Source organism: Oerskovia enterophila, assembly GCF_044748475.1.
Lineage (GTDB): Bacteria > Actinomycetota > Actinomycetes > Actinomycetales > Cellulomonadaceae > Oerskovia > Oerskovia enterophila.
On sequence record NZ_JBIVFZ010000001.1, the window covers coordinates 227,278 to 284,948 of the forward strand.

The following is a 57,671-nucleotide window of genomic DNA, read 5'->3' on the forward strand; positions in this document are numbered from 1 at the left end:
GAGGTCTCCCAGGCGTCGTCAGGAACTCGCAGCGAACTCACAGGAACGTTCAAGCAGTGTTTCAGCGCCCGGGTGTGAAGTAGTCCTCAGACAGAACGAGGAGGGAACACCCCATGACCGAGAACACCCCGCAGTCGAACGTCCCCCAGCCCGAGGCCCCCCGCGACGGCGACACGCAGCGCATCGAGGCGCAGGCCACGCAGCAGCTTCCCGTGACGCCCGAGGCGCCCGCCGCCCCGCAGGCTCCGGCCCCGCAGGCGCAGCCCACGCAGCAGTTCGCCGCGCCGCACCCGGCCCCCGTGCCCGCGCCGCCGGCGCCGCACGTGGCACCCGCGCAGCCGGCCCCGGCCCAGCACACGCCCCACGGGACGCACGCCCCGTACGGTGCGCCCACGAGCACCGCGTACTCCGCGGCAGGCATGCCGCCCGCCCCGGTCGCGACCGAGGCAGCACCGGCCGCCCCGAAGAAGAACAGGACCTGGATCCCCGTGGTCGGCGCGGCCGCCGCGGCGGCCGTCCTCGCGAGCGCCGGGACCGCCGGCCTGCTCAGCGTCCTCGACGGGTCGGGCTCCGCGCCCAGCTCGCTGGCCTCGGTCGGCGAGAACAAGGAGAACACCACGGTCCCCGTGGCGAGCTCGACGTCGGAGAACCCGGACTGGCAGGCCGTGACGAGCGCCGTCGCGCCGTCCGTCGTCTCGATCCAGGTCACCACGGCCTCGGGCGGTGGCGAGGGCTCGGGTGTCGTGATCGACACCGAGGGTCACGTCCTGACCAACAACCACGTCGTCGAGGGCGCCCAGGGCGACACCGTCCAGGTGACGCTGAGCGACGGACGCCTCTACGAGGCCAAGATCGTCGGGCTCGACCCGACGACCGACCTCGCGGTCGTCAAGCTGGTCGACCCGCCGAGCAACCTCACGCCCGCGTCGTTCGGCGACTCCGACGAGGTCACGGTCGGCGAGTCCGTCCTGGCCGTCGGGAACCCGCTGGGCCTCGCGAACACCGCCACGACGGGCATCGTCTCCGCGCTCGACCGCCCGGTCGCCGCGTCGGGTGCCGACGGTGGCAGCACCGTGGTCACCAACGCGATCCAGATCGACGCCGCGATCAACCCGGGCAACTCCGGTGGCCCGCTGTTCAACGCGCAGGGCGAGGTCATCGGCATCACCTCGTCGATCGCGACGACGTCGAGCCAGTCCGGATCGATCGGCCTGGGCTTCGCCATCCCGGTGAACCTCGCGAAGAACATCAGCGCGCAGCTCATCGAGAGCGGCACGGCCGAGCACGCGTTCCTGGGCGTGAGCATGACCGACGCGACCGCGACGGCCGACGGCGTCACGCGCCGTGGCGCCGAGGTCAAGCAGGTCTCCGAGGGCTCCCCGGCCGCGGAGGCCGGGCTCGAGGTCGGTGACGTGATCGTCGCGATCGACGACACCGCCGTGAGCGGCGCCGAGTCCCTGACCGGGTTCGTGCGCGAGCGTGCGACCGGCGACGTCGTGAAGCTCACGGTCGTCCGCGACGGCAAGGCGATCGACGTCGACGTGACGCTCGCCGCCAAGCCGACCGAGGAGAGCACCGGCTCGGGTTCCGGCTCCGACCAGGGCTCGAGCGGCCAGGACGGCTCTGGCCAGCTCCCGGGCTCGGGCCAGGTCCCGGGCGACGGTCAGGACGGGTCCGACCAGACCAGCCCGAACAACGTGCCCAACCCCTTCGACTGGTTCAACGGTCAGGGCTGAGCACCACAGGCCGGACCCGGCGGTACCGGCTGCACCGGTGGGGACCTCCCCCCTGTGCCCACCGACGTGAGCCGGTACCGCTGCGGTCCTTCACGGTCTCGCCGGGACGCGTCCCCCGTGACCGGCGAGACCGAGCCGAGGCGTGGCCCTGTTCCCCTGCAGGTGCCCCTCGGCACCGACGCCCGGTACGTGCGGTTCTCCGCACGGACCGGGCGTCGTCGTGTCCGGGCTCGGCCGGGACGGCGGATCCGCCGGGGCGCGCCCGACCTGCCGAGGGCGGTGACGCCCCGGGCGACGTGGTCAGTCGCGGACCGGCAGGGCCTCGTCGGGGTCGCTCGCGGGCACGGCCGGGCCGTCCCAGGGCGAGGTGAGCACGGGGTCGGCGTCGAGCAGGTCGAGCGCCTTGGTGGAGCGGACCTCGGTCGTGGCGAACCCGAGCTCCTCGGCGGTCTCGCGGGGCAGGACGTCGGCGAGCGTGACACGTGTCGCGCGCTGCTCCTGGCCCCACGCCTCGACCGCGCCGATCAGCTCGGCCGAGACGAGGCACTGGTCGGCCTCGGGGGCGAGAGCGATCTCGTCGATCTCGACGACCGCGCCGTTCCCGCTGAAGGTCAGGCGCTGGCTCGCGAGGAGATAGCCGACGACCCCCGTGGCGTCCTGGGCGACCAGCAGGAGGGTGTCGAGCGCCCGCAGCAGGGGCCCGACCACGCGGTCGTAGGTCGCCCGGTCCGGCGCGTCGGGCTGCAGGCGGAGCACCAGGAGCCAGAGGTCCTCGCGGTCCGCGGTCGTGGCGCGGCGCACGGTGACGTCGCGCTGCGTGGGATCCAGAGTCATCGTCATCGTCGCATCGGGCACCGGGCGAATTTAACAGGCCGACCTGGGCGTTGTCCGGAGATGTCCGTCGAACGGGCTATACGTCGCGTAACTCACCAAAACCACCAGCAGAGCCGAGGGGTTCCGGCACTGCCACGGGTGGTGTGCGCTGGTGGTCGCGTGGCCCGCTCAGCCCCCGAGCGCGTACCGCATGGGCTCGAGCTTGGCCTCGGACTCGGCGAGCTCGGCTCCCGGGTCGGAGGCTGCGACGATCCCGCAGCCCGCGAAGAGACGCACCCGGTGCGGGTCCTGCGGCGACAGCTCGGCCGAGCGCAGTGCGATGCCCCACTCGCCGTCGCCGTCGGCGCCGAACCACCCGACCGGGGCCGCGTAGCGGGCGCGGTCCATGCCCTCGATCTCGCGGATGAGGTCGCGCGCGGCGAGGGTCGGGGTCCCGCACACGGCGGCCGACGGGTGCAGCGCGGCCGCGAGCGCGAGGCTCGTCGGGGCGGGGGACCCGCCCGTCCCGGCCGCGAGCACGCCCGTGACGTCGGAGGCCAGGTGCAGGACGTTGGGCAGGTGCAGCACGAACGGCGCGTCGGGCACGTTCATCGACGAGCAGAACGGGGCGAGCGCGTCGGCGACCGACGCCACGGCGTACTCGTGCTCCTCGAGGTCCTTGGACGAGCGCGCGAGGTGCGCGGCGCGCAGCAGCGAGTCGTCGTCCGCCTCGGCGCCGCCCGAGCGGCGGATGGTGCCCGCGAGCACGCGCGAGGTCACGAGCCCCTTCTCGCTGCGCACGAGCAGCTCGGGGGTCGCGCCGACCATGCCGTCCACCGAGAAGGTCCAGCACGCGTCGTAGGCCACCGCGAGGCGGCGGAGCATCCAGCGGGGGTCCACGGGGTGCTCGGCCGTGGCCAGCACGTCGCGTGCGAGCACGACCTTCTCGAGGTCGCCGCGCCGGATGCGCTCGACGCCCTCGGCGACCACCGCGGTCCAGTCCTCGGCGCTCAGCGAGCCGTCCACGGTCGTGACCGCGCCGGGCCCGGCCACGCGCTCGCGGCGGGCCGGGTCGAGGACGGACGCGACGTCGTCGGGCAGGGCGTCGCCCTGGGTGATGCTCGTGACCCAGGCCGTGCCCTCGGGCCCGCCCCGGCGCCCGACGACGACGCGCGGCACCACGATCGTCCCGCCCGGTCGGGCGTCCCCGGCCGTGCCGGACGCGTCGTCGAACGCGAACGAGCCGAACGCGACCAGTCCCGAGCCGGGCACGTCCACGTCGTCGTGCACGACGGCGGCGCCCAGGACCTCCTGCCAGGCCGCCTCGGCGTCGGCGAACCGTCCGGGACCCCACGCCTCGAGGCGCAGCGCCTCGCCCCACCCCACGATCCCGTCCCCGCGCCGCACCCAGGCCAGGGGGCGCGCGTCGGGCAGGAGGTCGAGCAGTGCCGTCAGGTCGCCCGGCAGCCCCTCGGGCAGGCGGGTCGTCCGCACGACCAGGCGGGGTGCGGCCGGGAAGTCGGTGGAGCCAGGGCGGGGGGACCCCGCCGGAGGGGCGCCGAGGTCGTCGGCGTCCCTGCGGGGGTGAGCGTGCGCAGTCATCGTGTCCAGCGTAGGCGTGAAACGATGGGCGCATGTCGCGAGCAAGCCTGGACAAGAAGCCCACCGAGGTCGCCTCGATGTTCGACGGGATCGCCTCCCGCTACGACCTCACCAACGACGTCATCTCGCTGGGGCAGGACCGGCGGTGGCGCAAGCAGACGGTCGACGCCGTCGCTGCCCTGCCGGGCGAGCGCGTCCTGGACCTCGCGGCCGGCACCGGCACGTCGAGCGAGCCGTTCGCGGACGAGGGCGTCGAGGTCGTGCCGTGCGACTTCTCGGTCGGGATGCTCCAGGTGGGCAAGCGCCGGCGCCCGGACCTGCCGTTCGTCGCGGGGGACGCCACGGCGCTGCCCTTCGCCGACGAGTCGTTCGACGCCGTGACCATCTCGTTCGGCCTGCGCAACGTCGTGGACACCGACGCCGCGCTGCGCGAGATGCTGCGCGTGACACGCCCGGGGGGTCGGATCGTCATCTGCGAGTTCTCCCGCCCCACCTGGAAGCCCTTCCGCGCGCTCTACACGGGCGTCTTCATGAAGATGCTGCCGGTCATGGCGGGGCTCGTGACCAAGGAGAAGAGCTCGTACGAGTACCTCGTCGAGTCGATCCAGGACTGGCCCGCGCAGCCCGAGCTGGCGCACCTCATGATCGACGCCGGGTGGGAGGGCGCTGCCTACCGGAACCTGAGCGGCGGCCTCGTCGCGCTGCACCGGGCCGTGCGCCCCGCCTGAGCGGGTCCCTGCGCCGGCCGGCGCGCTCTGCGCGCTGCTGCTCCGCCCGGCGGGCCCCGCCGGCTCCGTCGTCGACTGCTCTGCCGTGCCCCGTTCCGCCGTCGCCCGCCGTGCGCGCGGGCCGGGGCGCGGCGCGTCCGCGGCCTGACCTGGCGGTTCGGTCACCAGGGAAGGGTTGCCTTGCTACACATCCGCCCGCGTCTGTGACTAGAGTGGCGATGTCCATTGTGAGCGACTTCACAAGGGGCTTTCCGAGGTGTGTTCGAGCTTGCCGAGCGAGGTGAGAACGTGCGTGACAGGAATGATGACGCGGACGTCATCGTCGTCGGTGCGGGCCCAGCAGGGGCCACGGCCGCGCACTACTGCGCCTCGGCGGGCCTGAACGTCCTCCTCCTCGAGAAGGCCTCCTTCCCGCGCGACAAGATCTGCGGCGACGGGCTGACCCCGCGGGCCGTCGGCGAGCTCGTGCGCATGGGCGTCCCCACCCGCGCCGAGGACGGCTGGATCCGCAACAAGGGCCTGCGCGTCGTCGCGAGCGGACGCTCGTGGGAGCTGCCCTGGCCCGAGCTCAAGGCCTACCCGTCCTACGGGCTCGCCCGCTCGCGCATGAACCTCGACCAGACGCTCGCCGAGCACGCGCAGCGCACGGGCGCCAAGCTGCTCGAGCGCACCAACGTGACGGGGCCCCTGCTCGACGAGCGCACGGGCCGCGTCGTGGGTGTCACGGCACGCCCGCTCGACGAGAACGGGCGCCGCGCGGGCGACGAGTACGAGCTGCGCGCCCCCGTCGTCATCGCCGCGGACGGCGTCTCGTCCCGCTTCGCGCTCGCCCTGGGGCTCGAGAAGCGCGAGGACCGCCCCATGGGCGTCGCGGTGCGGACCTACTTCAAGACCCCGCGCCACGACGACGCCTGGATGGAGTCCCACCTCGAGCTCTGGGACGGGCCGGCAGGGAAGTCGAACCTCCTGCCCGGCTACGGGTGGATCTTCGCGCTCGGCGACGGCACCGCGAACGTGGGGCTCGGCTCGGTCAACTCGACCCCGGCCCGGCAGTCGGCCGCGAACGTGGACTACAAGGACCTGTTCGCCCGGTGGATGGCCAACGCGCCCGCCGAGTGGGAGTTCACGCCGGAGAACCAGACCGGACCCGTCCGCGGTGCGGCCCTGCCCATGGGCTTCAACCGCAAGCCCCTCTACTCGCGCGGCGTGGTGCTGGTCGGCGACTCGGGCGGCATGGTCAGCCCGTTCAACGGCGAGGGCATCGCCTACGCGATGCAGGCCGCGCGCGTCGCAGCGGACGTCGTGGCGCAGTCGCGGGCCCGCAGCACCGACGCGGCGCGCGAGCGCACTCTCGCGACCTACCCCGAGATCATGCGCCGCGACCTGGGCGGCTACTACACGCTCGGCCGGTACTTCGTGCGTCTCATCGAGCACCCCGAGATCATGCGGTTGTGCACCAGGTACGGGCTGCCGCGGCCGCTCGTCATGCGCTTCGTCCTCAAGCTGTTGTCCGACTGTTACGAACCTCGTGGTGGCGACGTCGTCGACCGGGTCATCGCGGGACTGACGAGGGTGGTGCCATCGGCATGACAAACCTTGGTGAGGCGGCAAAGAGGCCGTCACCGCTGTTCACGCAGTCACCACCCCTACCCCCGTCAGACCCGGGTGCCCGCAGCTTCGCGCGGACGCCCGGCGGCAGCACTCCCGACATGCCCCAGCGCGCCCCCCGGAGAGCAGACCGATGACCAACCCCTACGTGCCCGTGCTCGTCCTGATGGGCATCGGAGCCGTGCTCGCCCTCGGCGGAGTCGCCGCGAGCGCCGTGATCGGCCCCAAGAGATACAACCGCGCCAAGCTCGACGCGTACGAGTGCGGCATCGAGCCCACCCCGCACGCGATCGGCGGAGGGCGCTTCCCGATCAAGTACTACCTCGTCGCGATGACCTTCATCATCTTCGACATCGAGGTGGTCTTCCTCTACCCGTGGGCGGTGGACTTCACCGTCCTGGCCACCTTCGGCCTCGTCGCCATGCTGAGCTTCCTCGCCCTGATCACGGTGCCGTTCGTCTACGAATGGCGCCGTGGCGGGTTCGAGTGGGACTAGCCGGAACCAGATAGGGAGAACGCAGATGGGGATCGAAGAGGCTCCCTCGGGCTTCTTGCTCACGAGCGTGGAGAACCTCGCGGGGTACTTCCGCAAGGCGTCGCTGTGGCCGGTGACGTTCGGCCTGGCGTGCTGCGCCATCGAGATGATGGCGGCCGGCGCGTCGCGCTTCGACCTGTCCCGCTTCGGCATGGAGGTCTTCCGGGCCTCGCCGCGGCAGGCCGACCTGATGATCGTCGCGGGCCGCGTGAGCCAGAAGATGGCGCCTGTGGTGCGCCAGGTCTACGACCAGATGTCCGAGCCCAAGTGGGTGCTGTCGATGGGCGTGTGCGCGTCGAGCGGCGGGATGTTCAACAACTACGCGATCGTCCAGGGGGTCGACCACATCGTGCCGGTCGACATCTACCTGCCCGGCTGCCCGCCGCGCCCGGAGATGCTCATCAACGCGATCCTCGCGCTGCACGAGCAGATCCAGGCCGAGCCGCTGGGCGTGAACCGTCGCGAGGCGGCCAAGGCGGCCGAGGCCGCGGCGCTCGAGGCGACCCCGACGTTCCAGATGAAGGGGCTGCTGCGGTGACGAGCACCAACGACGGGACGACGGGCCGCCCGGCCGACGCCGTCCAGCGGGAGAAGGTCGCGCAGGGCGACGTGCCCGGCGAGGAGCTCGTGGCGGGACCGGGCTCGGGTGGGCGCGAGCCGCTCGAGGTCGTCGAGGTCCGCACGGGCATGTTCGGGGCCCACGGCTCGGGGGACACCTCGGGCTACGGCGGTCTGGTGCGCCCCGTGGTGCTGCCCGGACCGAGCGCTCGCCCCTACGGCGGGTGGTTCGACGAGGCCGTGGACGTCCTGGCCGAGGTGCTCGCCGAGGCCGGCGTGCGGTTCGAGGACGCCGTCGAGCAGGTCGTCGTCGACCCGCCGGGGCTGCACGCCGAGCTCACGCTGCACGTCCGGCCGCGGCACGTCGTCACGGTCGCCCGCGCGCTGCGCGACGAGCAGGACCTGCGGTTCGAGCTGAGCATGGGCGTGAGCGGGGTGCACTACCCCCACGACGTGGGCCGCGAGCTGCACGCCGTCTACCACCTGACGTCGGTCACGCACGGGCGGAGCCTGCGCCTCGAGGTCGCAGTGCCTGATGCGCACCCGCACATCCCCTCGACCACGTCGGTGTACCCGTCCAACGACTGGCACGAGCGCGAGACGTGGGACTTCTTCGGGATCGTCTTCGACGACCACCCGGCCCTGGCCCGCATCGAGATGCCGGACGACTGGCCGGGCCACCCGCAGCGCAAGGACTACCCGCTCGGCGGCATCCCGGTCGAGTACAAGGGCGCCACGGTGCCCCCGCCGGACCAGAGGAGGTCGTACTCGTGAGCCCCACCACACCGCACGCGACACCCCACGCCACGAAGGCGCCGTACGGCGACTTCGACGCGTCGATCCCCAGCTACGAGGCCTCGGGCGGCGACTGGGCGGACATCGCGGCAGAGGCGACCCAGCTCGGCGAGGAGCGCATCGTCGTCAACATGGGCCCCCAGCACCCGTCGACCCACGGCGTGCTGCGGCTCATGCTCGAGATCGACGGCGAGACCGTCACGGAGGCCCGCTGCGGCGTGGGCTACCTCCACACGGGCATCGAGAAGAACATGGAGTTCCGGACGTGGACCCAGGGGGTCACGTTCTGCACCCGCATGGACTACCTCGCGCCCCTGTTCCAGGAGACGGCCTACTGCCTCGCGGTCGAGAAGCTCCTCGGCATCACGGACGACATCCCCGAGCGGGCGAGCATCATCCGCGTGCTCATGATGGAGCTCAACCGGATCGCGTCCCACCTCGTGTGCCTCGGCACGGGCGGCAACGAGATGGGCGCGACCACGGTCATGACCATCTCGTTCACGGCCCGCGAGGAGATCCTGCGGATCTTCGAGGCCGTCACCGGGCTGCGCATGAACCACGCGTACGTGCGCCCGGGCGGGGTGGTCCAGGACGTCCCGCCGGACGTCGTGGCCCAGATCCGCAAGGCCGACCCGCTGATCCGCGGGTACCTCGCCCAGCTCGGCGACCTCATGCTCGCCAACCCCATCTTCAAGTCCCGCCTGGTCGGGGTGGGGCACCTCAACCTCTCGGGCTGCATGGCGCTCGCGATCACGGGCCCCGTGCTCCGCTCGACCGGGCTGCCGTACGACGTGCGCAAGGCCGCGCCGTACTGCGGCTACGAGACGTACGACTTCGACGTGCCCACCTCGGACGACGCCGACTGCTACTCGCGCGTCGTGCTGCGGCTCGAGGAGTGCTACCAGTCGCTGCGCATCGTCGAGCAGTGCCTCGAGCGGCTCGAGGCCACGGCCGGCCAGCCCGTCATGGTCGGCGACAAGAAGATCGCCTGGCCCGCCCAGCTCGCGATCGGCAGCGACGGCATGGGCAACTCGCTCGACCACATCAGGGAGATCATGGGCACCTCGATGGAGGCCCTGATCCACCACTTCAAGCTCGTCACGGAGGGGTTCCGGGTCCCCGTGGGCCAGGTCTTCCAGTCGGTCGAGCACCCGCGCGGCGAGCTCGGGGTGCACCTGGTGTCCGACGGCGGCACGCGCCCCTACCGGGCGCACTTCCGTGATCCTTCGTTCAACAACCTGCAGGCGGTCGCCGTGATGTGCGAGGGCGGCCAGGTCGCCGACGTCGTCGTCGCGGTCGCCTCGCTCGACCCGGTGCTGGGAGGGGTGGACCGATGACGCTCGAGGCTCACAGGTCCGGATACGACGAGGCGACGTACGCGCGCCTCGCGCAGGACACCGCGGCGATCATCGCCCGGTACCCGCAGAAGCGCTCGGCGCTGCTGCCCATGCTGCACCTGGTGCAGTCGGAGGACGGGTACGTCTCGCGCGACGGCATCGCGTTCTGCGCCGAGCAGCTCGGCATCACGGCGGCCGAGGTGTCGGCCGTCGCGACCTTCTACACGCAGTACAAGCGCCACCCCAACGGCACCTACACCGTGGGGGTGTGCACCAACACGCTGTGCGCGGTCATGGGGGGCGACGAGATCTTCGACGAGCTCTCCGAGCACCTGGGGGTCGGGCACGACGAGACGACCGAGGACGGCGCCATCACGCTCGAGCGCGTCGAGTGCAACGCGGCGTGCGACTACGCGCCCGTCGTGATGGTCAACTGGGAGTTCTTCGACAACCAGACCCCGGCGGGGGCCACGCAGCTCGCGGACCGCCTGCGCGCGGGCGAGCAGGTCGCCCCCACGCGCGGCGCCGCCTCGGTGTGCAGCTTCAAGCAGATGAGCCGCGTGCTCGCCGGGTTCTCGGACGGGCGCGCCGACGAGGGGGTCGGGGCAGGCGAACCCACGCTGGCCGGGCTGCGGCTCGCGCGCGATCACGACTGGACCGCACCGGGCGGGGCAGCTCCGGAACAGGTCGACGAGCCGGCCACCGGGCGGGAGCCCGAGTCGGCCGCCGTCGCGGGTGAGACGACCGCGGTGGGCGCCTCCGCCGTCGGGCACGAGCAGTCCTCCGCCGAGCGCACGCCCACCACGCCCGCCGACGCCACGGGGGCCACGCCCGACGCCTCGAAGGGGAAGCAGCCGTGAGCGAGCAGACGATCGACCCGCTGACCCCGATCCTCAGCGAGACCTGGGACGCCGAGCGCTCCTGGACGCTCGACGCGTACGTCGCGCAGGGGGGCTGGAAGGGCCTCGCGAAGGCGCTCTCGCAGCCGCCCGCGGACGTCGTGCAGGTCGTCAAGGACTCGGGCCTGCGCGGCCGCGGCGGGGCAGGGTTCCCCACGGGCATGAAGTGGGGCTTCCTGCCCGCGCCCGACGGCGGGCCCCGCTACCTCGTCGTCAACGCCGACGAGTCCGAGCCCGGCACGTGCAAGGACATCCCGCTCATGCTCGCGAGCCCGCAGCTCCTGATCGAGGGCGTGGCCATCACGTCCTACGCGATCGGCTGCGACCACGCGTTCATCTACGTGCGCGGCGAGGTCCTGCACGTGTACCGCCGCCTGCTGCGGGCCGTCGAGGAGGCGTACGCGGCCGGGTACCTGGGCAAGAACATCCAGGGCTCGGGCTTCGACCTGGACGTCACGGTCCACGCTGGCGCTGGCGCGTACATCTGCGGCGAGGAGACCGCGCTGCTCGACTCGCTCGAGGGACTGCGCGGCCAGCCGCGCCTCAAGCCCCCGTTCCCCGCGGTCGCGGGCCTGTACGCGCGGCCCACCGTGGTCAACAACGTCGAGTCGATCGCGAGCGTCCCGGCGATCGTCACCGAGGGCTCCGACTGGTTCAGGTCCATGGGGACCGAGCGGTCGTCGGGCCACGGGCTGTTCTCGCTGTCGGGGCACGTCGTGCGCCCGGGGCAGTACGAGGCACCGCTCGGCATCACGCTGCGCGAGCTGCTCGACATGGCCGGCGGGATCCGTGGCGGCAACCGCCTGAAGTTCTGGACGCCCGGCGGGTCCTCGACGCCCCTGTTCACCGACGCCCACCTCGACACCCCGCTCGACTACGAGTCGGTCGCCGCGGCGGGCTCGATGCTCGGCACGCGCGCCCTGCAGATCTTCGACGAGACCACGTGCGTGGTGCGGGCCGTGAGCCGGTGGATGGACTTCTACGCCCACGAGTCGTGCGGCAAGTGCACGCCGTGCCGCGAGGGGACGTACTGGCTCAAGCAGATCCTGCGCCGCATCGAGCACGGCGAGGGCACCGAGAGCGACCTCGACGTCCTGCTCGACACGTGCGACAACATCCTCGGCCGCGCGTTCTGCGCGCTCGGCGACGGCGCGACGTCGCCCGTCACGAGCAGCATCGCGCTGTTCCGCGAGGAGTTCGAGGCGCACATCACCGGCCGCGGCTGCCCGTTCGACCCGTCGGCCGCCGCACTGTTCGACTACACGCCCCGGCGTGCCCCGCAGGCCCTGACGGCAGGAGCGCACTGATGACGACCACGACGTCCGCCGGCACGTCGCCCGCCGCGGCGGCAGGGGGCGCCCAGCCCCCCGCGCGTCGCGACGAGGTGACGTTCACGATCGACGGCATCGAGATGGCCGTGCCCAAGGGCACGCTCGTGATCCGTGCCGCCGAGCAGGTCGGCATCCAGATCCCGCGGTTCTGCGACCACCCGCTGCTCGCCCCCGCGGGCGCGTGCCGACAGTGCCTGGTCGAGGTCGCGACACCCGACCGCGAGGGCAACGTCCGCCCCATGCCCAAGCCGCAGGCCTCCTGCACGCTCGAGGCCACGCCCGGCATGGTCGTCAAGACCCAGCACACGTCGGCGGTCGCGGACAAGGCGCAGCACGGGGTCATGGAGCTCCTGCTCATCAACCACCCGCTCGACTGCCCGGTCTGCGACAAGGGCGGCGAGTGCCCCCTGCAGAACCAGGCCATGAGCAACGGGCGCGCGACGAGCCGGTTCGTCGACGTCAAGCGCACGTTCCCCAAGCCCATCGCGATCTCGACCGAGATCCTGCTCGACCGCGAGCGCTGCGTGCTGTGCCAGCGCTGCACCCGGTTCTCCGCGGAGATCGCAGGCGACGCCTTCATCGACCTGCAGAAGCGTGGGGCACAGCAGCAGATCGGACGGTTCGACGCGCGCGTCCTGGGCTTCGCCGACGGCGAGTCCGAGCCCGCGGCCCCTGCAGGTTCCCTGCCGTACGGCGCGCAGGCCGGCTTCGAGGCGCCCGTGGGGGCCGCGCTCGAGGACGAGTCGGGGCGCCCGTTCGCCTCGTACTTCAGCGGCAACACCGTGCAGATCTGCCCCGTCGGCGCCCTGACGGGGGCCGCGTACCGCTTCCGGTCGCGGCCGTTCGACCTGGTCTCGACCCCGAGCGTGGGCGAGCACGACGCGTGCGGGTCCGCGATCCGCATCGACCACCGCCGCGGCGTGGTGCTCCGGCGCCTGTCGGGCGAGGACCCCCAGGTCAACGAGGAGTGGATCACCGACAAGGACCGCTTCGCGTTCGCGTGGCAGGACGCACCGGACCGTCTGACCCACCCGCTCGTGCGCGACCGCGAGGTCGACGCCGAGGGCCGGGTCACGCGTGGCGAGCTGCGCCCCGCGAGCTGGGCCGAGGCCCTCGAGGTCGCGGCAACCGGCCTCGCGCAGGCACGGGCCGCGGGCGGCGTCGGGGTGCTCCCCGGGGGTCGCCTCACGGTCGAGGACGCGTACGCGTACGGCAAGTTCGCCCGCGTCGTCCTCGGGACCAACGACGTGGACCACCGCGCCCGCGTGCACTCGACCGAGGAGGCGGACTTCCTCGCCCACACGGTCGCCGGCACCGGACTGGGCGTGACGTTCGACGAGATCGAGCACGCGCCCGCGGTGCTCCTCGTGGCGCTCGAGGCCGAGGAGGAGGCCGGCGTCACGTTCCTGCGCCTGCGCAAGGGCGTCCAGAAGCACGGCCTGCGGGTCTTCTCGCTGGCCCCCTTCGCGAGCCGGGGCGTGCAGCGCCTCGACGCCACGCTCCTGCGCGCCGCCCCGGGCACCGAGGCCGAGTGGCTCGACGTGCTCGCCACCGGGACCCAGACGCTGTTCGGGCACGACGGGGCCGTGGGCCCCGACGCCCCCGAGTCGGTCGAGGAGCCGGCCGAGGTCTCGGCCCTGCGCGACGCGCTCGCCCGGCCCGGGGCCGTGGTCCTGGTCGGCGAACGTCTCGCCGGCGTCCCCGGCGGGTACTCGGCGCTCCTGCGCCTCGTCGCGAGCACGGGAGCACGCCTCGCGTGGGTCCCGCGTCGCGCGGGGGAGCGCGGGGCGGTCGAGGCCGGCACGCTGCCGGCCCTCCTCCCGGGTGGACGCCCCGTGCCCGACGCCGCAGCCCGGGTCGACGTGGCCGTCGCCTGGGGCGTCGAGCACCTCCCGGAGACGCCCGGCCGCAGCACGGGAGACATCCTCGACGCGCTGTCCGTGGGCCAGCTCGGCGGCGTGCTCGTGGGCGGTCTGCACACCGACGACCTGCCCGACCCCGCGCACACGCTCCGGGCGCTCGAGGCCGCAGGGTTCGTCGTCTCGCTCGAGGTGCGTGCCTCCGACGTCACGGCGCTCGCGGACGTGGTGCTGCCCGTCGCGCCGCCGGTCGAGAAGGCCGGCGCGTTCGTGAGCTGGGAGGGGCGCGTGCGGACCTTCGAGGCCGCGCTCGCCACGACCGCGATGCCCGACCACCGCGTGCTCGACGCGCTCGCCGACGCCGCGGGCCTCGTGCTCGGGGCCCGCACGACCGAGGAGGTCCGGGCGGAGATCGACCAGCTCGGCTCCTGGGACGGAGACCGCCCCGCGGCCCCCGAGGTCGCGGCCGCAGAACCACCCGCGGTCGCCCCGGGCACCGCGGTGCTCGCAGGGTGGCGCCTGCTCCTGGACGCCGCGCGCGGACAGGACGGCGAGCGCTTCCTCGCGGGTACGGCCAAGCGGCCCGTGGCCCGGTTGTCGGCGACGACCGCGGCCGCCGCGGACCTGTTCGAGGGGGACGTGGTCCGGGTGTCGACCGACCGCGGATCGATCGAGCTGCCCGTGGTGATCACCGACATGGTCGAGCACGTCGTCTGGCTCCCGCTCGGTTCCGAGGGATCGCAGGTCCATCGTGAGCTCGGCGTGGCCCAGGGCGCGCTCGTACGGATCGAGCCCGCTGCCGGAGCCTCGCGGCCCGGCGAGACCGTCCAGCCCACCGACGGGGGAGCATCATGAGCGGCCTGCTGAACCTCGCCCTGGTCACCGAGACCCCGGGCGTGCCCGGGATCTCGGCCGACTTCTCCCAGGACAACGGCTGGACCTACCTGGTCAAGGCCGTGCTGATCATCGTCTTCCTGCTCACGAGCGTGCTCATCGCGATCTGGTTCGAGCGCAAGGTCGTGGCCCGGATGCAGGTCCGTCCCGGCCCCAACGTGCACGGGCCGTTCGGCCTGCTCCAGTCGCTCGCGGACGCCATGAAGCTCCTCCTCAAGGAGGACCTCACGGTCACCGCGGCGGACAAGTTCGTCTACATCCTCGCGCCCATGATCGCGGTGTTCTGCTCGCTCCTGACGTTCGCGGTCATCCCGTTCGGGCCGAACGTCACGATCCCGTTCACCGACTACTCGACACCCGCGCAGCTCACCGACTTCCCCGTCGCGGTGCTCTACATCCTGGCGTGCGCCTCGGTGGGCGTGTACGGGATCGTGCTCGGCGGCTGGTCGTCGGGCTCCACCTACCCGCTGCTGGGCGCGGTCCGCTCGACCGCCCAGGTCATCAGCTACGAGCTCGCGATGGGCCTGGCCCTGGTGAGCGTCTTCATCATGGCCGGCTCGATGTCGACCTCGCAGATCGTCGACTCCCAGACCAAGGTCTGGTGGGCGCTCATCCTCGTCCCGAGCTTCGTGATCTACATCATCGCGATGATCGGCGAGACCAACCGCCTGCCCTTCGACCTCCCCGAGGCCGAGGGCGAGCTGGTGTCGGGCTACATGACCGAGTACTCGTCCATGAAGTTCGCGTGGTTCTTCCTCGCCGAGTACATCAACATGATCAACGTCTCGGCGGTCGCGACCACGCTCTTCCTGGGCGGCTGGCGTGCGCCGTGGCCCCTGTCGGCGATCAACGACGGCATGTTCAACGAGGGCTGGTGGCCCATCCTCTGGTTCCTCGTCAAGGTCTGGGCCTTCATGTTCGTGTTCGTGTGGGTCCGCGGGACGCTCCTGCGCCTGCGCTACGACCAGTTCATGAAGTTCGGCTGGAAGGTCCTCATCCCGGCCGCGCTCGCCTGGATCGTCGTGCTCTCGGTCGTCCAGGGCATGATCCGCTTCGGCGACGTCGACAACCGCGCGATCCTCGTGGCGGCCGTCGTCCTGGGGGTGGTCGCGATCGCCGCGATCTTCCTGTGGCCGCAGAAGAAGGTGCCCGACGCCGACGCAGGCGGGCGAGCGGCGCCGTCGGGCACCTCGCCCTACCGCAAGGGCAGCACCGCGGCACCCGAGCCCTTCGACGCCTTCGCGGGCGGCTTCCCCGTCCCGCCGCTGCCGGGCCAGACGCTGCCCAGCGCGCCGCGCCGGGCACGGCGCCTGGTCCCCGAGGGCAGCCCGCCCGCAGGGGACGGTCCCGCAGCACCCGACACCCAGGACGAGGAGGTCCCCCGTGGCTGACTACGAGTCGTTGATCCCGCAGAGGAAGGGGCTCGGCGGGCTGCTCGCGCCCGTCGCCGGGTTCGGGGTGACGTTCTCCTCGATGTTCAAGCCCACCGTGACCGAGCAGTACCCGTTCGAGAAGGTGCCCACCAAACCCCGCTACCACGGGCGTCACCAGCTCAACCGGTACGAGGACGGGCTCGAGAAGTGCATCGGGTGCGAGCTGTGCGCCTGGGCGTGCCCTGCGGACGCGATCTACGTCGAGGGCGCGGACAACTCCGCGCTGCCCGACGGCGCGCACCGCTCGCCCGGCGAGCGCTACGGCAGCGTCTACCAGATCAACTACCTGCGCTGCATCTTCTGCGGGCTGTGCATCGAGGCGTGCCCCACCCGGGCGCTCACCATGACCAACGAGTACGAGCTCACCGGACCCACCCGTGAAGGGCTGATCTGGGAGAAGGAAGACCTCCTCGCGCCGCTGCGCGAGGGCATGCTGGCCGCGCCGCACCCCATGGTGCCGGGCACGACCGACACCGACTACTACCGGGGAGAGGTGACCGGGCCCGTGCCCGAGCAGATCGACTGGGTGCGCGAGCACCGGCCCGACGACCCGACCCTGCCTCCCGTCGTGGACCCCGCCGCCGCCCGGCGCCCCGAGGTCCGCAAGGTGGTCCGGTGACCGTCAGCGGGGGAGAGGTCGTCCTGTTCTGGGTCCTCGCCCCCCTCATGGTCCTGGCCGCGCTCGGCCTGCTGTTCGCCCGCAAGGCCGTGCACGCCGCGATCTGCGTCGTGTTCGTCATGATCAGCCTCGCGATCCTCTACATCGCGCAGGAGGCCGCGTTCCTGGGCGTCGTGCAGATCGTGGTCTACACGGGTGCCGTGATGATGCTCTTCCTGTTCGTGCTCATGCTCGTGGGCGTCGACGCCTCGGACTCGCTCGTCGAGACCATCCGCGGCCAGCGCTTCATCGGGATCCTGCTGGGCCTGGGGCTCGGCTCGGTCCTGGTCGGCGTGATCGCGCAGGCGACGTTCCCGCCCTCGGTCGGGCTCACGGCCGCGAACGCGGAGACCAACCCCGTCGCGCTGGCCCGCATCCTCTTCGCGGACTACGTGTTCGCCCTCGAGGTCGTCGGCATCCTGCTCGTGACCGCGGCCATCGCCGCGCTGGTCCTGACCCACCGCCGCCGGCTCGTGCCGCGCGTCGGGCAGCGGCAGGTCTCGGACGCCAAGGTCGCGGCTCTCGCCGAGGGCGGGCTCCTCACGCCCCTGCCCGCCCCGGGCGTCTACGCGCAGAACAACGCCATGGACACTCCCGCTCTCGACCCGCAGGGCCGCCCGATCGAGCACTCGGTCTCGCGGATCCTGCGCATCCGCGGCCAGGAGAGGTCGGCCGACCGCATCCTCGCGGCCGAGCGCGACGTCCTGGTCGAGCACGAGCCCGAGCTCACGGGCCGCAGGTTCCCCGAGCTGGCCGCGGGCACCGACGAGGACGAGGAACGCTGACATGGAGCTGACCAACTACCTGATCCTCGCCGCGATCCTGTTCGCGATCGGCGCGACCACCGTGCTGCTGCGCCGCAACGCGATCATCGTGTTCATGGGCATCGAGCTCATGCTCAACGCCACCAACCTCACGTTCGTGACGTTCTCGCGCATGCACGGCGACCTCCACGGGCAGGTCATCGCGTTCTTCGTGATGGTCGTGGCCGCGGCCGAGGTCGTCGTGGGGCTCGCGATCATCGTGGCCATCTTCCGTACCCGCCGCTCGGCCTCGGTCGACGACGTCAACCTGCTGAAGAACTGAGAGGGCAGGCATGCCAACGGTGACTCTGCTTTCAGCCCTCCCGCACGTCGGTGAGCTCGGCGCGCTGCTGCCGGCCACGCTCGCGACCCAGGAGATCGTGCCCGCCTCGACGGTCGTGCCCGGCCCCTTCCTGCTGGCCCCGCTGCTGATCCTGCTGCCTCTCCTGGGTGCCGCGATCCTGCTGCTCGCGGGGCGGCGCAGCGACCGCTGGGGCGCGTGGTTCGGGGTGCTGATGTCGGGCGGCGCGTTCGTCGTCGCCCTCGTCGTGTTCTTCTCGATGCTCGGCCTGCCGGCCGACGAGCGGGTGGTCGACCACCGGCTCTTCGACTGGATCGCCGCGGGCGGCCTGGACGTGGGCGTGGGGCTGCGGATCGACCCGCTGTCCATGACGTTCGTGCTGCTCGTGACGTTCGTGGGCACGCTCATCCACGTCTACGCGGTCGCGTACATGGAGCACGACCCGGACAAGCGCCGGTTCTTCGCCTACCTCAACCTGTTCGTCGCGGCCATGCTGATCCTGGTCCTCGCGGACTCCTACCTGCTGCTGTTCGTCGGCTGGGAGGGCGTGGGGCTGGCCTCGTACCTGCTCATCGGGTTCTGGAACCACGAGCGGGCCAACGCGGTCGCGGCCAAGAAGGCGTTCATCATGAACCGCGTGGGCGACCTGGGACTGATCGTCGCGCTCATGCTCATGTTCGCGGGCTTCGGAGCGGTCGACTTCGCGACGGTCTTCGCCGACGCCCCTGCGGCGGGCACGGCCCTGCTGACGGCGATCGGCCTGGCGCTCCTGGTGGCCGCGTGCGGCAAGTCGGCCCAGTTCCCGCTCCAGGCCTGGCTCGGGGACGCCATGGCGGGCCCCACGCCCGTCTCGGCCCTCATCCACGCGGCGACCATGGTCACCGCGGGCGTCTACCTGGTGGTCCGCTCGGCCCCCGTGTTCGAGGGGGCGCCGACGGCGCAGCTCGTCGTGGTCATCGTCGGTGCGGTCACGCTCCTGTTCGGCGCGATCATCGGCTGCGCCAAGGACGACATCAAGAAGGCCCTGGCGGCCTCGACCATGTCCCAGATCGGCTACATGATCCTCGCGGCGGGCCTGGGGCCCATCGGGTACGCGTTCGCGATCTTCCACCTCGTGACGCACGGCTTCTTCAAGGCCGGGATGTTCCTCGGCGCGGGCTCGGTCATGCACGGCATGAACGACGGGGTGGACATGCGGCGCTTCGGCGCGCTGTCGAGGTACATGAAGGTCACCTGGGTCACGTTCGGCCTGGGCTGGCTCGCGATCCTGGGCATCCCGCCGTTCTCCGGGTTCTGGTCCAAGGACAAGATCATCGAGGCCGCGTTCGTCCCGATCGACGGGCAGGAGTGGCGGGCGTGGGTCTTCGGCGGCGTGGCGCTGCTGGGCGCCGGGATCACGGCGTTCTACATGTCGCGCCTGTTCTTCATGACGTTCCACGGGCACAAGCGCTGGAACGACGGGTCGGGCAACCCCACGGGCAACCTCTCGACCGACGGCCCCGTGCAGCACCCGCACGAGTCCCCGGCGCTCATGACGATCCCCATGGTGGTCCTCGCGATGGGGTCGGTCGCGCTCGGCGGGCTCCTCGCGATCGGCAACGGGTTCGTGGACTGGCTCTCGCCGGTCACGGGCCACGCCGAGCACGCGGAACCGGTCCTGCCGGTCTGGGCGCTCATCACCCTGACCCTCCTGCTGGTCCTGGTGGGCGTGCTGCTGGCCTGGCGCCAGTACGCGGTCTCCCGCGTGCCGATCGTGCCTCCGCACGGGTCGGCGCTCACGCGGGCTGCGCGCCGGGACCTGTACCAGGACGACGTCAACGAGGCCGTCTTCATGCGGCCCGGGCAGTACCTCACACGGTCCCTCGTCTACGGGGACCGGCAGATGGTCGACAGCGGCTGGATGGGCCTCGCGGGCCTCGTCGGAGCGACAGGGGAGAAGTTGCGCGGCATGCAGAACGGATTCGTCAGGTCCTACGCGGCGACGATGCTCGCAGGCCTGATCGCGATCGTCGCGGTGGTCCTCGCCGTGACCACCGGAACAGGGAGCTGAGGGACCGATGACCACCGAGATTCCCTGGCTGACACTTCTGATCGTCCTGCCGCTCGTCGGTGCGGCCGCGGTCTGGGGGCTGGGCGCGACCTCCGCGCGCAAGCACCTGCGAACCGTCGCGGTCGTCTTCGCGCTCGCCGAGCTCGTGCTGCTCGGGCTGACGATCAGCGCGTTCGACACGGCGGACGCGGGCACGTTCCAGCTCACCGAGACGCACGCGTGGATCCCGCAGCTCGGCGTGAGCTACGCGGTCGGCGCGGACGGCGTCGCGCTCCTGCTGGTCGGGCTCGCGGTGCTGCTGGTCCCGCTCGTGGTGCTCGCGGCCTGGCGCGAGCAGGACGGCGACCTCGCCAAGCTCCGCCACTACCTGGGCCTGGTGCTGCTCCTCGAGGCGTTCATGGTCGCGGTCTTCGTGGCCCGCGACGTGTTCTTCTTCTACGTCCTGTTCGAGGCCATGCTCATCCCGGTCTACTTCATGATCGGCGGGTTCGGGGGCGGGGCGCAGCGGCGGTACGCGGCCGTGAAGTTCCTGCTCTTCTCGCTCGCGGGCGGGCTCGTCATGCTCGTCGGGGTCATCGCGCTCTACCTCAACGGGCCGGGCGGGGAGCAGGGCTTCCTGACCCAGACCCTGGTCGACGACCTGGCGGCGAACCCGCTGCCCGTGAGCACCGAGCGGCTGCTGTTCCTCGCGTTCTTCCTCGCCTTCGCGATCAAGGCGCCGCTCTTCCCGGTCCACACCTGGCTGCCCGACGCCGCCGAGCACGCCCCCGCGGGCACGTCGACGCTGCTCGTGGGCGTCCTGGACAAGGTCGGCACGTTCGGCATGCTGACGCTGTGCCTGCCGCTGTTCCCGAACGCGAGCCGCTGGGCCGCGCCCGTGATCGTGGTTCTGGCGGTGGTCTCGATCCTCTACGGCGCACTCATGGCGATCGGCCAGACCGACGTCATGCGGCTCATCGCCTACACGTCGGTGTCCCACTTCGGGTTCATCGTCCTGGGGATCTTCTCGTTCACGTCGCTCAGCATCTCCGGTGCGTCGTTCTACATGTTCAACCACGGCATCTCGACCGGGGCGCTCTTCCTCCTGGCGGGCTTCCTGATCGCGCGGCACCCGACCCGCTCCCAGCGCCTGACCGACTACGGCGGCCTCCAACGGGTCACCCCGGTCCTGGCGGGGACGTTCCTCGTGGCCGGCCTCTCGGCGCTCTCGCTGCCGGGCCTGTCGACGTTCGTCTCCGAGATCATGGTCCTCGTCGGGACCTTCTCGCGCAGCCACCCGGCGGCGCTCGTGGCGGTCGTGGGCGTGGTCCTCGCGGCGCTGTACGTGCTGCTGACCTACCAGAAGGTCTTCACGGGCCGGACGCCCGACGCCCTGACAGGGACCGCGGACCTGGGAGCTCGTGAGAAGTGGGTCGTCGCGCCCCTGATCGTGGCCCTGCTGGTCCTCGGCTTCTACCCGGCGCCGGCCCTCGACCTGGTGCGCGAGCCCGCGCAGGCGACCATGACGGCCGTCGGGCTCGAGGATCCCGCCCCGAACCCCGAACTCCTCAGCGTTGAAGGGAGCGACTCGTGAGCACCGCAGCCGCCTTCGTGGCCCCCACGATCGACTGGGCCTACCTCGTCCCCGTGATCGTCGTCCTGGGGGCCGGTGTCCTGGGCGTCCTGGTCGAGGCCTTCGTGCCGGACCGGCACCGCCGCGCGGTCCAGGTCGTCCTGGCCCTGGGTGCCCTCGTCGGAGCCCTCGCGACGATCGTCCTGCTCTGGGACGACGTGCAGGAGCTCAACGGCATCCAGGTGCTGGGCGGGTCGCTCGTGATCGACCCGTTCGGCCTGGCGCTCCAGGGGATCGTCGTGGTCCTCGCGCTGCTGGCCACGCTCGTGATCGCCGACCGCACCTCGACCGGGCAGGACGCGTTCGCGCCCACGGCAGCTGCCGTGCCCGGCTCGGCGTACGAGGACCTCGCGCGCCGCCGTGGCCTCGAGCAGACCGAGGTCTTCCCGCTCGTGCTGTTCGCGGTGGGCGGCATGATGATCTTCCCGGCCACGGGCGACCTGCTGACGATGTTCGTCGCGCTCGAGGTGCTCTCCCTGCCCCTGTACGTGCTCACGGCGCTCGCGCGCCGTCGTCGGCTCCTGTCGCAGGAGGCCTCGTTCAAGTACTTCCTGCTGGGGGCCTTCGCGTCGGCGATCTTCATCTTCGGCGTGGCGCTCGTCTACGGCTTCGCGGGCTCGGTGCGGCTCGCCGAGGTGCGCGCGGCCCTGCTGAACGGCGGCGGGCTCGACGGCATGACGGGCCTGGTGCTCCTGGGCCTGGTCATGGTGCTCGCGGGCCTGCTCTTCAAGATCGGTGCGGCCCCGTTCCACTCGTGGACCCCCGACGTCTACCAGGGCGCCCCGACGCCCATCACGGGCTTCATGGCGGCCTGCACCAAGGCGGCCGCGTTCGGTGCGCTGGTGCGCGTCCTCTACCTGATCGGCTCGGCGCTCCCGCCGGACCTCCAGGAGAAGCTCGTGGTCGCGCTGTGGGTCGTCGCGATCCTCACCATGGTCGTGGGGTCGGTCATCGGTGTGATCCAGACCGACATGAAGCGCCTGCTCGCGTACTCGTCGATCGCCCACGCAGGCTTCCTCCTGGTGGCGCTCGTGGGCTTCGGCGAGCTGAGCGGGTTCGGCGTCCGGGCCGTGGTGTTCTACCTGCTCGCGTACGGTCTGGCGACCGTGGGGGCCTTCGCGGTCGTGACGCTCGTGCGTGAGCGGTCGCCGCAGCCTCAGGCCGCCGTGGAGAGCCCGGTGCTCGCCGCGGTGGGTTCTGGCGGGACGGCAGGGTCCGCGGCCGGGGGAGCGGGGCCTGCGGCCGGGGGAGCGGGGGGCCTCCCCGCGCCCGACAGCGGAGCGATCCTCGGCGAGGCCACGCACCTGACCGAGTGGGCCGGGCTGGGCAAGCGCAGCCCGTGGCTCGCGGGGGCGTTCGCCCTGTTCCTGCTCTCGATGGCCGGCATCCCGCTGACCGCGGGCTTCATCGCGAAGTTCACGGCGTTCGGTGCCGCTGTCGCGGTGGGGGCCTGGCCGCTCGCCCTGATCGGTGTCCTGGCCTCGGCGGTCTCGGTGTTCTTCTACGTGCGGATCATCGTGCTCATGTTCTTCACGCCGTCGCCGTCGAGCGTCGCCGGCGGGGCCGAGCAGGAGAGCCCGGAGAACGCGGACGGGGGTCCCGCGGCGACCTCTGCCGTGGCCGCGCTCGCGACACGCGTGACGGTCGTCCGGTCCGAGGGATTCACCACGGTCGCGATCGTGATCTGCGTGACAGGAGTCGTCCTTCTCGGCGTTTTGCCCTCCTCGGTTCTCGATCTTGCCCTCGAGGCGGCTAAGTTCAGACCGTGACCACAGTGCCACCCGTCTCAGCGACGGCGATCCCCCTGACCGATCCGGAGCTCTCCGCGACGCTCACCGCACGCCTTGCGACCGTCGAGGCGCGCCTGGGCGACGCCGTCGCGCACTCCGACGGGCTCGCGGACACCGCGTCCCGCCACCTCGTGAACGCCGGCGGAAAGCGCCTGCGCCCGCTCCTCGCACTGCTGTGCGCGGAGCTGGGCGACGGTGCGCGCCCGGAGGTGGTGGAGGCGGCCGTCGTCGTCGAGCTCACCCACCTGGCCTCGCTCTACCACGACGACGTGATGGACTCCGCGCCCGTGCGGCGCGGGGCTCCCTCTGCACACGCCGTGTGGGGCAACTCCGTCGCGATCCTCATCGGTGACCTGCTCTTCGCCCGCGCGGCGTCGACGGTCGCCGCGCTGGGTCCGGAGGCCGTGCTCATCCAGGCACGGACCTTCGAGCGGTTGTGCCTCGGCCAGCTGCACGAGACGACGGGGCCCTCGGAGAACGACGACCCCGTTGAGCACTACCTCGAGGTCCTCGCGGACAAGACCGCGTCGCTGCTCTCGACCTCGGCTCGCCTGGGCGCGATGTTCGGCGGGTGCGACCAGTCGGTCGTCGAGGTCGTCGCGGAGTACGGCGAGAAGCTGGGCGTCGCTTTCCAGCTCGCCGACGACGTGCTCGACCTCGCGTCCTCGGGCGAGCAGTCCGGCAAGACGCCCGGTACGGACCTCCGTGAGAAGGTGCCGACCATGCCCGCCCTGCTGCTGCGCGCCCGCGTGAGCGGCGGCAAGGGCACCGCCGCGGACGTGGCGATCGTCGACCTGCTCGACTCGGACCTGTCCGGGGACGAGGAGCTCGCCTCGGCCGTCGCCGCGCTGCGTGCTCACGAGGTCCTGGCGGAGACCCGTGCGCTCGCCGTGGGCTGGGCCCGTGCGGCGATCGCCGAGCTCGACCCGCTGCCCGCGGGCCCGGTCAAGGACGCGCTCGTCTCGTTCGCCCAGGCGCTCGCCGACCGCGCGGCCTGATACCGCCGGAGGGCGGCGCCGGGGGACCTCACGGTCCCCGGCGCCGCCCTCCGCCGTACCAGGTGAATCTCGGCCGCCGGGGCCATGCTCGCGGGGTCGCGGGACGGTGTCCCTGGCCTGCGAGGATGCGACTCGCAGCATTGCTGCCAGTAGCGCCAGGGGGAGTTCTCCCCATCCACTGGATGCTGATGACGTGACGTCTTGTGGTTATCCTTCTACCCGCGACGGGTAGGGGCACCTGGCAGGAAGGGCTCTGGGGACACCTGGTTGCAGCACTCAGCATCCTCGGAGGATCTGTGACCTTCCTTTCCCGTCTGTACGACAGGCGTCGCTCCGTCGCATCCGTGAGCACGGTGTCCATCTTCTCGACCGCGCTGGTCGCTTTCGCGATCACGTACGACGGTCAGGCCACCGCCGACGTGGAGCTCAACGACTCCGGCGTGTGGGTGACCCGGACCTCGGGCGGTGCGCTGGGGCGGTTCAACTTCGAGTCCCAGGCTCTGGACGGGTCGCTGCTGGCGTCGTCGGCCTCGTTCGACGTGCTGCAGAACGCGGGCAAGGTGCTGCTCGTCGACGACGGCGCCGGGTCCGCGAGCCCCGTCGACGTGGCGCGGCTGAAGCTCGACGGGACGGTGCGTCCGCCGACGGGTGCGAAGGTCGCTCTGGGAGGCTCCACCGTGGCCGTCCTCGACGGCGAGGAGGGCCTGCTGTGGGTGGTCCCGTTCGCGGGGGTCGCCTCGTTCGACGCGGAGAACCTCGAGCCGACGGCCGAGGTCGGCGGCGAGGGGGTCGTCCAGGTCTCCCAGGACGGCACGGTGTACGCCGTGGTCCCGGCCACGGGTGAGATGACCAAGGTCACGACGACGGCGACGGGTGCCGTCGAGGAGGTCACCTCGTCCAAGGTGCCGGTCGGCAAGGGTGACGAGGTCGAGGTGACGACGGTGGGGTCGGAGCCGGTCGTGCTCAACCGCACGCAGGCGCAGCTGGTCCTGCCTGGTGGCAAGACGGTGGCGCTCGAGGGTGCGTCGGACGCGCGCCTGCAGCAGCCGGGGGTCAAGACCGCGGACGTCGCGGTCGCCACGAGCACGGGCCTGGTCCTGGCGCCTCTGGGCGGCGGGGACGCCGTGACGCGTGCGGCGTCCGGTCTGCCGGCGGCTCCGGTGCAGCTCGGCGGGTGCACCTACGGTGCGTGGTCCCAGTCGGGCCAGGTCATCCGTGACTGCGCGGGGACGGACCTGGACATCGACAAGCGCCTCGACGGGGTGGATCCGCAGAACCGCTTGGAGTACAGGGTCAACCGCAAGGCGATCGTGCTCAACGACCTGTCGGCGGGCACGCTGTGGATGGCGGCCGACGAGTACGAGAAGGTCGACGACTGGGAGCTGGTGCTCCCCGAGCAGGCGGAGGGCGAGGAGTCCGAGGCGGACCTGAGCACCCCGGAGCAGGTCGACCAGTTCGTGCTCGACCGTTCTCAGCCCAACCAGCCGCCGCTGCCGGTCGACGACACGTTCGGCGTGCGCCCGGGGCGTACGACCCTGCTGCCGGTGCTGGGCAACGACGTCGACCCTGACGGGGACGTGATGACAGCTACCCTCGCGGGCGAGGGGCCGCGCGGCGCGCAGGTGCAGACGGTGCTGGGAGGCGCGGCGCTCCAGGCCGTCGTCCCGGCGGACGCCGAGGCGGGGACGTCCGCGTTCCGGTACTCGGTGTCCGACGGCCGTGGCGGGGTCGCCGAGGCCGGTGTCGAGCTGAAGGTCTCGCCGTGGGGCGAGAACGCCGCGCCTGAGCAGACGGGCGAGCCGGTGCTGGTCGTGGAGTCCGGCAAGACCGCCGAGATCAAGGTCCTGCCGTTCTTCCGGGACCCGGACGGTGACGACCTGTACCTCGCGGCGGCATCGGTGACGTCGGCCGGCGACGAGGTGCGTTCGCGCCCGGACGGCACGGTCGAGTTCCGTGACGGCGGCGGGTCGACGGGCCGCAAGATCGTCAAGATCATGGTGGCCGACGGCCAGGGCGAGGTCTTCGAGGGCGTGCTGAACGTGGACGTGTCGGGGGCCGGGCAGCTCGCGCCGGTCGCGGTCGCGGACCACGTGGTCGTGCCGGCGGGGCAGCCCGTGACGGTCGAGCCGTTGCTGAACGACTACGACGCCAACGGTGACGAGCTGCGTCTGGTCGATGTGACGCAGTCCGCCCCCGCGCAGATCACGCCGAACTTCGATGCGGGGACGTTCCAGTTCTTCTCGAACGAGCCGCGCTCGTACGACCTGACGTACCAGGTCTCGGACGGTCCCAACGCGACGACGGGGCTGGTGCGTGTGGATGTGCTGCCGGCCTCGGCGGCCGAGGGCCCCCCGATCGTCGTCTCGGACACCGCGTTGCTGCCTTCCGGGGGCAAGACGCTGGTGGACGTCCTGGCCAACGACACCGATCCTGCGGGCGGGGTGCTCGTGGTGCAGTCGGTGAGCGTGCCGGAGAACGCGGGGGTCTCGGTCGCGGTGCTGGCGCACCAGATGCTGCGGATCACCGAGATCCGCCGGTTGGACGCCCCGGTGACGATCGAGTACACGGTCTCCAACGGGACGCAGACCACGACCGGGCAGGTGCGGGTCATCCCGGTCCCGGCGCCGGTCAAGCTCCAGCCGCCGAACGCGGCCGCGGACGAGGCGACCGTGCGGGTGGGCGACGTGGTCACCATCCCCGTGCTGAAGAACGACACGCACCCCGACGGCCTGGAGCTCTTCCTGCAGGACGAGCTCGAGCAGGGCGTGGCGCCCGAGCAGGGGGAGATCTTCGCGTCCGAGGGGCAGCTGCGGTTCAAGGCCGGCCCCGAGGCCGGCACGGCGTACGCGATCTACCGGGTCCGGGACAAGAACGGTCAGGAGGACTCGGCGCAGGTCACGATCCACATCCGGGACGGTGAGGAGAACTCTCCTCCGCAGCCGCTGCCCGTGCAGATGCGTGTGCTGTCCGGTGCCAGCGTGCGGGTCGCGGTGCCGTTGGACGGGATCGACCCCGACGGCGACTCGGTCCAGCTGACCGGGATCGGGTCCTCACCGACCAAGGGGACCGCGAAGGTCGAGGACGGGTACCTCGTCTACACCGCGTCCAAGGACGCGACCGGGTCGGACACGTTCACGTACTCGGTCCAGGACGCACGGGGTGAGATCGCGGTGGGTACGGTCCAGGTCGGGATCTCACGGCCGCCGGCGGCCAACCAGCCGCCGGTCGCGATCGACGACGTGGTCACGGTCCGCCCTGACCGCACGGTCTCGGTGGCCGCTCTGGCGAACGACACCGACCCCGACGGGGACCAGATCGCGTTGCGCCCCGCGGGCCTGGAGGCTCCCAAGGAGCTCGACGCGGAGGTCGTGCAGGACCGGGTCGTCCTGACGAGCCCTGCCGAGGCGGGGGCGACGTCGTTCTACTACGGGATCGAGGACGCGTTCGGTGCCCGGGCTGCGGCCTCGATCACGGTGAACGTGGACCAGGACGCGCCGTTGCTGGCGCCGATCGCGCGTGACGACTCGGTCCCGATGGGCTCGATCCTGGGCAGGACGAGCGTCAAGGTCGCGGTCCTGGACAACGACGAGGACCCCGACGGCGCAGCGTCCGAGCTCACGGTCACGACCCAGACGCTGGGCGTCACGGTGTCCTCGGACGGAGTGCTGACCGTGCCCCTGACCCAGGAGCGGCAGGTCATCACCTACACCGTGACCGATGTCGACGGACTCACGTCCAAGGCGTTCGTGAAGGTACCGGGTCTGACCGAGCAGATCCCGCAGCTGCGCCCGGGGATCGCGCCGCTCGAGGTCCACGCAGGCGAGTCCTTGCCCGTGGACATCGCCGACTACGTCCTGGTCCTTGAAGGGCGCACCCCGCGCCTGACCGAGGAGTCGAGGATCTCGGCCCTGGAGGGGACGGTCGCCGTCACCGATGCCACGAACCTGACCTATACCCCTCGGGTGGACTACGCCGGACCCTCAGCCCTGTCGTTCGAGGTCACCGACGGCACGGGTCCGGACGACCCCGAGGGGCACAAGGCCCTGCTCACGCTGCCGATCATGGTCCTGGCGCCCAAGAACCTCCCACCGGTCCTGTCGGCATCCAACGTCGACGTCGCTGCCGGCGACGAGGCGACCGTGGACCTGGCACGCTTCGCGACGGACCCCGACGGCGACCCCGTGACGTTCACCGCGGGCGCCGCCCCGGCAGGGATCGCGGTCGCGATCAGCGGTACGACCGCGACGGTCCGGGCCACTCCTGAGATCGCCAAGGGCACCGTGCTCAACGTCCCGATCTCCGTGACCGACGCCGAGCACCCACCGGTCGAGGGCACCTTGGCCGTCAAGGTCGTCGCCTCGACCCGTCCGCTGGCCAAGGCCAACGAGGACACCGTCGACAAGGCGCACCAGGGCAAGGACGTGCCGGTCAAGGTCCTGACCAACGACTCCAACCCCTTCCCCGAGACCCCGCTCAAGGTCGTCGACGCCCTGGTCGAGACGGGCAACGGCTCGGCGACGGTCTCCGGAGACCAGGTCGTGGTCACCCCGGACAAGACGTTCGTCGGGGTCATGGTCGTGCGCTACCGCATCCAGGACGCCACGAACGACGCCGACCGCCAGGTCGAGGGACGCATCCAGGTCACCGTCCAAGGACGCCCCGAGACTCCGGCCAGGCCCACGGTCGAAGAGGTTCGCTCCAAGACCGTCGTCCTGACCTGGGACCCGCCCGTCAACAACGGTGCCGAGATCACCGGCTACACCGTCAAGTCGACCAACGGTTATACCAAGGCGTGCGCGACCACCACCTGCACCCTGGACGGCCTGACCAACAACGTCATCTACAACTTCACCGTCATCGCGACCAACGAGGTCGGTGACTCCGACCCGTCGGCGCCCTCCGAGGACGCCCGACCCGACGAGAAGCCCAACCCCCCCGCCCCGCCCACGCTCGAGTTCGGCGACACCTCGATCAAGCTCACCTGGGTCAACGAGACCTACACCGACCGCTCCCCGATCGACTGCGTCAACATCCGCATCTCCGGACCGGGTGGAGGAACGGATCGCCCGTGCGTGACCGGCACCTCGTACGAATGGACCGGGCTGCAGAACGGCGGCTCCTACACCTTCGAGATCCAGGCCGAGAACGCCGCCCCCGACCCGTCCGAGTGGTCAGGGGCCTCAGCACCCGAGATCCCGGCCGGCAGGCCTGCCGCTCCGGCGAAGCCCAGCGCGACGCGTACGTCGCTCGGAGCCTCGTCGCAGATGAGCGTGGTGTGGTCGGCGCCGGACGACAACGGTGGACCGATCACGGGCTACACGGTCGAGGCGCTGCGCGGAGGGGCCGTCGTCTCGTCGACCAAGGCCACCGCGACGACGGCCACGATGAGCGTGCCCGCGGACAGCACCGACTACACGTTCCGGGTCAAGGCGCACAACAAGGCCACGGACAAGTTCGGCGAGGCCGACTTCAGCCCCGAGTCGAACCCGCAGCGTGCGTTCGCGGCACCTGGAGCCGTGTCGGGTCTGACGGCCACGGCCACCGGTGCCAACGGGACGGTGCAGCTCGCCTTCGCCAACGTGACGGCCGCCGGGGCACGTGACGGCGAGATCAGCTACGAGTGGAGCCAGAACGGCAGCTCGGGCTGGTCCGCCCTGGGGGCGAACAAGGTCGTCAGCGGCCTGAACAACGGGACGGGCTACGACTTCTACGTCCGCGCCGTGGTCAAGGCCGACGGTGGACGGGGGGACGGTCCGGCCTCGAACAGGGCCTCCGCGAACCCGTACGGTCCCATCCCGGCGCCCAGCGTGAGCGCCTCGGGAGGGAACCAGACGGTCGGCTTCAGCTGGAGCACCTCGGGCAACGGGCGCAACTACACGACCACGGTCACGGGGGCCGTCTCGAGCGGAGCCGCGAGCGGGAGCGTCAACGTCCCGGCGGGCTACTCCGACCGCAAGGAGATCTGCGTCACGGTCAAGGACACCGAGGGGCAGACCGCCTCGAGGTGTGCCGCTGCGACCTCGGCCGCCAAGCCGGCCAGGGACATGTGGACCGAGCGCGGCAGCCGGGTGAGCAACAACGACTGCAACGACCCCGCGTGCGCCTACCTCGTGCTCCGCATCCGCAACGCGGAGCCCAACACGCCGTTCACCACCCAGTGCTGGTCGAGCTACGGCGGGAACCACTGGTTCAGCCCCTCGAGCGGCGGATTCTCCAGCACCGCACTCAACGGCGCGTCGCAGCGGACCGACGCGAACGGCAACTGGGACGGCACCATGTGGTGCTTCCACGGGAACGCCGGGACGACGATCTGGGTCAAGACGAACGTCTGGGGCGACTCCAGAGCGGCGATCTGGTGACCCCCCGCAGGACCTGCGCCCTACCGACAGCACGACCGAGACCACGAGGAACCTCCCGATGACCACCATGACCCCCGAGCAGGCCGCCTGGTTCGCTCAGACCTTCGACCGTCTGGTCACCAACGTGGGCCAGGCCGTGCTGGGCAAGTCGCACGTCGTGCGCCTGGTCCTCACGTGCATGCTCTCCGAGGGCCACATCCTCCTCGAGGACGCGCCGGGCACGGGCAAGACCTCCCTGGCCCGCGCACTCGCCGCGAGCGTCCAGGGCACGCAGAACCGCATCCAGTTCACGCCGGACCTGCTGCCCTCGGACGTCACGGGCGTGACGATCTACGACCAGAAGACCGCAAAGTTCGAGTTCCACCAGGGGCCGATCTTCGCGTCGATCGTCCTCGCGGACGAGATCAACCGTGCCTCGCCCAAGACGCAGTCCGCGCTCCTGGAGGTCATGGAGGAGGGGCAGATCACGGTCGACGGCGTGACCCACTCGGTGGGCCGGCCGTTCATGGTCATCGCGACCCAGAACCCGATCGAGCAGGCCGGCACCTACCGCCTGCCCGAGGCGCAGCTCGACCGCTTCCTCATGAAGACCTCGCTCGGGTACCCCGACCACGCGGCCACGGTCGAGATCCTGCAGGGTGCCTCGGTGCGTGACCGCAGCGCGACCCTCCAGGCCCTCATCACGACGCAGGCCGTCGCGGAGATGGCCGACCTCGCCGCGGGTGTCCACGTCGACGGCGCCGTGCTCGAGTACATCTCGCGCCTCGCCGAGGAGACCCGCAACGCGGCCGAGTGCCGCGTCGGGGTCTCGGTGCGTGGGGCGCTCGCCCTCGTCCGGTGCGCCAAGGTGTGGGCAGCGGCGCACGGTCGCAACTACGTCCTGCCGGACGACATCAAGGAGCTCGCACAGCCCGCCTGGGCGCACCGTCTCGTGCTCGACCCCGAGGCCGAGTTCGCCGGGGCGACCAACGAGGGCGTGCTCGCGCGCCTCCTGGCCGACGTCGCGGCACCGCAGGAACGCCGGTCGGCCTGACCTGATGACCACGACCGAGACCTCCGTCGCCGCAGGCGGTACTCCAGACCCCGCACCCGGGCGGGCGCCCCAGGGCGCCCCGAGCACCACGGGTGCGCCCGGCGCCCCCGAGTCCTCCGGGACCCCGGCCGGAGCTCCCCGACGCGCCCGGACTCCGTGGAGCCGTCCGGCCCGCCCGACCACGGGCGGCGCCGCACCCGCACGCCCGGGGCGCGCGACGCCGTCGGGCAGCGGTGGCGGCCTGGCCACGCGCCTGCGCCGTCTCCTCGCGCCCGTGACGACGCCCGTCGCGGAGGCGATCGCGCCCGTGGCCTCGGTCGTGAGCCCGTTCGGCTGGGCCGTCCTGGTCGGGACGGTCGCGGCGTGGTGGGCCGGGCTGCTGTTCTCGTGGGTCGAGCTGATCGTGGTCGCGGTCGTCCTGACGGTCGCGCTCCTCGCGGCCGTCGCGTTCGTGCGCGGCACGTTCAAGTACACGGTGGACCTGGACCTCGGGCAGCAGCGCGTCACGGTCGGTGACCGCGCGGTCGGCCGGCTCGAGGTGAGCAACCAGTCGCAGCGTCCTCTCCTGCCCGCCGTGATGGAGCTGCCCGTGGGCGCGGGCGTGGCCTCGTTCCCGGTCCCGCGTCTGCGCACCGGGGCGAGCCACGAGGAGATCTTCACGATCCCGACGCACCGCCGCTCGGTCATCCCCGTGGGCCCCGTGCGCTCGGTCCGCGCCGACCCGTTGGGCCTGCTGCGTCGCGAGGTGGTCTGGACGGACCCCGAGGAGCTGTTCGTCCACCCGCGCACCAAGAACCTCTCGGGCTCCTCGACGGGCTTCCTGCGCGACCTCGAAGGTCGCGTGACGCAGGACATCTCCAACTCGGACGTGTCGTTCCACGCGCTGCGCGACTACGTCCCGGGCGACGACCGTCGCCACATCCACTGGAAGACGACGGCCCGCACGGGGCAGCTCATGGTCCGTCAGTTCGAGGAGACGCGGCGCTCGCACCTCGCGGTGATCCTGTCCACGCGCACCGAGGACTACGGCCACCCCGACGAGTTCGAGCTCGCGGTCAGCTCGTGCGGCTCGCTCGGCCTCCAGGCCATCAAGGAGGACCGTGGACTCACGGTCCTCGTCAACGACGGCAGCCTGCGCGGCGACAACCGCGTGCGCCTGCTCGACGACCTCGCCCGCGTCGAGACCCGTGAGCTGCGCACGAGCCTCGTGGACGTCGCGCGCGTCGCGACCGCGAGCGTCACGGACGCCTCGGTCGTCGCGCTCGTGGTCGGCAGCTCGGTCACGCCCACGGAGCTGCGCGCGGCCTCGGCCCGCCTGCCGCAGGACGTCCGGGTCATGGCGATCCAGTGCGTCCCGGGCGCCAAGGTCAGCCGCCACCGGATCGCCGAGCTCGTCGTGCTCACCATCGGGGAGCTGGGCGACCTTCCCCTCGCACTGCGGAGGCTGAACGACTGATGTCCCAGAACGACACCCGGGGTCGGGTGGCCGGTCCCGGCAGCACGTCCTGGCAGGGCAGGCCCGCGGGCCACACCACGGGCTCGACCGCTACGGGCACCCGCTCGAACGGGACGACGTCCCGGGCCCCGCGTGGCGCGGGCGCCCCGAGGGCCCTCACAGGCTCGGGCGCCCTCGACGCGCTCGCGCTCGTCGTGATGCTGGGCGCGGCGATCGTCGGGTTCGGCCCGGCGTGGGGCTCGATCGCCTACCTGCTCCCCGCCGTCGGCGGCATGGTCCTGGGCCTCGGCGTCGCCTGGCTCGGCGCCTGGCGCCGCTGGGGAACCCTCGGCGTCGCTGCCGCCGCGGTCCTCGTCTACGTGCTGCTCGGCGGCCCGTTCGCGCTGCCCGGCACCACGGTCGCCGGCGTCCTGCCGACCCTCGACACGTTCCGCGGCCTGCTGCTCGGCGCCGTGACGGGCTGGAAGGAGATCGTCACCTCGGTCCCACCCCTCCAGTCGTTCCCGGAGCTCGGGGTGGTGCCGTTCCTCCTGCTCTTCGTCACGTCGCTCGTCGCGGGCACGCTCGCGTGGCGGGTCCGCGACGCCCAGTGGGCGCTCGTCCCCGTCGCGCTGGCGTTCGTCGCGATCATCCTCCTGGGCACGGTCGTGCCCGCCGTGCCCGTGGTCCAGGGCCTGGTCCTGGTCGTCGTCGGTCTGCTGTGGGGCGCGTGGCGCGCGACCGAGGCACGGCTCGGGGAGCACCAGGTCACGACCGAGGCGAGCCTCGCGGCGACCCGTCGGCTGCGCTGGCACCGCGCCCGGGGCGGCGCCGCGATGCTCGCCCTCGGCGGGGTCGCGGCGGTCTTGCTGGCTCCCGTGCTCACGCCCGACACCGAGCGCATGGTCCTGCGGGAGAACGTCGTCCCCCCGCTCGACCTGCACGAGTACGTCAGCCCGCTCGCGTCGTTCCGCAAGTACGCCAAGGAGATGACCGAGGACGAGCTGTTCACCGTCGAGGGCCTGCCTGCGGGTGCCCGCGTCCGCCTCGCGACGCTCGACGCGTACAACGGCGTCGTCTACGACGTCTCGAGCGGCGGGGCCGGGTCCGGGTCGGGGGTCTTCACGCGGGCCGGTGACCAGATCGCCACTGTCGCCAAGGGCACGCCGACCGACCTCACGGTCACGATCGGTGACTACCGGGGCGTGTGGGTGCCCGACGTCGGGTCGCTCGCGGGCATCGTCTACCAGGGCGAGCGGGCCGAGGACCTGGGCTCGACCACCTACTACAACTCGACCACGGCGACCGGGGTCGTGACGGCCGGGCTGCGCCCGGGCGACTCGTTCCGCCTCGACGCGATCGTCGCGCCCGCCCCGTCGGCCGAGGACCTGCAGTCCACGCGCATCCTCGACGAGAAGCTCCCGCGCTCGATCAACGTCCCCGACTCGGTCGCGGGCAAGGCCGCGCAGTTCATGGCCGAGGAGACCGACCCCGTCGTCCAGCTCGACAACCTGAAGAACGGCCTCGTCGCGAGCGGCATCTTCTCGAGCGGTCTCGAGACGCAGCTCCCGTCGCGCCCGGGGCACTCGGCCGAGCGCATCGACACGCTGCTCGCCGACGACGAGATGATCGGCGACGACGAGCAGTTCGCTGTCGCGCTCGCCCTGATGGCGCAGTCCGCCGGGATCCCGGCGCGCGTCGTCATGGGCTTCTACCCGCCCGAGACCTGGGAGGAGGGCACGCCGTTCGTGGCCACGGGCGCCGACGTCCACGCCTGGGTCGAGGTGCCGTTCGAGGGCTACGGGTGGGTGCCGGTCGACGCGATCCCGGAGGAGGACAACAAGATCGAGCCCGAGCCCAAGAGCGACCAGGTGCCCAAGCCGCCGGTCCTCGAGGACCCGGAGCCGCCCGAGGAGCCCGCAGACGCCGAGGCCGGCACGGTCGACGACGAGGAGAAGAAGGACGACGCCGAGTCGTCCGGGTTCGACTGGGGCCAGGCCGCGCTCGTCGCGGTCGCGGTCGCGGTGCCGTTGATCCTGCTCGCCCTCCCGCTGCTCCTGATCGTGGCCTTCAAGTCACGGCGGAGGAAGAGACGTCGCGAGGCCGAGCGGCCCGTCGACCGGATCAGCGGTGGCTGGCGCGAGGTGCTCGACGCCGCCACGGACCTGGGAGCGCCCGTCGCGGGCGGCGCGACGCGCCGTGAGGGCGCGGGAGCTCTGTCCGAGTCGTTCCCGGCGGCCGCGGCACCGACCGTCACGCTCGCCCGGACGGCCGATGCCCAGGTCTTCGGGACCGGGGACCCGAGCCCGCAGGAGGTCGAGTCGTTCTGGTCCGAGGTGGACGCCGTGCTGACCGGTATGCGGTCCACCCTGCCGCGCAGGCAGCGACTTCGCGCCGCGGTGTCGCTACGATCCCTGCGGGGCGCACGGAGGTCCTGGCTGCCTGCCAGGTTCCGTCGGGCTCGACAGTCCGTCCGGTCGGCGCGCACGCCGGCGGCGGGTCCCGTCACCAAGCCAGGAGACAAGTGATGTCCGAGACGACGACCTGCAGCGCCTGCGGCACGACGCAGGCCTCAGGCTCCGCGTTCTGCGCGGTCTGCGGGACCAGGTTCCCGCGCACCGGCAGCCCGTACGCGGCGGGCCTCTCACCGGACCCGGTGCCGGACCCCGTGTCGGAGCCCGTCCTCGGGGTCACGACCGAGCGCGAGGTCGCGGCCATGACCCAGCGTGCGTACGGCCTCCCCGTGGGTCCCGGGCAGCCGGGCGCACCCGGGGCTTCGGGCGGGCCCGCCGTGTCCCCGGAGCCCTCCGTGTCCTGGTCGACCGGAGGGCGCACGGCCCCTGTCGCGGGCGTCGGACGCCGCTTCGTCGCGTTCCTCGTCGACTGCGCGGTGATCGGGCTCGTCGCCGGGGGAGTCGTGCTCGGTGGGCTGGCCGCCCTCGGCGTGCCGCTCACGGGCGGCATGACCGTGGCGACGCAGGCCCAGGCGGAGGAGCTGCTCGGGAGCGTGACGATCCTGTGGGCCGTGACCGGCGCGCTGGGGCTCGTCTACTGGCTCGGGATCTGGGTCTGGGAGGGGCGCACGGGCCGCACGATCGGCAACCTCCTGCTGGGGCTGCGCACGGTCCGGGCCGAGGACCGCTCGCCCCTGGGCTTCGGCCGCGCCGCGCTGCGGTGGATCGTGATCGGGCTCGGGGCGATCGCGTGCGGCGTCGGAGAACTCCTCGTGGCGCTCTCCCCGGCCTTCGACAAGTCCGGCCGCGGCCAGGGCTGGCACGACAAGGCGGCCAAGGCCGTGGTCCTCGACGTCCGGGCGGTGGCGCCGTCCGCGTCCGGGGGGCCGCACGCACCCGCGGAGCCGTTCGCAGCGATGCCCCCGACGGGTGCCTTCGCGGCCCCGCCCACGGGGTACGCGGCCCCGGCCGCGACGCCGGTCCAGTACTCGTCGGCCCCGCCCGCGGGCTACGCGGCCCCGGTCGCGCCCGGGTATCCCGGTGCCCCGCAGCAGGTCCCGGTCGCGCACGACCCGTGGGCGTTCAGCGCGGCTCCGGCGCCCCAGGCGGGCGCCCAGGACGGCCTGATCACGGGAGTCCCGGGAGCACCCGGCGTCTCGGTGCCCGGGGGAGCCGCCGCCCAGGTGGCGCCCTCCGCTCCCACGGAGGCTCCGTCGTCGGGCGGGGGACTTCCCGGCCCGACGGCGCAGCCCCCCGTGTCCTACGCCGCGCCCTCCGCTCCGCCTCAGCAGGCGCCTGCCGCACCCGTCGCCCCTGTGGCGAACGCTGCGGCCACCGACGAGGATCCCGACTGGGACAGCACGCGGTTCAGCGTGAGCGACGTCCGGCGGGACGCCCCGGCCGGGTTCGTGCTCGAGCTCGAGTCGGGCCGCCGTGTCACCGTGACGGGCACGGCGCTGATCGGACGCAACCCGCAGTCGACCGGGGAAGGGGCCGTGGTCCTGGTCGCCGTCGAGGACCCGACCCGCTCGGTCTCCAAGACGCATGCCGAGATGGGCGTCGACGCGGGCGGGCTCTGGCTCGTCGACCGCGGTTCGACGAACGGCACCATCCTGACGCGCCCCGGTGGCGCCCCTCAGGTGCTCGAGGCAGGCGTTCGCGTCGCCGTGACCGTGGGGTCCGTGGTCCAGGTCGGCGACCGCCGACTCACGGTCCACCCGGGTGGTGCCGCGTGAGCGCGAGCACGACCGGGGTGCACCTGGCCTGGGGGGCGAGCTCTCACCGCGGGGCCCGCCGGCTCCTCAACGAGGACCGCTTCCTTGCGGACCGGTCGGTCTTCTTCGTGGCCGACGGCATGGGCGGGCACGACGCGGGCGAGGTCGCGAGCGCCGCGGCGATCGACGCGCTGCGCCCGCTCGGGGCGCTCGGCACCGTGGGCCCCGAGGACGTCCGTGAACGGTTGGGCGTCGCCCAGGACGACGTGCGGTCGATCAGCACCGAACCGGGTCGGGGAGCCGGGACGACCGTCACGGGTGTCGTGGTGGCCGAGCAGGAGGGCGTCCCGTACTGGCTCGTGGTGAACATCGGCGACTCGCGGACGTACCAGATGTCGCACGGTGTCCTCGAGCAGCTCAGCGTCGACCACTCGGAGGTCCAGGAGATGGTGGACGCCGGCCTGCTCACCCCGACCCAGGCGCTCACGCACCCGCGACGCCACGTCGTGACGCGGGCCGTCGGGGCCGCGCTCCCGCCCGAGCCGGACTTCTGCTGGATCCCCATCGAGCCGAGGGACCGCATGCTCGTGTGCTCCGACGGCCTGACGGGCGAGCTGTCGGACGAACGGATCGCCGAGATCCTCCTGGCGCAGCCCGACCCCCAGTGCGCGGCCGACCTGCTGGTCAACGAGGCCATCGTCGCTGGTGGCCGCGATAACATCACCGTGGTCGTCGTCGACGCGACCGGGGCGTGGCAGGACACCAGCGACGGGTCCACGACCCCTCGGGACGCCCTGGGCTACACCGACGAGGACACCTTGCCGCGCGAGATCCACTTGCAGATGGGGGACAGGTCGTGAGATTGCGCTACGACACGGGGAGCGCGTTCGGGTTCGTCCGGGGCGGGGCGATCGTCGTCCTGCCCGACGGCGCGACGAGCGAGCTCGTGCGGGCCCTGTGGGAGCGGCTCGACGCGTCGGGCGACGCGGAGACCGAGGTCATCGAGGTCATCCAGCTGCTGACCGTCGTCCTGGGCGCCACGCTGCGCACCATGCCGTCGTTCGCGGTCGCCGTGGTCTGCGGACAGCGCGTGCAGGTCGCGGTGCGCGGCGACGTCTCGGTCACCCTGCGCACCCCGTCCGAGAGCGTCCACGTGGACGGCGACGACGTCTCGACGTGGTCCGAGCGCTCGGTGGAAGGCGTCGAGGTGGTCTCGGTGCAGCTCGGCGTCGACCCGGTGACGGACCTCGAGGCCGCGGCGGGCCAGGTCGCACTGGTCGGGCTGCCCCTGCGGGAGGGCGTCGTGCTGGCGTCCAGGATCGTGCAGGACCTCGTGGAGGTTCCGGCGGCCCAGGGCGCCGAGCGCTCGACGGCGGAGCCCACCGAGGTCGCCGACGCTCCGGCGCGCGTCCCCGCGCCCCCGTCGCTCGACGCGCTCGCCTGGGGGCCGCCGCCTGCCGCTCCTGCGGCCGAGCCGTCGTCGGCGGACGTGGTGGTCGTGAGCCAGGCTGGCCTGGTCGGTGCTCCCCTCGAGGGCGACGCGCAGGGCGACGAGGTCCTCGGGACGGACGAGGCCCTGCCGGACGCGCTGGTCACGCCCGCTCTCGTGGACCCGCTGGGGCACGGTCCGGGAGCGGCGGTCGACCGTGACCAGGTCGAGGCGTCCGAGGAGACCATCGCGCCCGAGGCCACTATCGCGCCGGAGCTCACGATCGCGCCCGACGCCACGGTCGCGCCGGACGTCGAGCGACCGGCCGCAGCGGTCGAGAGCCCTGCCCTGCCGGACGGTGCGTCGTCCGGCGTCGGCCCCGTGCCCGCGCCTCCGACCGAGGCGGAGACGGGGTACGGCCACCTCTGGGAGTCGACCGTCCTGCGGACGGTCGAGGACGCTGCGATCCGGGTCGACGAGGACGGTCAGGACGAGGGCGCGAGCGCCCCCACGGCCTCCGCGCCGCTCGTCGCCCCCTCACCCGGTACGCCGGCAGTCTCCGGACCGTCGTCCGACGACGAGCCCGAGGACGAGGCCGGCATGATCGCCGGCATCCCGCGCGAGTGGACCGGGGCCACACCGGCCGCCGCGGCCCGCGCCTTCGACGTCGACGTCGCGCACGAGCCGAGCGTGGCTGCACCGGCCCCGAGCCTCGCTGCGGAGGCCGACGACCACGACGGGCACACGGTCTTCTCGTCGGTCATCGCGGATCTCCGGGCCCAGGTCGGCGGTGCGGGGGCGCCTCCGCTCCCCGCCCCGATCCCGGCTCCGGAGGCGCCTCCCGCGCCGCCGGCGGGGGCAGGGCCGACCTTCTCGCCGCCGCCCGCTCCCGGATCGCAGCAGATCCTCGCGCGCGTGTGCCGCGAGGAGCACGCCAACCCTGCGTCGCGTGACACGTGCGGTCGCTGCGGCGCTGCGCTCGACGGCGACGCCCACCTGGTCACCCGACCCTCGCTCGGCCGCTTCACGCTGTCCAACGGTCAGGTCGTCGAGCTCGACCGCCCCGTGGTCCTGGGGCGCCGGCCTCGGACCACGCGCGCGCAGAGCAACGACCTGCCCCGGCTCGTGGCCGTCCCCAGCCCCGAGCAGGACATCTCGCGCTCGCACGTCGAGGTCCAGCTCGAGGGCTGGCACGTCCTGGTGTGCGACCTCAACACGACCAACGGCACCACGGTCCTGCGCCCCGGCCAGCCGCCGCGCCGCCTGCACCCCGGCGAGCCCATGATGGTCGCGTCCGGGGACGTCGTCGACGTCGGTGACGGCGTGACGTTCGTCTTCGAAGGACTGCTATGAGCTCGAAGCGCGCCCCGTCGGCGCCGCCACTGATCGACGGGTACGAGTACGTCTCGGTCGTGGGGTCCGGCGGCTTCTCCGACGTCTTCCTGTACCAGCAGCAGCGGCCGCGGCGTCGCGTCGCGGTCAAGGTCCTGCTGCACGAGTGGTCGAGCGAGTCGCAGCGCGCCGCGTTCGACGTCGAGGCCGACCTCATGGCGACGCTGTCGACGCACCCGTCGATCGTCACCATGTACGAGGCGAGCGTCGCGTCCGACGGACGCCCCTACCTCGCGATGGAGTACTGCTCGCGGCCCAACCTCGGCGCGCGCTACCGGACCGAGCGCCTCAGCGTGGCCGAGGTCCTGCGCATCGCGGTCCAGATCGCCGGTGCGGTCGAGACGGCCCACCGGGCCGGGATCCTGCACCGCGACATCAAGCCCGCGAACATCCTGGTCACCGAGTACGGGCACCCTGCGCTCACGGACTTCGGCATCTCCTCGACGCTCGACGACGCGTCCAGGGCCGAGGGCATGTCCATCCCGTGGTCGCCCCCCGAGTCGTTCGCCGAGAACCCGTGGGCGGGCAAGGAGACCGACGTCTGGGCGCTGGCCGCCACGACGTACACCCTGCTGGCCGGGCGGGCGCCGTTCGAGCTCCCCGGCGGGTCCAACTCGAGCGCGAGCCTCATCACGCGCATCGAGTCGACGCCGCTGCTGCCCACGGGACGCACCGACGTCCCGCCGTCGCTCGAGCGCGTGCTCGGTACGGCGATGGCCAAGAACCCCGCGTCGCGCTACCCGAGCATGCTCGCGTTCGCGCGGGCGCTCCAGCAGGTCCAGAACGAGCTCTCGTACGCCGTCACGCCGATCGACGTCCTCGACGACTCGGGCCTGACGCAGGAGGAGGAGCCCGACGACGACGGCGGCACGCGGCTGCGTGCGATCGTCTCGATCGACCCGCGCGGGGTTCCGGGCGGCACCTCCGGCTCCTCCCCGTCGACGGGGGGCCGCACCACGACGAACGGGACGACCCCCGTCTACCGGCAGGACCCGTCGCAGCTTCCCTACGCGCCCGTGACCTCGAGCGGCCGCGCGCAGGTCGCGACCGGGACACCGACCACGTACGGCACCCCGGTGGGTTCCGTCGCGGCACCGCAGGCCCCCGCACAGCCGACCCCCTACCAGCACGCGCCCGCGCTCCCGACCCACGTGCCGCCGTCGGGCGGGGGGTTCGTCCCGCAGCGGCCCGCGCCGGGTGGCGCCCAGCAGCACACGGGGGCCTGGGGTCCGCCCGTGGACGACACCGTGCACCGCGTCGGCGTCGAGGCCCCCCTGGACCCCGGGCCGGCCACGGCCCCCGCGCCCAAGCGGCAGGTCTGGCCGCTCCTGGTCGCCGCAGGCGTCCTCGTGCTCGTGGTGATCGGGATCTTCGTGCTCCTCAACCCGCCCGGCGGCGGCTCGGCGGACGCGGACACCGACCGGCCGAGCGTCGACGGCACGGAGACGGGAGACACGGGGGACACGGGCGATCTCCCGAACGACAACCTCGGCGACATCGTGCAGCCCGTCACGACCGTGACGTCCGGGTACATGGACGACCTGGGCCAGGTGGCCTTCAAGATCGAGTACCCCGAGGGATGGCAGGACGGCGACATGTTCTCGATCCGTCGGGTCGAGGACCCGACGGCCGACGAGAAGCCCGAGGAGGTGTCCTTCAACGTGGTGCGGTACGAGGCGGCGAAGGGCGAGAAGGTCTGCATCGAGATCACGGTCAAGCGTGACGGAAGACCGTCCAAGCCCTTCACGAAGTGCGAGCCGGAATGAGCGACCTCGCGATCGAGTTCTGTGGCGAGTGGTTCCGCCCCGTGCCCGGGGAGGAGTTCGACATCGGGCGAGACGGCGACCTCGAGATCGAGGACAACCCCTACCTGCACCGACGCTTCCTGCGGATCACGCACGAGAACGGCATCTGGTGGCTCGCGAACGTGGGCTCCCTCATCTCCGCGACCATCTGCGACGCGGGCGGGGGAGTGCAGTCCTGGCTCTCACCGGGCAACCGGCTCCCGCTCGTCTTCGCCTCGACCTCGATCGTCTTCACCGCAGGCCCCACGACCTACGAGGTCATGGTCCAGCTCGCGGGGGCGCCGTACCAGGAGATCCGTTCGGAGGAGCCCGCCGACGGCGCGACCACGATCGGCATGACGAGCTTCACCGTCAGCCAGAAGCAGCTCATGGTCGCGCTCGCCGAGCCCATGCTCCGCCGGGACGGGACGGGTCTCTCGGAGATCCCGACCTCCGCGGACGCCGCGCGTCGGCTCGGGTGGGCCACGACGCGCTTCAACCGCAAGCTCGACAACGTGTGCGACAAGCTCGACCGGATCGGGGTCAAGGGCCTGCGCGGAGGTCCGGGCGCGCTCGCCACGAACCGGCGCGCGCGTCTCGTCGAGTACGCGGTCGCGTCGCGGCTCGTGACCTCCGACGACCTCGCCCTGCTCGACCTGCCGAGCGACTGACCACCGGGACACGTTCCCCCCGACCGTCCCGGCGCTCGCGCCGGTCTGACCGAGGACCTCTCCTGTGCGCATCAAGCTGACCCTGCACCGCCCGGACTCGACCCTGACGAACGTCGCGGTCACGGCCGACGCCACGGCGACCGTGCGCGACATCGCCGAGGCGCTCTACTCGGGCGACCCCGTGCGCGCCGGGGCCGCGGCCCCGGACCGGCTCACGCTCCAGGTCGACGACGCGTCGAGCGCGTCCCAGGGCCGGGTCCTGTCACCGACGAGCGACCTGATCGAGGCGGGCCTCCGGTCGGGCGCGACCGTCTCGATCGTCCGGGTCTCCGAGCAGTTCGAGGCACCCGGCCAGGACCGGGGGCCGGCCGCCGCCGTCCTGCGCGTGCTCTCGGGCCCCGACGCAGGCAGGGAGTTCCCGCTGCCCGTCGGCACGAGCTACCTCGGTCGCGACCGCGACATGGACGTCCGTCTCGACGACCCGCTCGTGTCCAAGCGGCACGCGCGACTGACGGTCGGGGAGTCGATCGAGATCGTCGACACCAACTCGGCCAACGGCCTCGTCATGGGCGGCGAGCGCATGGCGCGCGCGACCCTCACGTCGGCCGACACGGTCGACGTCGGTGGCTCGGTCATCGCGGTCGTGGCGCTGCAGCGCAGCGGCAGCCTCGCCCCGACGAGCCCCATCGTCGAGTTCAACCGTTCGCCGCGCGTCGTCGCCCGCTTCCCGGAGCGCACGCTCAAGGCCCCCAAGCCGCCGCAGCCGCTCCAGCCCGCGCGCTTCCCGTGGCTGGCCATGGCCGCCCCGCTGGTCATGGGAGTCGTCCTGTGGATGGTCCGCAAGGACTTCATGTCGGTCGTCTTCATCGCGCTGAGCCCCATCCTGATGATCGGCAACTACGTCGACCAGAAGGTCCAGGCGAAGCGACGGTTCAAGGCCCAGGTCGAGCAGTTCACGGTCTCCGTCGCGGCAACGCGCGAGACCATCGAGCGGACGCACGCGATCGAGCGCGCCGTGCGGCTCGCCGAGACGCCCTCGGTCGCGGACACCGTGGACGCCGTACGACGTTTCGGTGCGCTGCTGTGGACCCACCGGCCCGAGCACCAGGCGTTCCTGAGCGTGCGGATCGGCCTCGGGCGAGGGGTCTCGCGCGTGCAGCTCGACGACCTGGGCAACAACGACACGCTGCCGGTCTACTGGAAGGAGCTCGAGAAGCTGCAGGCCGAGTGCTCGCACATCGACGGCGTGCCCGTCGTGGCTCAGCTGCGGTCGAGCGGGGGCCTGGGCATCACGGGGCCCGCCGGGACGGTCGACGGCGTGGGGCGCGGGATCCTGGTCCAGCTCGTCGCGCTCCACTCGCCCGCCGAGCTGGTCGTCGCCGCACTCACCTCGCCCCGGTCGCGGGTCGACTGGGAGTGGCTCGAGTGGCTGCCCCACACGGGCTCGCCGCACAGCCCGCTCGCGGGCGACCACCTCGCGGACAACCCCGGCGCGGGCGCATCCCTCCTGTCGCGGCTCGAGGACCTGGTCGAGTCGCGCGGTGCGGACCTGGGCGAGCGGGCCCGGGACCGGGGCGGCGTCGACCCCGCCAAGGAGCTCGACGACCTCGAGGCGCCCGTGCTGCCGACCGTCGTCGTGCTCGTCGAGGACGACGCTCCCGTGGACCGGTCCCGCATGACCCGCCTCGCGGAGCGAGGCGCCGACGTGGGGGTGCACGTCGTGTGGATCGCTCCGACCGTGGAGCAGCTGCCTGCCGCGTGCCGCACGTTCGTCCTGACGGGCGACGGGGGAGCGACGTCGGGCGAGGTCCGCGTCGGACGCCTCACCTTCCCCGTGTCGTGCGAGCAGGTGGACCTCGCGACCGCGCACGAGCTCGCGCGCGCCCTGGCCCCCGTCGTGGACGTCGGTGCACCGATCGACGACGACTCGGACCTCCCACGCTCGGTGTCGTTCGTGTCGCTCGCGGGCCAGACCCTGCTGAGCGACCCGGACGCCCTGGTCGAGCGCTGGCGCGAGAACCACTCGTTGACCGTGCGAGACGGGTCGCCGCCCGTGCGTCGCAAGTCCGACGCGACCCTGCACGCGCTCGTCGGGCACTCGGGGACCGAGCCGCTCCACCTCGACCTGCGCACCCAGGGCCCGCACGCGCTCGTCGGCGGGACCACCGGCGCCGGCAAGTCGGAGTTCCTCCAGTCGTGGGTGCTGGGCATGGCCGCCGCGCACAGCCCCGACCGGGTCACGTTCCTGTTCGTCGACTACAAGGGCGGGGCGGCGTTCGCGGACTGCGTGAACCTGCCGCACACCGTGGGTCTCGTGACCGACCTCTCGCCCCACCTCGTGCGTCGGGCGCTCACGTCGCTGCGTGCCGAGCTGCGGTACCGGGAGCACCTGCTCAACCGGAAGAAGGCCAAGGACCTCGTCTCGCTCGAGCGCACGGGCGACCCCGAGGCGCCGCCGAGCCTGCTGATCGTCGTCGACGAGTTCGCGGCCCTGGTCAACGAGGTCCCGGAGTTCGTCGACGGCGTCGTCGACGTCGCCCAGCGCGGACGCTCGCTCGGTCTGCACCTCATCCTCGCGACCCAGCGACCGGCCGGCGTCATCAAGGACAACCTGCGGGCCAACACGAACCTCCGCGTCGCGCTGCGCATGGCCGACGAGGCCGACTCGACCGACATCCTGGGCATCCCGCTCGCGGCGCACTTCGACCCGTCGATCCCGGGTCGAGGCGCGGTCAAGACCGGGCCCGGACGCATCACCCCGTTCCAGACGGGATACGCGGGCGGCTGGACGACCGACCGGCCGCAGCGTCCCCGGCTCGACGTCGAGGAGATGTCCTTCGGGACGGGCACCTCGTGGGAGATCCCGGCCCCCGACGTCGAGGAGGTCGTCGACCCCGGCCCGAACGACATCGCCCGGGCCGTGGCGACGATCGCGCGCGCGGCGCAGAACGCGGCCGTCCCGGCCCCTCGGAAGCCGTGGCTCGACGAGCTCGCCCGGACCTACGACCTGGCTCTCCTGCCCAACCCACGCACCGACGAGCTGCTCCTCCTGGGCGTCGTCGACGACCCGGCGTCGCAGAAGCAGCCGACCGTCTTCTACGAGCCGGACCGCGACGGCAACATGGCGATCTTCGGCACCGGCGGCTCGGGCAAGAGCGCCGCCCTGCGGTCGATCGCCGTCTCGGCCGCCATCACGGCCCGTGGTGGCCCGGTCCAGGTCTACGCGATCGACTGCGGGGCGAGCGGCCTGCGGATGCTCGAGGACCTGCCGCACGTCGGCGCGGTCATCGCGGGGGACGACGCCGAGCGCGTGACCCGCGTCCTGCGGATGCTGCGTGGCATCGTCGACGACCGGTCGGTGCGGTACGCGGCCGTGCGCGCCGGGACGATCGGCGAGTACCGGTCCCTGGCCGGCGCGCCGCAGGAGCCGCGCATCCTGCTCCTGGTCGACGGGATCGGCGCGTTCCGCGACGAGTACGACCTCAAGGCGACGCCGTGGTTCCCCGTGTGGGCGGCGTTCTCCCAGCTCGCGACCGACGGTCGCCAGGTCGGCGTGCACGTGATCATCACCGGCGACCGGCCGAGCGCCGTGCCGACCTCGCTGGGCAGCACCATCCAGCGCAGGCTCGTGCTGCGCCTCGCGAACGCCGACGACTACCTGATGGTCGGGGTGCCCCGCGACGTCCTGACCCCGGCCTCGCCGCCCGGTCGAGGAGTCCTGGCCGGCAACGAGGTCCAGGTCGCCGTGCTGGGCGGGGACGCCAACGTCTCGATCCAGTCGCGGGAGATCAGCAAGCTGCGTGACGCGATGGTGCGCAACGGCGTCCCGCAGGCGCCGTCGATCGAGAAGCTGCCCGACTCGATCCCGCTCTCGTCGCTGCCCGCGTCGGTGGGCGGCGCTCCGGTCATCGGACTCGACGACCTCGACATCGCCCCGGTCGTGCTGCCCGAGCGCGGCACGTTCCTGCTGGGCGGTCCCCCCGTCGGCGGTCGGACGACCGCGCTCGTGACGATCGCGCAGGCGGTCCGGCGCGCGCGTCCCGGGACCCGGATCGTGTTCTTCTCACCTCGTCCGACGCCCATCTCGGCGCTGCCCGTGTGGGACACCACCGCGACGAGCCCCGAGGAGATCGTCCCCGTCGTCGAGTCGATCAAGGCGCAGGCAGAGGCCGGGCAGCTCGGTCGCGGGGACCTCGTCCTGGTGGTCGAGAACCTCACCGAGCTCACGGGTACCCCCGCGGAGGCGGTCCTCGACAAGCTCGTCCAGCTCCTCGTCCGGACCGACCAGCTCGTGGTCGGTGAGTCGGAGAGCTCGACGTGGAGCCAGGCGTGGACCTTGGCCAAGCCGTTCAAGGCCGGGCGGAGCGGGCTGATCCTGACCCCTGGCGACACCGACGGCGACATCCTCCTCGGCACCTCGCTGGGGCGGATCCGCCGAGCAGAGTTCCCGGCCGGGCGAGGCTTCCTCGTCGTGGCCGGGCGCACCCGGAAGGTGCAGATGGCCCTCCCGGAGTAGTTCTTCCCGGATGGGGACCTGTCCCCATGTACGGGGTAGGCACGACATGGTTGAGTACTCCGTGTCGAGAACATGACGAGGTCGCCCGCAGGGGGTGGCCCTGAAAGAAGGAGCAGCACATGAGCAACTACTGGGGCCTCAACGTCGAGCAGGTCAAGCAGCTCTCGGCCGAGCTCATCCAGGCAGCCTCGGACGTCGACGCCATCAAGTCGAAGCTCACGGGCAAGCTGGACTCCGTCGAGTGGAACGGCCCGGACGCCACCGCGTTCCGCTCCGACTGGTCGGGCCAGCACGTGACGGCCCTCCAGACCGTCATCACGGCGCTCAACGAGGCCGGCGCCAAGGCGCAGTCGAACGCGCTCGCGCAGGAGGCCACCTCCAACGCCTCCTGATCCCCAGGACGCGCGACGACGGGGCAGACGAGAGGGCGCAGGATCTTCGGGTCCTGTGCCCTCTCGTCTGCCCTTCGTCCGTCCCTTCGGCACGTCGCCGACCTTCCCCACCCTCGGGCAGACGCCCGACGACGCGAGATGAGAACCTGTGGCCTTCTACGGTGCCGACGTCACGGCGCTCCGGGCGCTCGGCAAGAGCTTCGACGAGGCCTCGGGCGAGCTCGACGACCTCCGGACGAGGATCTCGCAACGGTTGGGCGGTGTGGACTGGAAGGGGCCGGACGCCGAGCACTTCCGCGACCTGTGGTCCTCGCAGTGCGCCTCTGCGCTCACGACGACGCGCGACGCGCTGCGCGAGGCAGGCACGGCGCTCGTGCGCAACGCCGACCATCAGGAGGTCACGAGCGAGGACAACGGGCCCGGCGGGACGAGCTGGGGAGGTGGGGCACCCGGTGGAGGCTCGACGAGCGGTCCTGGCGGAGGGCCGGTCATCGGACCTGCCGGCCCTCTGGCTCCGGGGTCCCCGTGGTGGCTGCACGGCGGGACGGGCGGTGCCGCCGGGGAGAAGGTCGACAACAGCGGCGTGTTCGACCCGCACCGCAACTACCAGTCCACGTACCAGATGTCCACGCTGGACGGTGAGCAGGTGGACGGCCCGCTGCTCGACGACAAGCGTCCTGTCGACGCCAAGGCGCACCTGGCGAGCGCGAACGCGTCCGGGGTCCTGGGGGTCCAGGGCGAGATGGACGGATCCTTCGGCGAGTCGAGCGGCTTCCACGGCGACGGGTCGCTGGCCGGCTGGGCCGGGGCGCGGGCGGACGCCGGGGCGGGTGGGTACGTCGGTGCCGACGGCCTGGCGGTCGAGGGGCAGGCCGGGGTCGCCGTCGGGGCAGGGGGCAAGGCCGACGGCTCGCTGGGGTACGGGATCCTCGAGGCGAACGGCAGCGCCGAGGCGTTCGCGGGTGCGCGCGCCGGCGTCGACGCCGCGGCCTCGGTCGGACCCGACGGGCTGGGGGTCGCGGTCGGCGCCGAGGCGTTCGCCGGGGCCGAGGCCAAGGTCGAGGCGTCGGTGGGGATCGAGGGCGCCCAGGTCGGCGCCGAGGCGACCGGCTACGCGGGGATCGGCGTCCGTGCGAACGTGGACGTCAAGGCAGGCTGGGAGCACACGGAGATCGACATCGACCTCGGCGTCGCGCTCGGGCTGGGCGGTGGGGTCGGCCTGAAGGTCGACCTCGAGCCCAAGAAGCTCGTGGAGGGCCTGACCGAACTCCTGCCCTGGTGACCGGCTCACCGCACGGGCAGCAGGAGCGGCCCGTGCGGCCCGGGGCTCGCCGAGACGCCCGGGTCGCCGAGGGCCTGACAGACTGACACCCCCGTCCTGCCGTCGAGCAGGACGGTACCGACCGACACGAAGGATGGTTCATGAGCACCGTGCTCTCCTACCCCAGCGCCGACTTCCCTGCTCCCGTCCGGGTCAGCATCGACTGCCCGGAGGACTGGGCACCGCTCCCCGAGGTCGCGCTCCCGCTCGCCCTGGCCAAGGTCGTGGCCCCCGGCGAGTTCCGGCCCAACGTCATCGTGGTCGTGTCGCGCACGCGCAAGCAGTTCACGCTGGAGAACGCCGTGAGCGAGGTCGTGACCAAGCTGACCGGGCTCGCCGGGTACGCCGAGCTGGGGCGCGAGGAGCGGGAGATCGCGGGACATCCCGGCTTCCGGATCGAGGGCGCCTTCACGGACGTCGAGGGGGGCACCCTGGTCCAGGCCGTCCGCACGACGATCGTCGACCGTGGACCCGTCGTGGACCTGGTGCAGGTCACGGGCTCGTGCTCGGGAGCGCAGGCCGAGCAGCTGCTGGTCGAGATCCGAGCGATCCAGGAGAGCCTGAGGATCGAGGAGTGAGCGTCCCCGTGCCGACCGGCGGTCCGGCCGGGGTCGAGGACGTCGTCGCGGCTCTCCTCTCGCTCAACGCGGAGGACGTGCCCTACGAGGTCACGGCGGAACCGACGGACAAGGGTGCCGTCGTCACCGCGACGTGGAAGGGCTGGGACGTGCGCTGGCAGTCCTTCTTCGGTGCAGGGGCCGTCACCAAGACGTTCCGGCTCGTGGTGACGCTCGACGGCAAGCGAGGGACCTACGCGTTCACCGAGCTCCACGGCTCGACGCGCAGGTCCGTGGGGGTCTCGGCCGGTGGCGTGCACGCCGAGGCTCGCAAGGACGGGTTCCGTGGCAAGACCTTCGGGGCGCGCTCCCTGAAGGTCGTGGTCGCGCCGCGGGTCACGGCCTCCGGTGAGCGAGGCTACGAGGTGTCGAACGTCGCGACCCTGTCGTTCACCCCCTCGACCATCAAGGTGCCGGTCTTCTCGACGCTTCGCTCGCTCGGGTGGCGCCCTCGGTTCGACAACGGGTTCATGCGACGGTTCGAGGGCTGATCCGGCGGCGCGCGCTGTGGCGCGAGGGCAGGCCGAGCCGTCGTGGCCTCCCGTGGCGCCCTGAGTGCGCAGGTCCCCGAACCGCGTAACGATTGCTCAGATCGCAAGACAGGGTTCCATCAGGCGAGATCGCCTGTCAGTGTGGAGGTTCACCTCAGTCGTACAATCGAGTGGTTCTCCCGTTGGCGGCCGCGGACCTCACCCGGACAGCCCGCGTGACCGGTCCGCCCCACTCCTGCGGACCGTTCGTCCCCCTCCTCGATCGGAAGGCGTTCTTTCCTGTGAGCAGCTCCCGTCCTTTGCGCGTCGCTATCGTCGGCGCTGGTCCTGCTGGTATCTATGCGGCGGACATTCTGTCGAAGACGGATGTCGAGGTGAGTATCGATCTGTTCGAGCGTCTGCCTGCGCCTTTTGGGTTGGTGCGGTATGGGGTGGCTCCGGATCATCCGCGGATCAAGCAGATCATCGTGGCGTTGCACAAGGTGTTGGCGCGTGGTGATGTGCGGTTGTTGGCGAACGTGGATTATGGGGTGGATCTGAAGCTGGACGATCTGCGGCAGTTCTATGACGCGGTGATCTTCTCGACGGGGTCGATCCGGGATGCGGCGTTGGCGATCGAGGGGATCGATCTGCCGGGTTCGTTCGGTGCTGCTGATTTCGTGTCGTGGTTCGACGGGCATCCGGACGTGCCGCGGACGTGGCCGTTGGAGGCGCGCGAGGTCGCGGTGCTGGGTGCGGGGAACGTGGCGTTGGACGTGGCGCGGATCTTGGCCAAGCATGCGGATGATCTGTTGCCCACGGAGATCCCGGACAACGTGTATGCGGGGTTGAAGGCGTCGCCGGTCACGGATGTGCACGTGTTCGCGCGTCGTGGTCCGGCGCAGGCGAAGTTCTCGCCGTTGGAGCTGCGTGAGCTGGGTCATGTGCCGGACGTGGACGTGATCGTGTATCCGGAGGACTTCGAGTTCGACGAGGGGTCGATGGCGGCGATCAATTCGTCGAACCAGACGAAGCAGGTCGTCAAGACGTTGACGGACTGGACGCTGAAGGATCCGAGCGAGTTCACGGCTTCGCGCCGGTTGCACCTGCATTTCTTGAAGGCGCCGGTCGCGGTGCTGGGGCAGGAGCGGGTCGAGGGGTTGCGCACCGAGCGCACGGTGCTCAACGGTGACGGGACGGTCAGTGGGACGGGGGAGTTCCAGGACTGGCCGGTGCAGGCGGTCTATCGTGCGGTGGGGTATTTCGGGTCGCCGTTGCCCGAGGTGCCGTTCGACGAGCTCAAGGGTGTCATTCCCAACCGTGAGGGTCGGGTGATCGACATCGATGGTGAGCAGGTCCCGGGGGTCTATGCCACGGGCTGGATCAAGCGTGGCCCGGTCGGGTTGATCGGGCACACCAAGTCCGACGCCTCGGAGACCGTCCGCCACCTCGTCGAGGACGTCACGGGGGCAGTTGCCGCAGCCGAGGGCGTGGAGGCCGTCGAGGGAGACCTCGACGGTGGACGCGTCGCGCCGCACGGCTCGCCCGACGCGATCATCGAGTTCCTGACGGAGCGGGGCGTGCACCTGGTCCAGTGGTCCGACTGGGAGGTCCTGGACGCCCACGAGCGTGCCCTCGGAGAGGCCCGTGGTCGTGAGCGCGTCAAGGTCGTGCCGCGCGAGGACATGATCCGCATCGCACGCCGCGAGGACGACGCCACGGCCTGACCCGCGCACCACGTACGGCGCCCCGCCCACCCGGGCCGGGGCGCCGTCGTCGTACCGGGACCTGCGGCGCCGTGGGCTCCCAGGGCGCGTCGCCGCCCCCCAGCCACCCACAGTCGCCTCCCGCCGTGCGGCTCGTCGCGCGCGCCCGTGCCCGACGGCGGAGGGAACCTCCCGCGTGCGCCGCGCGTTCTTCCGGTGGATGCTCGCACCACGGCATCCTGTGCTCGAGGGAAGGGGCTGGGAGTGGGTCACCAGCATTTCAACGGTCTGAAGACCGCAGGACTGTTCGGGATCATGTGGGTCGTGATCCTGGGGCTGTGGGCGGTGTTCGCCCGTTCGGCCGGCACGTTGTGGATCTTCGTCGCGATCGGTCTGGTGACCACCGCGTACGGGTACTGGAACTCCGACAAGATCGCGATCCGTGCCATGCACGCGCGGCCCGTGAGCGAGCTCGAGCAGCCGGCGATGTACAGGATCGTGCGCGAGCTCTCGACCGCTGCACGTCAGCCCATGCCCAAGCTGTACGTCTCGCCCACGCAGGCGCCCAACGCGTTCGCGACGGGCCGCAACCCCAAGAACGCCGCGGTGTGCTGCACCGAGGGGATCCTCACGCTGCTCGACGAGCGTGAGCTGCGCGGGGTCCTGGGCCACGAGCTCATGCACGTGTACAACCGGGACATCCTCACGTCCTCGGTCGCCAGCGCGATGGCCGGCGTCATCACGTCGCTCGCGCAGTTCCTGCTGATCTTCGGCGGCAACCGCGACCGGGGCGGCAACCCGCTCGCCGCGCTCGCGATGGCCCTGCTCGCGCCGGTCGCGGCCATGGTCGTCCAGCTCGCGATCTCCCGGACGCGCGAGTACGACGCGGACGAGGACGGCGCCAAGCTCACGGGCGACCCGCTGGCTCTCGCGTCGGCGCTGCGCAAGCTCGAGCAGGGGACCGCGAGGGCGCCGCTGCCGCAGAACCGTGATCTCGTCGACGTCTCGCACGTCATGATCGCCAACCCGTTCCGTGGCGCGGGCGTCGCCAAGATGTTCGCGACGCACCCGCCCATGGCCGAGCGCATCAAGCGGCTCGAGACCATGGCGGGCCAGCAGGGCGGCATCACCCGCTACTGATTGCCTGCGCCGAGGGAGAGCCCGGTCGTGGTCTGCAGACCGGACCTCGACGAGGGTCGCCTGCTTCGACGAACCGCTATCTCGTGGCCCCGACCGGGGTGATCCCACGCTCGGCCAGCCAGTCGCGTACCGCGGCCCACGAGGGTGAGGTCGCAGACAGGTGCGAGAGGTGGTCGTCGCCCGCGACCACGGACAGGGTCACGTCGTCTCCGGCGGCCTGCGCGGCCGCGGCGTAGTCGGTCGCGACCGACGGCACGACCACGGCGTCCAGGTCCCCGGTCGCGACGAGCGTCGGGACACCGAGGGGCAGCAGTGCGGTGGGGGAGGCGAGGTCGTACCGGTCGTCCTGGACCTCGCTCGTCGAGCCGCCCATGAGCGCCTGCACGGCTCCCTCGACGGGCCCCTCGACCCCGGCGGTCTTCAGGTCGTTCACGCCTGCCTGGGTGACCACGAGGTCGGGACGGACGAGCGGGTCCGCGCCGGGCGCGCCGTCGGGCAGGGTGTGCCGGGCCGCGAGCCACAGCGCCATGGTCCCGCCCGCGGAGTGCCCGACGACGGCCACGTGCCCCGGCGAGAGTCCTGCGTCCCCGAGGGCCTGGGGGAGGAGGTCGAGGCCGGCGGCGGCGTCCTCGAACGTCCCGGGCCAGCCGCCCTCGTCGAGCGGGTCGGGCGCGCCGACGCCGCGGTAGTCGAGGTTCCACACCACGATGCCGTCGTCGGTCAGGTCGCGGGCGACCTCGGTCTCGGACGAACGGTCGTAGACGGCGTCCCAGCCGCCGCCGTGGACGAGGACGACGACGTCGACGACCGGGAGCTCGGGAGCCTCGTCGCCGGACGGCGTACGCAGTTCTCCGGTCTCCTCGGCGAGCTCGGCCGGCAGGATCAGGTCGGCCGTCTGTGCCGGGCGCGGCCCGTAGGAGAACGTCGTGAGCACCGCGTCGTCGGGCTCGGTCGGCCGGGAGGGTGCGTCGGCCGCGGGGGGCGGGGAGGACGTCGGGTCGGGGGACGAGGTCGTGCAGCCGGCGGCCGTGAGCGAGAGGACGACCGCCAGGGCGAGCGCCGGAAGCCGTCGAGCGGGGCGTGACGGGACGTGCGGGCCGTCCCGTCCGGGGAGCGCGGCCATCAGGCACCCGACCTGTCGGCGAACGGGCCGGGGTGCGAGGTCCACCCGTCGAGCAGGCCCTCGAGCGCGACCGCGACGCCGTCCTCGTCGTTGGACGCCGTGAGGTGCGTGACGGCGCCCAGCACGTCGGGATGCGCGTTCGCTACTGCGTACGAGGTTCCGGCCCAGGCGAGCATCGGCAGGTCGTTGGGCATGTCGCCGAACGCCCACACGTCTGCTGCCGCGATGCCGTGCGACGCGCACCAGGCGGACAGCGCTCCGGCCTTGGTCACGTGGGGCGGGAGCAGCTCGGCGAGGCCGGCCGCGCCCGAGTAGGCGAGCAGGGCCCGGTCGCCGACCGCGTCCAGCACGCGCTCGAAGAACTCGTCCTGCGCGGTGTCGTCGGTGCGTGCGAGCAGCTTCGCGACGGGAGCGTCGAGCGCACGCTCGACCGGTCCGCGCCACGCCTCGGGCGTGTCCTCGTCGTGCCGGAACGACGCGTCGAACACCGGTCCGTCGACCCGCTCGACGGCCAGCGCGACGCCCGGCACCGCGGCGCGCAGGTCGCGGACCACGCCGCCCAGGGCGAGCGGCGCGAAACCGCGCGACTCGACGACCTGGCGCGTGCCGACGTCGTACACGCACGCCCCGCCCAGGCAGATGATCACGCCGTGACCACCGACCAGCGTGCCGACCTCCGTCAGCCAGCGCGGCGGGCGGGCCGTGACGAACACGACCTGGGTCCCGGCCGCGTCCAGAGCCTCCAAGACCTCACGCGTGCGCTCGGAGACCGTCCCGTCCGAGCGCAGCAGTGTCCCGTCGAGGTCGGTCGCGACGACGCGGGGCGGGCGCAGGGGGCGGGTCATGCGGGGACTCCAGCGGTATCGGCCAGGAAGGCACGGTGGACTCCGTGGCTCAGCACAGGCACCGCCGCCGGGAGTCGAAGAGTGTCCACGCCGCGAGTCTAGGTCCGCGTGGGAGCGACACGCCCGCAGGTTGCGGGCGTGACCCGGCGCGACCCGACACGCGGACGGGCGCGCCGCCGTCGGGCAGGAGCCCGACCGGCGACGCGCCCGTCGCGAGAAGGTGTCAGCGGTAGTTCGTGAACTGCACCGCGAAGTCCAGGTCCGCACCCTTGAGCAGCGACTGGACGGCCTGGAGGTCGTCGCGCGACTTGCTCGTCGCGCGGACCTCGTCGCCCGTGATCTGCGTCTTGACGCCCTTGGGGCCCTCCTCGCGGATGATCTTGGTGATCTTCTTGGCGTTCTCGCCGGCGAGGCCCTCCTTGAGCACGCCCTCGAGGCGGTACTCCTTGCCCGACAGCTTGGGCTCCTTGTCGTCCGTGTCGAACGCCTTGAGCGAGATGCCGCGCTTGATGAGCTTGGTCTGGAAGACGTCGAGGATCGCGAGCACGCGCTCCTCGGAGTTGGCGATCATGACGATCTTCTCGCCGCTCCAGGCGATCGAGGCGCCGACGTTCTTGAAGTCGTAGCGCGTCTGGATCTCCTTGACGGCCTGGTTGAGGGCGTTGTCGACCTCTTGGCGGTCGACCTTGCTGACGATGTCCATCGATGAATCGGCCACGGTGCTCTCCTGACGCGGTAGGTGGGGTGGTCTGGGGTCCACGGTAGTGGGCGGGCGGCACGGATGCCGCCCCGGGCCCGGCGGTGTCGGCGCGCGCTGCGGGTCAGCGCGTCGCTGCGAGGCGGGACGCGCGCATGGCGTGCAGGCCGTCGACGCTCAGGACGATGAGCGCGAGCCACACGAGCGAGAAGCCGGCCCACCGCGCGGGCGGCATGGGCTCGTGGAACACGAGGAGACCGACGAGGAGCTGGAGCACGGGGGCGAGGTACTGGAGCATGCCCACGAGGCTCAGCGGCAGGCGGCGGGCCGCCGCGCCGAAGAGCAGCAGGGGCAGGGCCGTGACGATGCCGCTCGAGGCCAGCAGGAGAGCATGGCCCGTGCCCTCGGTGCCGAACGTCCCGACCTCCGTCGCGCCCAGGAAGACGAGGTAGCCGAGCGCCACGGGGAACAGCAGCGTGGTCTCGACCGCGAGCCCCGGGAGGGCCTCGACGTCCCGTCCGACCCGGTTCTTGACGAGCCCGTACAGCCCGAACGAGATCGCGAGGGTCAGGGCGATCCACGGCAGACGGCCCAGGCCGATCGTGAGGATGATCACGGCCGAGGCCCCGATCCCCAGCGCGACCCACTGAGCGGGCCGCAGCCGTTCCTTGAGCACGAGCACCGCGAGGAGCACCGTGACGAGCGGGTTGATGAAGTACCCGAGCGCGGCGTCGAGCACGTGCCCGGACAGGACGCCGTAGACGTAGACGGCCCAGTTCGTGGCGACCAGGACGGCCGCGATCGCGAGCAGCCCCACGGTCCGGCGCACCCGGAACACGGCCCGGTACGCGGGCAGCTTGCGCATCACGAGCAGCAGGAGCAGGCAGAAGAGCAGGCTCCAGACCACACGGTGGGAGATGATCTCGAGCGGTCCGGCCGGCTGGAGCAGGGGGAAGAACAGGGGCATCGCGCCCCACAGGAAGTACGCGCTCGCGCCCAGGACCACGCCCAGGCGGTCGATCGGGGCGGGGGCTCCCGGGGCACCTGGACGGGGAGCGTCCGGTGGCGCGGAGAGGTCGTTCGCGGGGTGCTGGGGGGCCTGGCTCACGGTCCACTGTAAGCGTGGGCGGGGCGTGCGCGCGGGGTCGATTTTTCACCAGGGCCCGATCGGCTGTACTGTTGCCACGCTCCCGCAGTTCGGAAGCGTCCTCTGGTTGCGCCTCGGTGCAGCCCGGTCGCGGTCGGCCAGCGAGAGTGCACAACCGAACATGGCAGGTTGCCCGAGCGGCCAAAGGGATCTGACTGTAAATCAGACGGCATAGCCTTCGTGGGTTCGAATCCCTCACCTGCCACGCACCTGAACGAGGCGCCACCCCCCGGGGTGGCGCCTCGTTCGCGTTGGCGGGGTCGCAAGGGGACGGGTCGGCGCGGGGGGCGTCGTGGGCCGGCGCGGTGCACGCCCGTCCTGCCCGACGTCGGAGCTCGCCTCCGCCTCTCGGCCGCGGCCGGTGCGGCTCGGCCGAGGAGCGCCCGGCGTGCCGTCCGGTACTCCTCGCGGCGCCCCTCGTCCGTTCCTCGACCTCGGTCCGGCGAGCGTGCTGCGCGTCGACGGCAGCCTGTGCGTGCGACGTGGGGGTGAAGTCGTGACATGTCGGACGCGTGCGACGTGTCGTGCAGGCATCGTGGTGCACGGTCGACAGGTCGAGAAATCGGCCTGATCACTGGGTTCCCGGGTGGTCGCCGAGGCCGATTTCGCACCACGGCAGAACCCGTGTAATCTTTTCACCGCTGCCCCGATAGCTCAGTCGGCAGAGCGTCTCCATGGTAAGGAGAAGGTCAAGGGTTCGATTCCCTTTCGGGGCTCTGTGAAGTGACGCGGGGTCGTCTCGCTGGAATACTGGCGACACGACCCCGCGTTCATCACGCGGCGGGGTAGCTCAGTTGGTCAGAGCGCACGGCTCATAATCGTGAGGTCGCGGGTTCGAGCCCCGCCCCCGCTACCACTTCCTGACATCACACCGTACGGCGGCCGGCGCCGTGCGGCCTAGCAAGCACGTAGCGCCCTCCGGAGGCGCGAGAGGTGGCACTACCGTGGCAAGCAAGAGCTCAGACGTTCGCCCGAAGATCACGCTCGCATGCGTGGACTGCAAGGAGCGCAACTACATCACGAAGAAGAACCGCCGCAACGACCCCGACCGTCTCGAGCTGGCGAAGTTCTGCCCGCGTTGCGGCA

General features: G+C 72.0%; 41 protein-coding genes and 3 tRNA genes (1 of these 44 running past the window's edge). 38 read left to right on the top strand and 6 right to left on the bottom strand.

All coding sequences use genetic code 11. The features are described 5' to 3' along the window. Nucleotides 1–113 precede the first annotated feature (113 nt). A complete protein-coding gene (locus ACIPWA_RS00970) occupies nucleotides 114–1,736 on the top strand; it encodes a S1C family serine protease (protein WP_400287778.1) in 1,623 nt (540 codons plus the stop codon). A gap of 300 nt (nucleotides 1,737–2,036) precedes the next feature. Here the strand turns inward: ACIPWA_RS00970 and ACIPWA_RS00975 are convergent, their stop codons facing one another. Both ACIPWA_RS00975 and ACIPWA_RS00980 read right to left on the bottom strand, forming a co-directional pair. Beyond that, nucleotides 2,037–2,570, bottom strand: coding sequence for a hypothetical protein (locus ACIPWA_RS00975; protein ID WP_139107614.1), 534 nt, complete (start codon nucleotides 2,568–2,570; stop codon nucleotides 2,037–2,039). Nucleotides 2,571–2,738: 168 nt separating this feature from the next. Beyond that, a complete protein-coding gene (locus ACIPWA_RS00980; RefSeq protein WP_400287780.1) occupies nucleotides 2,739–4,151 on the bottom strand; it encodes an isochorismate synthase in 1,413 nt (470 codons plus the stop codon). 32 nt (nucleotides 4,152–4,183) lie between these two features. Between ACIPWA_RS00980 and ACIPWA_RS00985 the strand changes: the two genes are divergently transcribed. The 33 genes from ACIPWA_RS00985 to htpX all read left to right on the top strand — a co-directional run bounded on the left by ACIPWA_RS00985 (nucleotide 4,184) and on the right by htpX (nucleotide 52,773). Further along, nucleotides 4,184–4,879 (top strand): demethylmenaquinone methyltransferase, encoded by a 696-nt coding sequence (locus tag ACIPWA_RS00985; RefSeq protein ID WP_068623800.1) that lies wholly within the window; start codon nucleotides 4,184–4,186, stop codon nucleotides 4,877–4,879. A gap of 288 nt (nucleotides 4,880–5,167) precedes the next feature. Continuing rightward, entirely contained in the window at nucleotides 5,168–6,469 is a 1,302-nt protein-coding gene (locus ACIPWA_RS00990) for a geranylgeranyl reductase family protein (RefSeq protein ID WP_082618380.1), read from the top strand. Nucleotides 6,470–6,620: 151 nt separating this feature from the next. Next, complete coding sequence (locus ACIPWA_RS00995; protein ID WP_056649801.1) at nucleotides 6,621–6,983, top strand: NADH-quinone oxidoreductase subunit A; 363 nt, start codon at nucleotides 6,621–6,623, stop codon at nucleotides 6,981–6,983. Nucleotides 6,984–7,008: 25 nt separating this feature from the next. After that, nucleotides 7,009–7,560, top strand: coding sequence for a NuoB/complex I 20 kDa subunit family protein (locus ACIPWA_RS01000; RefSeq protein ID WP_056649804.1), 552 nt, complete (start codon nucleotides 7,009–7,011; stop codon nucleotides 7,558–7,560). Between the two features lie 71 nt (nucleotides 7,561–7,631). Continuing rightward, nucleotides 7,632–8,354 carry an NADH-quinone oxidoreductase subunit C gene (locus tag ACIPWA_RS01005; protein WP_139107617.1) on the top strand — a complete coding sequence of 241 codons (723 nt, stop codon included), beginning with the start codon at nucleotides 7,632–7,634 and terminating at the stop codon, nucleotides 8,352–8,354. Then, nucleotides 8,351–9,712 carry an NADH-quinone oxidoreductase subunit D gene (locus ACIPWA_RS01010; protein WP_056649810.1) on the top strand — a complete coding sequence of 454 codons (1,362 nt, stop codon included), beginning with the start codon at nucleotides 8,351–8,353 and terminating at the stop codon, nucleotides 9,710–9,712. The genes ACIPWA_RS01005 and ACIPWA_RS01010 overlap by 4 nt, the downstream gene beginning before the upstream one ends. Then, nucleotides 9,709–10,572 (top strand): NADH-quinone oxidoreductase subunit NuoE, encoded by an 864-nt coding sequence (gene nuoE / locus ACIPWA_RS01015; RefSeq protein WP_400287783.1) that lies wholly within the window; start codon nucleotides 9,709–9,711, stop codon nucleotides 10,570–10,572. The genes ACIPWA_RS01010 and nuoE overlap by 4 nt, the downstream gene beginning before the upstream one ends. 11 nt (nucleotides 10,573–10,583) lie before the next feature. Then, a complete protein-coding gene (nuoF, locus tag ACIPWA_RS01020; protein ID WP_400288436.1) occupies nucleotides 10,584–11,918 on the top strand; it encodes an NADH-quinone oxidoreductase subunit NuoF in 1,335 nt (444 codons plus the stop codon). Next, nucleotides 11,918–14,656 (top strand): NADH-quinone oxidoreductase subunit G, encoded by a 2,739-nt coding sequence (locus ACIPWA_RS01025; protein WP_400287784.1) that lies wholly within the window; start codon nucleotides 11,918–11,920, stop codon nucleotides 14,654–14,656. Before nuoF ends, ACIPWA_RS01025 begins: the two co-directional genes overlap by 1 nt. Then, nucleotides 14,653–16,086, top strand: coding sequence for an NADH-quinone oxidoreductase subunit NuoH (nuoH, locus tag ACIPWA_RS01030; RefSeq protein WP_400287785.1), 1,434 nt, complete (start codon nucleotides 14,653–14,655; stop codon nucleotides 16,084–16,086). The genes ACIPWA_RS01025 and nuoH overlap by 4 nt, the downstream gene beginning before the upstream one ends. Further along, a complete protein-coding gene (gene nuoI / locus ACIPWA_RS01035; RefSeq protein WP_056649822.1) occupies nucleotides 16,079–16,747 on the top strand; it encodes an NADH-quinone oxidoreductase subunit NuoI in 669 nt (222 codons plus the stop codon). Before nuoH ends, nuoI begins: the two co-directional genes overlap by 8 nt. After that, nucleotides 16,744–17,571, top strand: a complete 828-nt coding sequence (locus ACIPWA_RS01040) for an NADH-quinone oxidoreductase subunit J (protein WP_056649825.1) — start codon at nucleotides 16,744–16,746, stop codon at nucleotides 17,569–17,571. The genes nuoI and ACIPWA_RS01040 overlap by 4 nt, the downstream gene beginning before the upstream one ends. Nucleotide 17,572: 1 nt before the next feature. Continuing rightward, entirely contained in the window at nucleotides 17,573–17,872 is a 300-nt protein-coding gene (gene nuoK / locus ACIPWA_RS01045) for an NADH-quinone oxidoreductase subunit NuoK (protein WP_056649827.1), read from the top strand. 97 nt (nucleotides 17,873–17,969) lie between these two features. Further along, nucleotides 17,970–19,940, top strand: coding sequence for an NADH-quinone oxidoreductase subunit L (nuoL, locus tag ACIPWA_RS01050; RefSeq protein ID WP_400288437.1), 1,971 nt, complete (start codon nucleotides 17,970–17,972; stop codon nucleotides 19,938–19,940). Nucleotides 19,941–19,947: 7 nt separating this feature from the next. Then, nucleotides 19,948–21,513 (top strand): NADH-quinone oxidoreductase subunit M, encoded by a 1,566-nt coding sequence (locus ACIPWA_RS01055; RefSeq protein WP_068707621.1) that lies wholly within the window; start codon nucleotides 19,948–19,950, stop codon nucleotides 21,511–21,513. Then, nucleotides 21,510–23,321: an NADH-quinone oxidoreductase subunit NuoN gene (gene nuoN, locus ACIPWA_RS01060; protein ID WP_400287786.1), complete on the top strand. Its 1,812-nt coding sequence runs from the start codon at nucleotides 21,510–21,512 to the stop codon at nucleotides 23,319–23,321. The genes ACIPWA_RS01055 and nuoN overlap by 4 nt, the downstream gene beginning before the upstream one ends. Continuing rightward, on the top strand, nucleotides 23,318–24,340 hold the full coding sequence (locus ACIPWA_RS01065) for a polyprenyl synthetase family protein (RefSeq protein WP_068707625.1): 1,023 nt from the start codon (nucleotides 23,318–23,320) through the stop codon (nucleotides 24,338–24,340). The genes nuoN and ACIPWA_RS01065 overlap by 4 nt, the downstream gene beginning before the upstream one ends. Before the next feature lie 344 nt (nucleotides 24,341–24,684). After that, nucleotides 24,685–30,699, top strand: a complete 6,015-nt coding sequence (locus ACIPWA_RS01070) for an Ig-like domain-containing protein (RefSeq protein WP_400287787.1) — start codon at nucleotides 24,685–24,687, stop codon at nucleotides 30,697–30,699. Nucleotides 30,700–30,757: 58 nt separating this feature from the next. After that, nucleotides 30,758–31,732: an AAA family ATPase gene (locus ACIPWA_RS01075; protein ID WP_191804585.1), complete on the top strand. Its 975-nt coding sequence runs from the start codon at nucleotides 30,758–30,760 to the stop codon at nucleotides 31,730–31,732. A gap of 4 nt (nucleotides 31,733–31,736) precedes the next feature. Beyond that, nucleotides 31,737–33,188 (top strand): DUF58 domain-containing protein, encoded by a 1,452-nt coding sequence (locus ACIPWA_RS01080; RefSeq protein ID WP_400287788.1) that lies wholly within the window; start codon nucleotides 31,737–31,739, stop codon nucleotides 33,186–33,188. Beyond that, nucleotides 33,188–35,695: a transglutaminase-like domain-containing protein gene (locus ACIPWA_RS01085; protein ID WP_400287789.1), complete on the top strand. Its 2,508-nt coding sequence runs from the start codon at nucleotides 33,188–33,190 to the stop codon at nucleotides 35,693–35,695. The genes ACIPWA_RS01080 and ACIPWA_RS01085 overlap by 1 nt, the downstream gene beginning before the upstream one ends. After that, entirely contained in the window at nucleotides 35,695–37,356 is a 1,662-nt protein-coding gene (locus ACIPWA_RS01090; RefSeq protein ID WP_400287790.1) for an RDD family protein, read from the top strand. Before ACIPWA_RS01085 ends, ACIPWA_RS01090 begins: the two co-directional genes overlap by 1 nt. Further along, the gene (locus tag ACIPWA_RS01095) at nucleotides 37,353–38,195 is read left to right on the top strand and encodes a PP2C family protein-serine/threonine phosphatase (RefSeq protein ID WP_400287791.1); all 843 of its coding nucleotides are present in this window, start codon (nucleotides 37,353–37,355) and stop codon (nucleotides 38,193–38,195) included. The genes ACIPWA_RS01090 and ACIPWA_RS01095 overlap by 4 nt, the downstream gene beginning before the upstream one ends. Next, complete coding sequence (locus ACIPWA_RS01100) at nucleotides 38,192–40,117, top strand: FHA domain-containing protein (protein WP_400287792.1); 1,926 nt, start codon at nucleotides 38,192–38,194, stop codon at nucleotides 40,115–40,117. The genes ACIPWA_RS01095 and ACIPWA_RS01100 overlap by 4 nt, the downstream gene beginning before the upstream one ends. Then, complete coding sequence (locus ACIPWA_RS01105; RefSeq protein ID WP_068623824.1) at nucleotides 40,114–41,922, top strand: serine/threonine-protein kinase; 1,809 nt, start codon at nucleotides 40,114–40,116, stop codon at nucleotides 41,920–41,922. The genes ACIPWA_RS01100 and ACIPWA_RS01105 overlap by 4 nt, the downstream gene beginning before the upstream one ends. Further along, nucleotides 41,919–42,611, top strand: coding sequence for an FHA domain-containing protein (locus ACIPWA_RS01110; protein WP_056649855.1), 693 nt, complete (start codon nucleotides 41,919–41,921; stop codon nucleotides 42,609–42,611). The genes ACIPWA_RS01105 and ACIPWA_RS01110 overlap by 4 nt, the downstream gene beginning before the upstream one ends. 64 nt (nucleotides 42,612–42,675) lie before the next feature. After that, on the top strand, nucleotides 42,676–47,127 hold the full coding sequence (locus ACIPWA_RS01115; RefSeq protein WP_400287793.1) for an FtsK/SpoIIIE domain-containing protein: 4,452 nt from the start codon (nucleotides 42,676–42,678) through the stop codon (nucleotides 47,125–47,127). A gap of 119 nt (nucleotides 47,128–47,246) precedes the next feature. After that, nucleotides 47,247–47,519 (top strand): hypothetical protein, encoded by a 273-nt coding sequence (locus tag ACIPWA_RS01120; protein ID WP_056649861.1) that lies wholly within the window; start codon nucleotides 47,247–47,249, stop codon nucleotides 47,517–47,519. A 148-nt stretch (nucleotides 47,520–47,667) separates the two neighbouring features. Continuing rightward, entirely contained in the window at nucleotides 47,668–48,801 is a 1,134-nt protein-coding gene (locus ACIPWA_RS01125; RefSeq protein ID WP_400287794.1) for a WXG100 family type VII secretion target, read from the top strand. A gap of 140 nt (nucleotides 48,802–48,941) precedes the next feature. Further along, nucleotides 48,942–49,418, top strand: coding sequence for an LpqN/LpqT family lipoprotein (locus ACIPWA_RS01130; protein WP_400287795.1), 477 nt, complete (start codon nucleotides 48,942–48,944; stop codon nucleotides 49,416–49,418). Further along, the gene (locus tag ACIPWA_RS01135; RefSeq protein ID WP_400287796.1) at nucleotides 49,415–49,948 is read left to right on the top strand and encodes a hypothetical protein; all 534 of its coding nucleotides are present in this window, start codon (nucleotides 49,415–49,417) and stop codon (nucleotides 49,946–49,948) included. The genes ACIPWA_RS01130 and ACIPWA_RS01135 overlap by 4 nt, the downstream gene beginning before the upstream one ends. Nucleotides 49,949–50,229: 281 nt before the next feature. After that, nucleotides 50,230–51,654, top strand: a complete 1,425-nt coding sequence (locus ACIPWA_RS01140; protein WP_400287797.1) for an FAD-dependent oxidoreductase — start codon at nucleotides 50,230–50,232, stop codon at nucleotides 51,652–51,654. A gap of 243 nt (nucleotides 51,655–51,897) precedes the next feature. Next, a complete protein-coding gene (gene htpX / locus ACIPWA_RS01145) occupies nucleotides 51,898–52,773 on the top strand; it encodes a zinc metalloprotease HtpX (protein ID WP_082609100.1) in 876 nt (291 codons plus the stop codon). Between the two features lie 76 nt (nucleotides 52,774–52,849). On the opposite strand, the gene ACIPWA_RS01150 is transcribed toward htpX, so the two are convergent. From ACIPWA_RS01150 to rarD, 4 genes are all read right to left on the bottom strand, one after another. Further along, complete coding sequence (locus tag ACIPWA_RS01150; protein WP_400287798.1) at nucleotides 52,850–53,896, bottom strand: alpha/beta hydrolase family protein; 1,047 nt, start codon at nucleotides 53,894–53,896, stop codon at nucleotides 52,850–52,852. After that, nucleotides 53,896–54,741, bottom strand: a complete 846-nt coding sequence (locus ACIPWA_RS01155) for an HAD family hydrolase (RefSeq protein ID WP_400287799.1) — start codon at nucleotides 54,739–54,741, stop codon at nucleotides 53,896–53,898. Before ACIPWA_RS01155 ends, ACIPWA_RS01150 begins: the two co-directional genes overlap by 1 nt. Before the next feature lie 223 nt (nucleotides 54,742–54,964). Beyond that, nucleotides 54,965–55,459: a YajQ family cyclic di-GMP-binding protein gene (locus tag ACIPWA_RS01160; protein ID WP_191801466.1), complete on the bottom strand. Its 495-nt coding sequence runs from the start codon at nucleotides 55,457–55,459 to the stop codon at nucleotides 54,965–54,967. A 103-nt stretch (nucleotides 55,460–55,562) separates the two neighbouring features. Beyond that, nucleotides 55,563–56,546 (bottom strand): EamA family transporter RarD, encoded by a 984-nt coding sequence (gene rarD / locus ACIPWA_RS01165; RefSeq protein ID WP_400287800.1) that lies wholly within the window; start codon nucleotides 56,544–56,546, stop codon nucleotides 55,563–55,565. A gap of 162 nt (nucleotides 56,547–56,708) precedes the next feature. Here rarD and ACIPWA_RS01170 point away from each other — a divergent pair. The 4 genes from ACIPWA_RS01170 to rpmG form a co-directional block, all read left to right on the top strand. Continuing rightward, nucleotides 56,709–56,790: transfer RNA gene (locus ACIPWA_RS01170), tRNA-Tyr, on the top strand. Between the two features lie 438 nt (nucleotides 56,791–57,228). Next, a tRNA-Thr gene (locus ACIPWA_RS01175) sits at nucleotides 57,229–57,301 on the top strand. Nucleotides 57,302–57,364: 63 nt separating this feature from the next. Further along, nucleotides 57,365–57,441 (top strand) — tRNA-Met (locus tag ACIPWA_RS01180). Between the two features lie 88 nt (nucleotides 57,442–57,529). Then, nucleotides 57,530–57,671 carry the 5' portion of a 50S ribosomal protein L33 gene (gene rpmG / locus ACIPWA_RS01185; RefSeq protein ID WP_030151977.1) on the top strand. It continues 29 nt past the right edge of the window, so the window shows 142 of its 171 coding nt (coding positions 1–142); its start codon is at nucleotides 57,530–57,532; the stop codon falls past the right edge of the window.

Bases quoted from the DNA above. Each gene is read 5' to 3' on its own strand.
- ACIPWA_RS00970 (WP_400287778.1), top strand. From the start codon at position 114: ATGACCGAGAACACCCCGCAGTCGAACGTCCCCCAGCCCGAGGCCCCC.
- ACIPWA_RS00975 (WP_139107614.1), bottom strand. From the start codon at position 2,570: ATGACTCTGGATCCCACGCAGCGCGACGTCACCGTGCGCCGCGCCACG.
- ACIPWA_RS00980 (WP_400287780.1), bottom strand. From the start codon at position 4,151: ATGACTGCGCACGCTCACCCCCGCAGGGACGCCGACGACCTCGGCGCC.
- ACIPWA_RS00985 (WP_068623800.1), top strand. From the start codon at position 4,184: ATGTCGCGAGCAAGCCTGGACAAGAAGCCCACCGAGGTCGCCTCGATG.
- ACIPWA_RS00995 (WP_056649801.1), top strand. From the start codon at position 6,621: ATGACCAACCCCTACGTGCCCGTGCTCGTCCTGATGGGCATCGGAGCC.
- ACIPWA_RS01000 (WP_056649804.1), top strand. From the start codon at position 7,009: ATGGGGATCGAAGAGGCTCCCTCGGGCTTCTTGCTCACGAGCGTGGAG.
- nuoE (WP_400287783.1), top strand. From the start codon at position 9,709: ATGACGCTCGAGGCTCACAGGTCCGGATACGACGAGGCGACGTACGCG.
- ACIPWA_RS01025 (WP_400287784.1), top strand. From the start codon at position 11,918: ATGACGACCACGACGTCCGCCGGCACGTCGCCCGCCGCGGCGGCAGGG.
- nuoH (WP_400287785.1), top strand. From the start codon at position 14,653: ATGAGCGGCCTGCTGAACCTCGCCCTGGTCACCGAGACCCCGGGCGTG.
- nuoK (WP_056649827.1), top strand. From the start codon at position 17,573: ATGGAGCTGACCAACTACCTGATCCTCGCCGCGATCCTGTTCGCGATC.
- ACIPWA_RS01055 (WP_068707621.1), top strand. From the start codon at position 19,948: ATGACCACCGAGATTCCCTGGCTGACACTTCTGATCGTCCTGCCGCTC.
- ACIPWA_RS01075 (WP_191804585.1), top strand. From the start codon at position 30,758: ATGACCACCATGACCCCCGAGCAGGCCGCCTGGTTCGCTCAGACCTTC.
- ACIPWA_RS01080 (WP_400287788.1), top strand. From the start codon at position 31,737: ATGACCACGACCGAGACCTCCGTCGCCGCAGGCGGTACTCCAGACCCC.
- ACIPWA_RS01085 (WP_400287789.1), top strand. From the start codon at position 33,188: ATGTCCCAGAACGACACCCGGGGTCGGGTGGCCGGTCCCGGCAGCACG.
- ACIPWA_RS01090 (WP_400287790.1), top strand. From the start codon at position 35,695: ATGTCCGAGACGACGACCTGCAGCGCCTGCGGCACGACGCAGGCCTCA.
- ACIPWA_RS01105 (WP_068623824.1), top strand. From the start codon at position 40,114: ATGAGCTCGAAGCGCGCCCCGTCGGCGCCGCCACTGATCGACGGGTAC.
- ACIPWA_RS01110 (WP_056649855.1), top strand. From the start codon at position 41,919: ATGAGCGACCTCGCGATCGAGTTCTGTGGCGAGTGGTTCCGCCCCGTG.
- ACIPWA_RS01120 (WP_056649861.1), top strand. From the start codon at position 47,247: ATGAGCAACTACTGGGGCCTCAACGTCGAGCAGGTCAAGCAGCTCTCG.
- ACIPWA_RS01130 (WP_400287795.1), top strand. From the start codon at position 48,942: ATGAGCACCGTGCTCTCCTACCCCAGCGCCGACTTCCCTGCTCCCGTC.
- ACIPWA_RS01150 (WP_400287798.1), bottom strand. From the start codon at position 53,896: ATGGCCGCGCTCCCCGGACGGGACGGCCCGCACGTCCCGTCACGCCCC.
- ACIPWA_RS01155 (WP_400287799.1), bottom strand. From the start codon at position 54,741: ATGACCCGCCCCCTGCGCCCGCCCCGCGTCGTCGCGACCGACCTCGAC.